The sequence below is a fragment of the Janibacter sp. HTCC2649 genome (assembly GCF_000152705.1).
In the GTDB taxonomy this organism is placed as follows: Bacteria; Actinomycetota; Actinomycetes; order Actinomycetales; family Dermatophilaceae; genus Knoellia.
On the sequence record NZ_CH672413.1, the window covers coordinates 1,033,425 to 1,091,095 of the forward strand.

General features: G+C 68.7%; 48 protein-coding genes and 1 pseudogene (1 of these 49 only partly in view). 19 read left to right on the forward strand and 30 right to left on the reverse strand.

The window, feature by feature from the left end; all coding sequences use genetic code 11:
- Positions 1-49 precede the first annotated feature (49 nt).
- Complete coding sequence (locus JNB_RS04985) at positions 50-901, forward strand: hypothetical protein (protein ID WP_009775325.1); 852 nt, start codon at positions 50-52, stop codon at positions 899-901.
- Between the two features lie 16 nt (positions 902-917).
- Here JNB_RS04985 and lepA read toward each other — a convergent pair whose 3' ends face one another.
- Positions 918-2,786 (reverse strand): translation elongation factor 4, encoded by a 1,869-nt coding sequence (gene lepA, locus JNB_RS04990; protein WP_040883613.1) that lies wholly within the window; start codon positions 2,784-2,786, stop codon positions 918-920.
- Between the two features lie 148 nt (positions 2,787-2,934).
- Between lepA and JNB_RS04995 the strand changes: the two genes are divergently transcribed.
- The 4 genes from JNB_RS04995 (at position 2,935) to JNB_RS05010 (ending at position 6,299) form a co-directional block, all read left to right on the forward strand.
- Complete coding sequence (locus JNB_RS04995) at positions 2,935-3,564, forward strand: hypothetical protein (RefSeq protein WP_009775327.1); 630 nt, start codon at positions 2,935-2,937, stop codon at positions 3,562-3,564.
- A gap of 125 nt (positions 3,565-3,689) precedes the next feature.
- On the forward strand, positions 3,690-4,979 hold the full coding sequence (locus JNB_RS05000) for an aminotransferase class V-fold PLP-dependent enzyme (protein ID WP_009775328.1): 1,290 nt from the start codon (positions 3,690-3,692) through the stop codon (positions 4,977-4,979).
- A gap of 26 nt (positions 4,980-5,005) precedes the next feature.
- Positions 5,006-5,449: a type II toxin-antitoxin system PemK/MazF family toxin gene (locus JNB_RS05005; protein WP_009775329.1), complete on the forward strand. Its 444-nt coding sequence runs from the start codon at positions 5,006-5,008 to the stop codon at positions 5,447-5,449.
- Positions 5,450-5,549: 100 nt separating this feature from the next.
- On the forward strand, positions 5,550-6,299 hold the full coding sequence (locus tag JNB_RS05010; RefSeq protein WP_009775330.1) for a lysozyme: 750 nt from the start codon (positions 5,550-5,552) through the stop codon (positions 6,297-6,299).
- A gap of 88 nt (positions 6,300-6,387) precedes the next feature.
- On the opposite strand, the gene rpsT is transcribed toward JNB_RS05010, so the two are convergent.
- The 5 genes from rpsT to JNB_RS05035 form a co-directional block, all read right to left on the reverse strand.
- Positions 6,388-6,648 carry a 30S ribosomal protein S20 gene (gene rpsT, locus JNB_RS05015; protein WP_009775331.1) on the reverse strand — a complete coding sequence of 87 codons (261 nt, stop codon included), beginning with the start codon at positions 6,646-6,648 and terminating at the stop codon, positions 6,388-6,390.
- 214 nt (positions 6,649-6,862) lie between these two features.
- Positions 6,863-7,858 carry a DNA polymerase III subunit delta gene (gene holA, locus JNB_RS05020; protein ID WP_009775332.1) on the reverse strand — a complete coding sequence of 332 codons (996 nt, stop codon included), beginning with the start codon at positions 7,856-7,858 and terminating at the stop codon, positions 6,863-6,865.
- 84 nt (positions 7,859-7,942) lie between these two features.
- Positions 7,943-10,228: an ATP-dependent DNA helicase gene (locus JNB_RS05025; protein WP_009775333.1), complete on the reverse strand. Its 2,286-nt coding sequence runs from the start codon at positions 10,226-10,228 to the stop codon at positions 7,943-7,945.
- 216 nt (positions 10,229-10,444) lie between these two features.
- Positions 10,445-11,236, reverse strand: coding sequence for an SDR family NAD(P)-dependent oxidoreductase (locus JNB_RS05030; protein WP_009775334.1), 792 nt, complete (start codon positions 11,234-11,236; stop codon positions 10,445-10,447).
- A complete protein-coding gene (locus JNB_RS05035; RefSeq protein ID WP_040883614.1) occupies positions 11,233-13,968 on the reverse strand; it encodes a glucosidase in 2,736 nt (911 codons plus the stop codon). Before JNB_RS05035 ends, JNB_RS05030 begins: the two co-directional genes overlap by 4 nt.
- A 38-nt stretch (positions 13,969-14,006) precedes the next feature.
- Here JNB_RS05035 and JNB_RS05040 point away from each other — a divergent pair, with 38 nt between their 5' ends.
- A complete protein-coding gene (locus tag JNB_RS05040; RefSeq protein WP_009775336.1) occupies positions 14,007-16,601 on the forward strand; it encodes an RNA helicase in 2,595 nt (864 codons plus the stop codon).
- A gap of 162 nt (positions 16,602-16,763) precedes the next feature.
- Here JNB_RS05040 and JNB_RS20275 read toward each other — a convergent pair whose 3' ends face one another.
- Genes JNB_RS20275 through hflX form a run of 3 tightly spaced genes read right to left on the reverse strand, consistent with a single transcriptional unit; the run spans position 16,764 to position 19,910 of the window.
- A complete protein-coding gene (locus tag JNB_RS20275) occupies positions 16,764-17,831 on the reverse strand; it encodes a GNAT family N-acetyltransferase (protein ID WP_009775337.1) in 1,068 nt (355 codons plus the stop codon).
- Positions 17,832-17,840: 9 nt separating this feature from the next.
- Entirely contained in the window at positions 17,841-18,425 is a 585-nt protein-coding gene (locus JNB_RS05050) for a GNAT family N-acetyltransferase (RefSeq protein ID WP_009775338.1), read from the reverse strand.
- A gap of 3 nt (positions 18,426-18,428) precedes the next feature.
- The gene (gene hflX / locus JNB_RS05055; RefSeq protein WP_009775339.1) at positions 18,429-19,910 is read right to left on the reverse strand and encodes a GTPase HflX; all 1,482 of its coding nucleotides are present in this window, start codon (positions 19,908-19,910) and stop codon (positions 18,429-18,431) included.
- Positions 19,911-19,931: 21 nt separating this feature from the next.
- Here hflX and JNB_RS05060 point away from each other — a divergent pair, with 21 nt between their 5' ends.
- On the forward strand, positions 19,932-20,555 hold the full coding sequence (locus JNB_RS05060) for a class I SAM-dependent methyltransferase (protein ID WP_009775340.1): 624 nt from the start codon (positions 19,932-19,934) through the stop codon (positions 20,553-20,555).
- 59 nt (positions 20,556-20,614) lie between these two features.
- Here JNB_RS05060 and ggt read toward each other — a convergent pair whose 3' ends face one another.
- The 4 genes from ggt to def form a co-directional block, all read right to left on the reverse strand.
- Positions 20,615-22,444, reverse strand: a complete 1,830-nt coding sequence (gene ggt / locus JNB_RS05065) for a gamma-glutamyltransferase (RefSeq protein ID WP_040883615.1) — start codon at positions 22,442-22,444, stop codon at positions 20,615-20,617.
- Between the two features lie 208 nt (positions 22,445-22,652).
- On the reverse strand, positions 22,653-23,555 hold the full coding sequence (dapF, locus tag JNB_RS05070; RefSeq protein WP_009775342.1) for a diaminopimelate epimerase: 903 nt from the start codon (positions 23,553-23,555) through the stop codon (positions 22,653-22,655).
- Entirely contained in the window at positions 23,548-24,477 is a 930-nt protein-coding gene (gene miaA, locus JNB_RS05075; RefSeq protein WP_009775343.1) for a tRNA (adenosine(37)-N6)-dimethylallyltransferase MiaA, read from the reverse strand. The genes dapF and miaA overlap by 8 nt, the downstream gene beginning before the upstream one ends.
- Entirely contained in the window at positions 24,467-25,120 is a 654-nt protein-coding gene (gene def / locus JNB_RS05080; RefSeq protein WP_009775344.1) for a peptide deformylase, read from the reverse strand. Before def ends, miaA begins: the two co-directional genes overlap by 11 nt.
- Before the next feature lie 110 nt (positions 25,121-25,230).
- On the opposite strand from def, the gene JNB_RS05085 reads away from it, so the two are divergent.
- The gene (locus tag JNB_RS05085) at positions 25,231-25,419 is read left to right on the forward strand and encodes an antitoxin (RefSeq protein WP_009775345.1); all 189 of its coding nucleotides are present in this window, start codon (positions 25,231-25,233) and stop codon (positions 25,417-25,419) included.
- Positions 25,420-25,489: 70 nt separating this feature from the next.
- Here JNB_RS05085 and miaB read toward each other — a convergent pair whose 3' ends face one another.
- Positions 25,490-27,007, reverse strand: a complete 1,518-nt coding sequence (miaB, locus tag JNB_RS05090) for a tRNA (N6-isopentenyl adenosine(37)-C2)-methylthiotransferase MiaB (protein WP_009775346.1) — start codon at positions 27,005-27,007, stop codon at positions 25,490-25,492.
- Positions 27,008-27,151: 144 nt separating this feature from the next.
- Here miaB and JNB_RS05095 point away from each other — a divergent pair, with 144 nt between their 5' ends.
- On the forward strand, positions 27,152-27,766 hold the full coding sequence (locus JNB_RS05095) for a YceI family protein (protein ID WP_009775347.1): 615 nt from the start codon (positions 27,152-27,154) through the stop codon (positions 27,764-27,766).
- Positions 27,767-27,842: 76 nt separating this feature from the next.
- Here the strand turns inward: JNB_RS05095 and JNB_RS05100 are convergent, their stop codons facing one another.
- The 4 genes and pseudogenes from JNB_RS05100 to JNB_RS05115 form a co-directional block, all read right to left on the reverse strand.
- On the reverse strand, positions 27,843-28,835 hold the full coding sequence (locus JNB_RS05100) for a homocysteine S-methyltransferase family protein (protein WP_237700616.1): 993 nt from the start codon (positions 28,833-28,835) through the stop codon (positions 27,843-27,845).
- A gap of 72 nt (positions 28,836-28,907) precedes the next feature.
- A complete protein-coding gene (locus JNB_RS05105) occupies positions 28,908-29,360 on the reverse strand; it encodes a regulatory protein RecX (protein WP_148232318.1) in 453 nt (150 codons plus the stop codon).
- Positions 29,361-29,609: 249 nt separating this feature from the next.
- Positions 29,610-30,617, reverse strand: a pseudogene (gene recA / locus JNB_RS05110) (recombinase RecA); the annotation flags it as partial.
- Positions 30,618-30,844: 227 nt separating this feature from the next.
- Positions 30,845-31,303 carry a GNAT family N-acetyltransferase gene (locus JNB_RS05115; RefSeq protein WP_009775351.1) on the reverse strand — a complete coding sequence of 153 codons (459 nt, stop codon included), beginning with the start codon at positions 31,301-31,303 and terminating at the stop codon, positions 30,845-30,847.
- Between the two features lie 35 nt (positions 31,304-31,338).
- Here JNB_RS05115 and JNB_RS05120 point away from each other — a divergent pair, with 35 nt between their 5' ends.
- Positions 31,339-32,247 (forward strand): RNase H family protein, encoded by a 909-nt coding sequence (locus tag JNB_RS05120; RefSeq protein WP_009775352.1) that lies wholly within the window; start codon positions 31,339-31,341, stop codon positions 32,245-32,247.
- A 3-nt stretch (positions 32,248-32,250) separates the two neighbouring features.
- Here the strand turns inward: JNB_RS05120 and JNB_RS05125 are convergent, their stop codons facing one another.
- Both JNB_RS05125 and JNB_RS05130 read right to left on the reverse strand, forming a co-directional pair.
- Positions 32,251-33,258: a nitronate monooxygenase gene (locus JNB_RS05125; RefSeq protein ID WP_009775353.1), complete on the reverse strand. Its 1,008-nt coding sequence runs from the start codon at positions 33,256-33,258 to the stop codon at positions 32,251-32,253.
- 3 nt (positions 33,259-33,261) lie between these two features.
- Positions 33,262-33,486, reverse strand: coding sequence for a DUF3046 domain-containing protein (locus tag JNB_RS05130; RefSeq protein WP_009775354.1), 225 nt, complete (start codon positions 33,484-33,486; stop codon positions 33,262-33,264).
- A gap of 121 nt (positions 33,487-33,607) precedes the next feature.
- Here JNB_RS05130 and JNB_RS05135 point away from each other — a divergent pair, with 121 nt between their 5' ends.
- Positions 33,608-34,195, forward strand: a complete 588-nt coding sequence (locus JNB_RS05135) for a helix-turn-helix domain-containing protein (protein WP_009775355.1) — start codon at positions 33,608-33,610, stop codon at positions 34,193-34,195.
- Positions 34,192-35,442 (forward strand): MFS transporter, encoded by a 1,251-nt coding sequence (locus JNB_RS05140; RefSeq protein ID WP_050766578.1) that lies wholly within the window; start codon positions 34,192-34,194, stop codon positions 35,440-35,442. Before JNB_RS05135 ends, JNB_RS05140 begins: the two co-directional genes overlap by 4 nt.
- Before the next feature lie 120 nt (positions 35,443-35,562).
- On the opposite strand, the gene JNB_RS05145 is transcribed toward JNB_RS05140, so the two are convergent.
- Positions 35,563-36,774 (reverse strand): IS110 family transposase, encoded by a 1,212-nt coding sequence (locus JNB_RS05145; RefSeq protein ID WP_040883616.1) that lies wholly within the window; start codon positions 36,772-36,774, stop codon positions 35,563-35,565.
- 243 nt (positions 36,775-37,017) lie between these two features.
- On the opposite strand from JNB_RS05145, the gene JNB_RS05150 reads away from it, so the two are divergent.
- Together JNB_RS05150 and JNB_RS05155 are read left to right on the forward strand one after the other, a co-directional pair.
- Entirely contained in the window at positions 37,018-41,751 is a 4,734-nt protein-coding gene (locus JNB_RS05150; RefSeq protein ID WP_009775358.1) for an ATP-dependent helicase, read from the forward strand.
- 36 nt (positions 41,752-41,787) lie between these two features.
- Positions 41,788-42,654 (forward strand): Fpg/Nei family DNA glycosylase, encoded by an 867-nt coding sequence (locus tag JNB_RS05155; protein WP_040883617.1) that lies wholly within the window; start codon positions 41,788-41,790, stop codon positions 42,652-42,654.
- On the opposite strand, the gene JNB_RS05160 is transcribed toward JNB_RS05155, so the two are convergent.
- The 5 genes from JNB_RS05160 to rimO form a co-directional block, all read right to left on the reverse strand.
- Positions 42,639-43,235: a GrpB family protein gene (locus tag JNB_RS05160; protein WP_009775360.1), complete on the reverse strand. Its 597-nt coding sequence runs from the start codon at positions 43,233-43,235 to the stop codon at positions 42,639-42,641. The two genes, JNB_RS05155 and JNB_RS05160, sit on opposite strands and share 16 nt — an antisense overlap.
- An 11-nt stretch (positions 43,236-43,246) precedes the next feature.
- A complete protein-coding gene (locus JNB_RS05165; RefSeq protein WP_040884239.1) occupies positions 43,247-43,549 on the reverse strand; it encodes a helix-turn-helix domain-containing protein in 303 nt (100 codons plus the stop codon).
- 121 nt (positions 43,550-43,670) lie between these two features.
- Entirely contained in the window at positions 43,671-44,177 is a 507-nt protein-coding gene (locus JNB_RS05170) for a CinA family protein (RefSeq protein ID WP_009775362.1), read from the reverse strand.
- Positions 44,178-44,181: 4 nt separating this feature from the next.
- The gene (pgsA, locus tag JNB_RS05175; protein WP_009775363.1) at positions 44,182-44,838 is read right to left on the reverse strand and encodes a CDP-diacylglycerol--glycerol-3-phosphate 3-phosphatidyltransferase; all 657 of its coding nucleotides are present in this window, start codon (positions 44,836-44,838) and stop codon (positions 44,182-44,184) included.
- On the reverse strand, positions 44,835-46,235 hold the full coding sequence (rimO, locus tag JNB_RS05180) for a 30S ribosomal protein S12 methylthiotransferase RimO (protein ID WP_009775364.1): 1,401 nt from the start codon (positions 46,233-46,235) through the stop codon (positions 44,835-44,837). Before rimO ends, pgsA begins: the two co-directional genes overlap by 4 nt.
- Before the next feature lie 153 nt (positions 46,236-46,388).
- Here rimO and JNB_RS05185 point away from each other — a divergent pair, with 153 nt between their 5' ends.
- From JNB_RS05185 to JNB_RS05200, 4 genes are all read left to right on the forward strand, one after another.
- A complete protein-coding gene (locus tag JNB_RS05185) occupies positions 46,389-47,366 on the forward strand; it encodes a hypothetical protein (RefSeq protein ID WP_009775365.1) in 978 nt (325 codons plus the stop codon).
- A 110-nt stretch (positions 47,367-47,476) separates the two neighbouring features.
- The gene (locus JNB_RS05190) at positions 47,477-48,430 is read left to right on the forward strand and encodes a hypothetical protein (RefSeq protein WP_009775366.1); all 954 of its coding nucleotides are present in this window, start codon (positions 47,477-47,479) and stop codon (positions 48,428-48,430) included.
- Between the two features lie 104 nt (positions 48,431-48,534).
- The gene (locus JNB_RS05195; protein ID WP_009775367.1) at positions 48,535-49,491 is read left to right on the forward strand and encodes a hypothetical protein; all 957 of its coding nucleotides are present in this window, start codon (positions 48,535-48,537) and stop codon (positions 49,489-49,491) included.
- Between the two features lie 14 nt (positions 49,492-49,505).
- Positions 49,506-50,690 carry a dipeptidase gene (locus JNB_RS05200; RefSeq protein WP_009775368.1) on the forward strand — a complete coding sequence of 395 codons (1,185 nt, stop codon included), beginning with the start codon at positions 49,506-49,508 and terminating at the stop codon, positions 50,688-50,690.
- A 6-nt stretch (positions 50,691-50,696) separates the two neighbouring features.
- Here JNB_RS05200 and JNB_RS05205 read toward each other — a convergent pair whose 3' ends face one another.
- Positions 50,697-51,404, reverse strand: a complete 708-nt coding sequence (locus JNB_RS05205; protein ID WP_009775369.1) for an ion channel — start codon at positions 51,402-51,404, stop codon at positions 50,697-50,699.
- A gap of 54 nt (positions 51,405-51,458) precedes the next feature.
- On the opposite strand from JNB_RS05205, the gene JNB_RS05210 reads away from it, so the two are divergent.
- Complete coding sequence (locus JNB_RS05210) at positions 51,459-52,529, forward strand: MauE/DoxX family redox-associated membrane protein (protein ID WP_009775370.1); 1,071 nt, start codon at positions 51,459-51,461, stop codon at positions 52,527-52,529.
- Between the two features lie 4 nt (positions 52,530-52,533).
- On the opposite strand, the gene JNB_RS05215 is transcribed toward JNB_RS05210, so the two are convergent.
- From JNB_RS05215 to JNB_RS05225, 3 genes are all read right to left on the reverse strand, one after another.
- Entirely contained in the window at positions 52,534-55,308 is a 2,775-nt protein-coding gene (locus JNB_RS05215) for a DNA translocase FtsK (RefSeq protein ID WP_083784390.1), read from the reverse strand.
- A gap of 143 nt (positions 55,309-55,451) precedes the next feature.
- Complete coding sequence (locus JNB_RS05220; protein ID WP_009775372.1) at positions 55,452-56,228, reverse strand: succinate dehydrogenase/fumarate reductase iron-sulfur subunit; 777 nt, start codon at positions 56,226-56,228, stop codon at positions 55,452-55,454.
- Positions 56,225-57,671, reverse strand: partial view of a fumarate reductase/succinate dehydrogenase flavoprotein subunit gene (locus JNB_RS05225; RefSeq protein WP_083784565.1) — the 3' portion only. 365 nt of this gene lie beyond the right edge of the window; only the last 1,447 of its 1,812 coding nucleotides appear in the window; the start codon falls outside the window, past its right edge; its stop codon occupies positions 56,225-56,227. The genes JNB_RS05220 and JNB_RS05225 overlap by 4 nt, the downstream gene beginning before the upstream one ends.

A 57,671-nucleotide genomic window follows, 5' to 3' on the forward strand; every position in this document is an offset into this window, starting at 1 on the left:
CACTGCTGTCGACCCCATCCGCCGACATCGAGGGCAACGAACACCCGCCATGACCACCACCCAACGGCTCCTCGAGCACGTCGACAGGATCGGCGCCGAGCACCCGCCCATCGACCTCGCCACGGTCGACTTCACGGTGCGCGACCCGGCCCTGGTGCGCGAGCGGTTCGGGCACGTCCTCGACTACATGGCGCGGGTCGAGCTCGAGGTGGACCGCAACGTCCTGGAGCTCGGCGCCATGATGCCCGACCCGCCCGAGGTGGACCTGCAGTTCTACCGGGACGTGTGGCGCGACCAGGAGGTGGCCCACGGACAGGTGCTGGACCGCCTCCAGCAGGTCATCGGACGGCCCGCTGCCGTGACCGACACCGAGACGGTGTCGGTCAGGCTGCGTCTCCTCGGTGTCCTCGCACGGGTCACCCCGATCCAGGACATGGTGCGGATGCTCTACTACCTCACCGGAATGGCGACCGAACGCAGTGCTGTCATCGCCTACAACCGCCTCCACTCGGGCCTCCTGGAAGCCGGCGAGCTCGCCATCGCCGAGACCGCCATCGCACCGATCCGTCGGCAGGAGCCGCCGCACTACGCGTTCTACAAGCTCTCGGCCCGTGGCCTCGCACCGACGCTGTCGGCCTGGCAGAAGTGGCTGGTTCGTCGGCTGCGTGCCACGACGTTCGCCCCGGTGGGGGCCAACACACCCTCGCAACGAGCCGACTTCGGCGGAGTCCTCGTCACGCTGGGGTTCGCCCGTGACACCGACTCCTTCGCCCACGAGATCAGCCGGGTCGAGCACGACCTGCTGCGAGCACGCAGGGCTGGGTTGCGGGTGCCGACGTATGTCGTGGACGCCCTGCGTGACGCCGTCGCACTGCACGAGGCTCGCGCCGGCCGCTCCTGACCGAGGGCGACCGCTCCTACTTCTTCTTGGTGTCGCCGCCGTCGTCGGACGACAGGGCTGCGATGAAGGCCTCCGGCGGGACCTCGACGGTGCCGATGTTCTTCATCCGCTTCTTGCCGGCCTTCTGCTTCTCGAGCAGCTTGCGCTTGCGGCTGATGTCACCGCCGTAGCACTTGGCGAGGACGTCCTTGCGGATGGCGCGGATGTTCTCGCGGGCGATGACCCGGGCACCGATGGCGGCCTGGATCGGCACCTCGAACTGCTGGCGCGGGATGAGCTCCTTGAGCTTGCCGGCCATCATGTTGCCGTAGGCGTAGGCCTTGTCCTTGTGGACGACGGAACTGAAGGCGTCGACGTTCTCGCCCTGCAGGAGGATGTCGACCTTGACGAGATCGGCGGCCTGCTCCCCCGCCTCCTGGTAGTCGAGCGAGGCGTAGCCACGCGTGCGCGACTTGAGCTGGTCGAAGAAGTCGAAGACGACCTCGGCCAGCGGCACGGTGTAGCGCAGTTCGACGCGGTCCTCGGAGAGGTAGTCCATGCCCTGGAGCTGGCCACGCTTGCTCTGGCAGAGCTCCATGATCGCGCCGATGAACTCGCTCGGCGCGAGGATCGTCGCCTTGACGACGGGCTCGCGCACCTCGGCGATCTTGCCGTAGGGGAACTCGCTCGGGTTGGTCACGACGATGACCGACCCGTCGTCCATGGTGACGTCGTAGATGACGTTGGGCTGGGTCGAGATGAGGTCGAGGTCGAACTCGCGCTCGAGGCGTTCGCGCACGATCTCGAGGTGCAGCAGGCCGAGGAACCCACAACGGAACCCGAACCCGAGCGCGACCGACGTCTCCGGCTCGTAGACCAGAGCCGCGTCGTTGAGCTTCAGCTTGTCGAGCGCGTCGCGCAGCAGCGGGTAGTCCGAACCGTCGATCGGGAAGAGCCCCGAGAAGACCATCGGCTTGGGATCGCGGTAGCCGCCGAGGTCCTGCTCGGCGGGCTTGCGCTCGTTGGTGACGGTGTCGCCGACGCGCGACTGGCGCACGTCCTTCACGCCGGTGATGAGGTAGCCGACCTCGCCGACGCCGAGCCCCTTGCCGGGCACCGGTTCGGGCGAGATGACGCCGATCTCGAGCAGCTCGTGCGTCGCCCGCGTCGACATCATGATGATCTTCTCGCGCGGGTTGAGGTTGCCATCGACCACGCGGACGTAGGTGACGACACCTCGGTAGGTGTCATAGACGGAGTCGAAGATCATGGCGCGCGCCGGGGCGTCGGGGTCGCCGACGGGATGCGGGATCTGCCGCACGATCGCGTCGAGGAGGTCCTCGACGCCGGCACCGGTCTTGCCGGAGACCCGGAAGCAGTCGTCGGGCTCGCACCCGATGAGGTGGGCGAGCTCCTCGGCATACTTCTCGGGCTGCGCGGCCGGAAGGTCGATCTTGTTGAGGACCGGGACGATCGTGAGGTCGTTCTCCATCGCGAGGTACAGGTTCGCGAGGGTCTGGGCCTCGATGCCCTGGGCGGCGTCGACGAGGAGCACCGCCCCCTCGGACGCCGCGAGCGAGCGGGACACCTCGTAGGTGAAGTCGACGTGCCCCGGCGTGTCGATCATGTTGAGGATGTAGTCGCCCGAGGTGCCGTCGGCAGCAACGCTCTCCCACGGCATACGCACCGCTTGGCTCTTGATCGTGATGCCGCGCTCGCGCTCGATGTCCATGCGGTCGAGGTACTGCGCGCGGGCCGCGCGGTCGTCGACGACGCCGGTGATCCCGAGCATGCGGTCAGCGAGGGTCGACTTGCCATGGTCGATGTGGGCGATGATGCAAAAGTTGCGGATCGCCTCCGGCGGCGTGGCGTGCGGCTGCAGCACGGTGCGGGCGCGGGGAGACACAGTCGGTTTAGTCCTCGAGGTGGTGGAACGGGAGTCGGGACAGTCTCCCACGTCACAGACCCTCACCAGAGACACCAAGGCTACTCGTTGGTAGCCTTGGTCCGACGCGGTCGTTCGACCGCCCACACTTCTTCCTGGAGGACCGACAATGACGTCACGCCGCACATCGTTCCGACGCACCGCCATCGCCACCGCCGTCACCGCCGCAGCCACCGCACTCGTCGTGGGCTCGGCGCCGTCCGCCAGCGCTGACACCATCTGGAACTTCAACTACAACGCCGACGTGACGTCGACGATCAAGAAGCTCAACCAGACCGTGAACTTCCCCCGCGGGTCGGCCAAGACCTCGATCAACCTCAGCACCCGACAGATCACGGGTTCGGTCACCCTCCCCCCGGCGAGCACGACGATGGCGATCGCGGGCCTGCCCCTCGTCAAGGTCACCCAGCAGGTCGAGCAGGTCGGCAGCGTGACCGGCAGCCTCGGCGACGCCAGCGCCATCACGGTCACGCAGCGGTTCAACATTCGCATCACCCGGGTCGAGGCCCTCGGCATCCCCATCAACCTGGTCCCGTCGACCTGCATCACGTCCACGCCGGTGAGCGCAGTCCTCACCGGCAAGCTCGGCGGCTTCTACGACCCGTACACGCTGAGCGGCACCTACACGATCCCGAAGTTCAAGGACTGCGGCATCAACACCCTGCTGCTCAACCTCGCGATCCCCGGGCCGGACAACACGCTCAAGGCAACCTTCAGCCTCAAGCCGGGCAACGTCTGACCCAGACGAGCGGCTGACCCCAGCCCCGCAGAACACAGACGAGAGGCGTATGCCGTGCAGACCCCACGGCATACGCCTCTCGTTCAGTTGTGCTCGGGTGGCCATCCGGCGACCATTGCTGTGCCATGACACGCCCACGCGACCCTGAATCGAACCTGGTCACCTCGCCGCCCGGTCCGTTGCTCACCCGATCGGGCCAGGAGGCCAGCAGTCTCTTCGCCCTTGACCCTGCCCTGCGCCACCTCAACCACGGGTCCTTCGGTGCGCCCCTCGTCGCCATCCTCGAGGAACAGGAACGCCTGCGGCGCGAGGCCGCGGCCGCGCCGGTGCGGTGGTTCCCGGCTGCGGCCACACGAGTGGGACGGGCGCGCGCAGCCATCGCGCCCCATCTCGGTGTCAGCCCCGATCAGCTTGCTCTCGTCGTCAACGCAAGCGCCGGCGCGAGTGCGGTCTACGGCTCGCTCGACCTCCCCCGCGGCTGCGAGATCGTCGTGACCGACCACGGCTACGGAGCCGTGACGATGGGCGCCGATCGGCTGGCGCGACGATTGGGCGGACGGGTGGTCGTCGCCGAGGTGGCTCTCGATGACTCCCCCGAACGGGCCCTGGCCGCAGTGCTGGGCGCCTTCACCGACCGCACCGCGATGGTGGTCGTCGACCACGTCACGAGCCCCACTGCCCGCGAGCTCCCCGTGGCCGAGATCTGCGCCGCTGCCCGCACTCGCGGGGTGGTGTCACTCGTCGACGCCGCGCATGCACCGATGCTCATCGAGCGTGCCGCGACCCTGGCCGATGCCGACTACTGGGTGGGCAACCTGCACAAGTTCGGCTGCGCCTCCCCCGGCGCTGCGGTCCTCGTGACTCGCCCCGGTCTCGAGGAGGGGTTGTGGCCGCTCATCGACTCCTGGGGTGGGTCGCTGCCCTTCCCCGAACGCTTCGACCACCAGGGAACGCTCGACATCACCCCCTTGATCACGGCGGGCTCGGCACTTGATCTTGTTGAGGACGAGCTCGGTTGGGATCGAGTTCGAGCGCACACCGCCGCCCTGGCCGATGCCGGGCAGGCGCTCGTTGCCGCCGCCATGAGCCGGGCCACCGGAGTCGACTGTCTCGCCCGCGTGGCCTCCCCCGCCACCGCCATGCGACTCGTCACGCTGCCCGCGGGGCTGGGCACGACCGTGGACGCGGCCAACGCGCTGCGCGAACGCGTCCTGGCGGATCTCGGCATTGAAGCGGCATTCACGAGCTGTCGGGGGCGGGGCTACGTCCGCCTGTCCTTCCACGCCTACAACGTCCTCGACGACTACGCCGACTTCGCCGATCGCGCCGTGCCCCACCTCGTCGACCTGGCCCGTCGCGAAGGCGACGCGGTCACGTCGACGGGAGCACACGGCATACCCGTCGTCGGGTTGTGATCCACTGCCGCGGATAGCCTCGAACCATGCCTGCCTACCCCGGAGACTTCGACGGACAGCTGGACCCGAGCTACCACCCCGAGCCCGATGGCGCCCCGGATCCCGGTGAGGTCGTGTGGGCGCGCGTCCCCTACGAGGAGGACGCGACGCAGGGCAAGGACCGCCCGGTGCTGGTGCTCGGCTGGGACGGCGACTGGGTGCTCGGCCTCTATCTCACGAGCAAGGACCACGACCGCGACCACGAGCAGGAGCGTCGTGCCGGTCGCATCTGGGTCGATGTCGGCGCGGGCGGCTGGGACAGCAAGGGTCGCCCCTCCGAGGCGCGAGTCAACCGCGTCGTCCGGATCGACCCCGCGACGATCCGACGCGAAGGGGCCGTGCTCGAGCGGGCCCGCTGGGACGACGTCATGGCGGCACGTCACACCCTGAGCGCACCCGGGCCGGGAGACCGGGGAGACCTCCCCGGTTAAAGACTTGGTCAGTTCCGGCTCCCCCGGTTGCGGGGGCCAGCTCGTACCCCTTGGCTGGAGAAGCGCTCGGACTTCCCGCGTGCCAACCCAAGGAGCGCTCATGATCAGGCTTCCCCGTCGCGCCGCCGGCCTCACCGTTGCGGCCGCCCTCGCTCTCACTCCGCTCGCGGCAACGTCCGCCAGCGCGAAGCCGTCCCCACATGGCTTCCGGCAGGCCTCGACAGCCGCCGTGACCCAGACGCTCGGCATGGACGTGTCCTCGCACCAGGGCAACGTCGACTGGGCCTATTGGTGGGGGCAAGGCCGAAAGTTCGCCTACGTCAAGGCCACCGAGGGCACGAGCTACACCAACCCCTACTTCGCGCAGCAGTACAACGGGTCCTACAACGTTGGGATGATCCGCGGCGCCTACCACTTCGCCCTGCCCTCGAACTCGACCGGGACCGCCCAGGCCGACTGGTTCGTCAACCACGGTGGCGGCTGGTCGGGCGACGGCAAGACGCTCCCCGGCGTCCTCGACATCGAGTACGCCCCCTCAGGGGCCACGTGCTACGGACTGTCCCAGGCCAGCATGCGCAGCTGGATCGCGGCGTTCACCTCCCGCTACAAGGCCCGCACCGGGCGCGACGCCGTGATCTACACGACGACCGACTGGTGGACCCAGTGCACGGGGAACACCAGCCAGTTCGCCTCACTGAACCCGTTGTGGATCGCGCGCTACAGCAGCACGGTCGGGACGCTGCCGGCGGGCTGGTCCTACTACACGTTCTGGCAGTACACCGACAGCCCGCTCGACACCAACCGCTTCAACGGTGACCTCACCCGACTCAAGGCGCTTGCCCTGGGGTGACACCGGACATGCGCGAGGGCCCGTCACCGTGATGGTGACGGGCCCTCGTGCGTTGAGTCGCTCAGCGCGGCTCAGTTGTCAATCAAACTCAGAGGCTGGCGGCCTTCTTGGCCATGGCCGACTTCTTGTTGGCCGCGTTGTTCTTGTGAAGAACACCCTTGCTGACGGCCTTGTCGAGCTTGGTCGACGCAACCTTGAGCGCGTCCTTGGCCTCGTCGACCTTGCCGGCCTCCGCGAGGTCGCGGAACTTGCGGGCAGCGGTGCGGACGTCGGACTTGACGGCCTTGTTGCGCTCGGTCGCGACCTTGTTGGTCTTGATGCGCTTGAGCTGGGACTTGATGTTTGCCACGAAGAAATCTCTCTGGTGAGGTCGGTAATTGCCGTAGAGGGCGGCAGACGCGGTTCGGGACCGGGAGTGGGGACGCCCTTGCGTGAACCGCTTCTGGGTGAAGCAACGTGCGCGCACGACCTGAGCGCGCACGCAAGGGGCAAATCTACCAGCGGGTCAGCGTGACAAGCAAAACGACGAAACCGCTGGGGTATGCCGCGTGCTCGCCTTCCGCTCAGCCGTCGCCGTTCGCCTTCTCCCGGGTGATCGTCAGGACGGCCCGCTCGACGGCGTAGACGGGGTCGCGTCCGCCGCCCTTGACCTCGAAGTCCGCGGCCGCAACGGCTTGGAGCGAGCGCGCAAGGGCCTCGGCGGTCCAGCCCTGGAGCGAGCGCCGCGCCTTGTCGACCTGCCACGGGGCCATGCCGAGGTCGCGGGCGAGGTCGTTGGATCGTCCGCGACCGGCTGAGCCGACCTTGATGAGCTGACGGATCTGCTGGGCGAGAACGGCGACGATCGGCACCGGGTCGACGCCGACGGCGAGGGCGTGGCGCAGCAGGCGCAGGGCCTCCCCTGCATCGCCGGCGACGGCCGCGTCCGCCACCTTGAAACCGGTGGCCTCGACCTTGCCACCGTGATAGGTCAGGACGACCTGCTCGTCGATGGTGCCGGTCGTGTCGGCGATGAGCTGCTGGCAGGCGGACGCGAGCTCGCGCAGGTCCTTGCCGATGGCGTCGACGAGGGCCTGGACTGCTTCGCCGGTGGCGCGTCGCTTGGCCCGGCGGAACTCGTTCATGGCGAAGTCGGCCTTGTCGCGGTCGGTCTTGATCGCGGGGGCGTCGATGAGTCGAGCCCGGGCCTTCTTGAGGGTGTCGAGGACCTTCTTGCCACGGTTGCCGCCCTTGTGGGTGACGACGAGGGTCACGTCCTCGGGAGGCGCAGCCAGGTAGGCGAGGAGGTCCTGCTGGAGCTCATCGGTGGCCTCGTCGAGGTCGTGCACCACGACGGCCTTGTCTCCACCGAACAGGGAGGGGCTCGAGTGGACCATGAGCTCGCCCGGCTCGTAGGCGCTGGCGTAGAGCCGGATCACCTCGACGTCGGGGTTGTGCTCCTTGATCAGCTGGACCGTCTCGGCGAGACCTCGCTCGGCGAGGACCTGCTCGGGCCCGGAGATGAGCACGAGCGGCGGAATCCGGCGCTGCACCTCGACAAGATCACTCACGGCGGTCACTCTGCCACGGACCCCCGACGGCCATCGTTGCGTCTGCGGATGCGGTGGCTGGAGCAGCCGGATCCGCAGACGCACTGGAATGAGTCAGTCGAAGCTGAGGGTGGAGCCGGCGCCGGCCTTGAGGCCGAGCCCTTCGAGGCGGGCAGCGATGACCTCGGTGGGGAGCTCGATGGACTCGCTGAGCTCGTCGAGGTCGAGGCCCAGCTCGACGCCGTCGCGCAGCTCCTCGTCCTCCTGGTCGGTCCAGGCGTGGCCCTGGGTCACCGCCGTGCGGGCCGCGGGTGCCGGCGGTGGGGCCGTGGCGACGGGACGGGTGTCGGTGGCGTCGACCTCACCCTTGACCTCGGCATCGCCCATCGTGGTGCCCTTGACGGCGCCGGTGAGGCCGCGCAGGGCCGGGTCGGCGACCTCGAGCGGCGGCGGCGCCGTCTCGTCGAGCCGCTTCAACGCATTGAGGACGAGCGCCCGGTCGGACGTCGGCCAGAAGGGCGGGAGCGAACGCTGGAGGAACCCGGCATACCGAGCACTCATCATCCGGGAGTCGAGGAAGGCGACGACCCCACGGTCGTCTCCACGACGGATGAGACGACCGGCGCCCTGCGCCAGCCGCAGCGCCGCGTGGGTGGCGCTCACCGCCATGAAGCCGTTGCCACCCATCCGCGCGATGGCCTGCGAGCGCGCGGAGGCGAGCGGGTCGTCGGGTCGGGGGAACGGGATGCGGTCGATGATGACGAGCTGGCATGACGAGCCGGGCACGTCGACGCCCTGCCAGAGGCTGAGCGTGCCGAAGAGGCAGGTGCGCGGGTCGCGCGCGAACTGACGAACGAGGGTCGAGATCTGGTCCTCGCCCTGGCAGAGCACCGCGATCTCACCGTCTGTTGTGGGATCGTCCTTGAGCCGCTCGCGCATCTCGTCGGTCGCTGCGCGGGCGGCGCGCATCGACGAGAAGAGGCCGAGGGTGCGCCCACCGGCGGCACGCACCAGCGCCTCGATCTCGTCCATGGTCTCGGGCGCGGCCCCGTCACGGCCCGGAGCCGGCAACTGCTTGGCGACATAGGCGATGCCCTGCTGCGGGTAGTCGAAGGGGCTACCGACATCAAGGCCGGTCCACTTCGGGGCGCCCTCGCCGCGCAGCCCGATCGTGCCGGCCACCGCATCGAAGGTGCCACCGAGCTCGAGTGTCGCCGAGGTGAGGACGACCGTGCGGTCCTCGAAGATCTTGTCGCGCACGAGCATCGCCACGCTCATCGGCGCGACGCGCAGCACACTCCCCCGCCGCGGGTCCTTGCTCACCCACACGACGTCAAGGTCGCGCTGCTCGAGGACGCGTGAGGCGTTGTCGTTCAGCTCGTCGATGGCGGCGCGGGCGATCTGGCGCGCGCCGTCGACCTCCTGACCGGCCGGCGGCTTGAGCTCGGTCTGCACCTGACGGGTCGTGTCCCTCAGGCGTGCGAGTGCAAGACCGAGATTGTCGGGGATGCCGGTGAGTCGCCCCTCCGGGATCTCGTCCAGGACCGATTCGAGGAACGTCCCCGCGTCGTCGACCGTCTCGCTCGAATCCGCCTGTCTCCCAGCACGTTTGGCCGCATTGCGCACCATGGCGGGAGTGACTTCGTCGGTGATCGTCGCGGTGACGCGGTCGACGAGCTCGTGGGCCTCGTCGATGACGAGGACGTCGTGCTCGGGCAGCATCTGCCGGCCCTCGAACGCGTCGATGGCCATGAACGAGTGGTTGGTGACGATGACGTCGACGCCCTTGGCGGCCTCGCGCGAGCGCTCGACGAAGCACTCGGCGACCATCGGGCACTTGCTGCCGAGGCACTCGTGCGCGCTCACCGACACCTGCCGCCAGGCGCGCTCGGAGACTCCGGGGACGAGCTCGTCGCGGTCGCCGGACTCGGTCTCGTCGGCCCACTCGCGCAGGCGCACGACCTCCTTGCCGAGCCAACCGGCCTGCTGGTCGACGTCGCCGACACCGAACAGGCCTTCTTCGTCGTCGGGAAAGCCACCCTCGAGCTTGTGGGCGCACAGGTAGTTGCGGCGGCCCTTGACGATCGCGTAGGTCGGGCGGCGGCCGAGCAGCGGCTCGAGCGAGTCGGCGACGCGAGGCATGTCGCGGTCGACGATCTGTGCCTGGAGCGCCAGGGTCGCTGTCGCGACGACGGCGGGCTTGCCTGCGTCGATGGCGTGCTGGACGGCCGGGACGAGGTAGGCGAGCGACTTGCCCGTGCCCGTACCCGCCTGCACGAGGAGGTGCTCGCCGGTGTCGATGGAGTGGGCGACGGCCTTGGCCATGCTCACCTGCCCGGGGCGTTCGCTGCCCTTGACGCCGCTGACCGCTGCGGCGAGGAGGTCGTCGAGGGTCGGCACCGAGTCAGCCTATGCGCAGCCACGGACAGCTCCGACCCCCCATCCACAGGCGAGTCGCCCGCAAGGTGACCCGACGGCGAGGCGAGTCCAACGGAACGGGAGATGTCTGCGGACGCGAGCGGGCGGCATACCCGGTTGACGCACTTATTGACCAATAGGGCACGAATGGCGGCGCAGTGCTCAACCATTCGTGCCCTATTGGTCAGAAAGTGTCGGTCAGACGGCGCCGGGCTTCTGCATGAGCCCGCCGTCGGCGATGATCGTCGTCGCCGTGATGTAGGACGCGGCTTCACTCGCGGCGAAGCAGACGACCTTGCCCATCTCCTGTGGCGAACCGATGTACGACAACGGGATCGCCTTCTCGAGAGCTGTGGTCTCGGCAGGAGTGTCGTCGGCGTTGATGGGCGTGTTGATCGCGCCGGGTCCCACGCCGACCATGCGGATCTTGTCGGCGCCGAGCTCGACTCCGGCGGTGCGGGTGAGCATGCGCATGCCGCCCTTGGAGATGCAGTAGGCGAGGTCGCTCGGCATCGGCCAGTCCTCGTGGGTCGAGGTGATGTTGACGATGACCCCACCGTCGCCCTGTTTGCGCATCTGCTCGGCGGCGAGCTTGGAGCCGAACACCGCCCCCTTGAGGTTGATGTTCATGAGGAGGTCGTACTTCTCCTCGGTGAGGGTCGCGAGGGTCTCGCCGAACTCGACGCCCGCGTTGTTGACCATGACGTCGACGCGACCGTAGGCCCCGACCGCTGCCGCGATGAGCTTCTCGAGGTCGGCGACCTTGGAGACGTCCGCCTGGCACCCGATGGCCTCTCCCCCGGCGGCCTCGACGTCCTTGATGATCGCGTCGGTGGCCTCGGGGTGTGACACGAAGTCGATGACGACCTTCGCACCCTGGGCCGCGGCCTCGCGCACGATGCCTTCGCCGATGCCGCTGTTGCCACCGGTGACGATGACGACCCTGTCCTCCAGAGGGCGGGAGGTGCTGCTCTTGCTGGTCGGGCTCATGAGTCGATCTCCTCGCGCAGGGTGTCGGGCGTGGTGCAGATGAGGTGGGCCACGAGCGCGGTCCACCCGGTCTGGTGGGAGGCGCCGAGACCGACACCGTTGTCGCCGTTGAAGTGCTCGCTGAACGTCGGGTGGGCATCCCAGAGCGGACCCGGCGGATGCTCACGGGGAGTGCCCGGCCGGCGGCCACCATCGCCGGGCAGGAAGAGCGAGATGAGCCGCTCACGAACGCCGAAAGCGGCTTCCTCGAGCGGAACCTTATGGCCAGAGCCAGTCGGGAACTCGACCTCGACGTCGCCGTCGGCGCCGTCCGCGATGACGAGCAGCGCGTCGAGGATGAGGACGTTGGTCGGGAACCAGACCGGGCCACGCCAGTTCGAGTTGCCGCCGAACATCCCGGTCGAGGACTCGCCCGGGTCGTACTGGATGTGCACCGACGTGTCGCCCACGGCGATCTCGGCTCCACCTCGATAGGCCGCCGACAACGAACGTATGCCGTGCGGCGAGAGGAACTCGTCCTCGTCGAAGAGCCTGCGCAGCAACGCCTCCAGCCGTGAACGCACCACAGGGGTGAGGCTGTTGTGCACGACGTCGCCGTCCTGGCTGTGCAGCAGTGAGTCGGTGAGATCCGGGCGGCGGTCCTGCAGCCACTGCAACCGGGACCGGAAGTCGGTGAGCTCGTTGAAGGCCCACGCCGGCACGTTGGCGACGGCGATGAGCGGGAGCAACCCGACGAGGGAGCGCACCCGCACCGGCGAGCCGTTGTCGTGCTCGTCGACGAGGACGTCATAGAAGAACTCGTCCGTGTCGTCCCACAGCGAGACGCCCTCGGTGCCGAACGTCTCCATGGCCTCGGCGATGGAGAAGAAGTGCTCGAGGAAGGTTGTCGCGAGGCCGTCCCAGTCGCGGTCGATGCGACTCAGCTCGAGCGCGATCCGCAACATCTGGAGGCAGGTGAACGCCATCCAGCTCGTCGCGTCGGACTGCTCCAGCCGCCATCCGGGCGGCACCTCGCGCGACCGGTCGAAGACGCTGATGTTGTCCATCCCGAGGAAGCCGCCCTCGAAGAGGTTGGACCCGTCGGAGTCCTTGCGATTGAGCCACCAGGAGAAGTTGAAGAGCAGCTTGGTGAAGACGCGGACGAGGAAGCCGTGGTCCTGCGCGCCGTCGAGGACATAGACGTGCCACGCCGCCCATGCGTGCACGGGCGGGTTCACGTCGCTGAACTGCCATTCGTATGCCGGGAGCTGGCCGTTGGGATTCTGGCTCCACTCCCGACACATCAACATGAGCTGGTTCTTGGCGAAGGCCGGGTCCATGTGGGCAATCGCCACGGTGTGGAAGGCGAGGTCCCAGGCGGCGAACCAGGGGTACTCCCACTCGTCGGGCATCGAGATGACGTCGGCGAGGGCGACGTGGGTCCACGAGGTGTTGCGGGCGTAGGGCTCGCGGGCGCGGCGTGCCTCGGGAGGCGGCGGACCGGCGGGGTCGCCCTCGAGCCACTCGCGCACGTTGTAGCGATAGAGCTGTTTGCCCCAGTTGAGCCCGGCAAACGCGCGGCGTGCGACGAGGCGCTCCTCGTCCGCGGTGTGCTCCGGGATGATCGCCCCATAGAACGCGTCCGCGTCGCTGCGACGGGCAGTGAGGACGTCGTCGAAACCCTGCCCGAACGCGTCGGCCAGTCGTGGCTGCGCACTGGTGCTGTCGTCGGTGGGAACACCGGCCCACGCGTCGTCGTTGAGCCGCAACCGCACTCGCACCGTCTCACCGGGGGCGACCGCATCGAAGTGGTAGCGCAGGGCCACCTTGGTCCCCCGCCCATCGGTGGCGAGCAGGCTGGGGTCGGCATGGACGATCGCACGGTCGACAGCGTTCTTGGGGTGCGGGCTGAGACTCTCGCCATCGCCGAAGACCTCGGTCACGTTGGTCTCGTTGTCACAGACCAGCGTCTCGGGAACACCCTCGGCGATGAGCGTGACGACACCGATGTGCGCGTGCGTGGCCCGCAGGACGACCGTGCCCTCCGGCGCGTCACCCAGCACCTCGATGACCGGCTTGCGGTCGTCACGACCCCACGCCCACGTGTTGCGGAACCAGAACTGCGGGACGAGGTCGAGCGGCGCCGCCTCAGGGCCGTGGTTGGTCGCCTCGAAGGTCACGCAGATGTCGCCGGGAGTGCCCTTCGCATGGGTCGTGACGACGTCGAAGAAGCGGTCCTCGTCGAGGACCCCGGTGTCGACGAGCTGGATCTCGGGCACATCGCGACCGGACGACGCATTGTTGGCGCGCAAAGCGGCATACGGGAAGGCTTTGTGCGGGTAGCGGTAGAGGTGCTGCGCCCAGCTGTGGGTGGGGGTGGCGTCGAGGTGCCACCAGTACTCCTTGGCGTCCTCGCCGTGGTTGCCCTCGCTGTTGGTGAGGCCGAAGTAGCGCTCCTTGAGGCGGTCGTCCTGCCCGTTCCACACCGCGATGGCGAGGTTGAGGAAGCCGTAGCGGTCGCAGAGGCCGGCGATCCCGTCCTCACCCCAGCGGTAGGTGCGGGCGTGCGCGTGGTCGAACGGGAAGAAGGACCAGGCCTCGCCGTCGGCCGAGTAGTCCTCGCGGACCGTTCCCCACTGGCGCCCGGACACATAGGGACCCCACGCGCGCCAGGCGTCGCCGTCGTGGGGCGAGGCGTCGAGTCGGAGGTGCTCCTCGGTCTGGGGGCGCCCCTCGGGCTCGACAGACGTCATGGACTCCACTTTTGCATGCGGATGCGAGGATCTAGCCAATGACTTCGCATCCGTTGGCCGAACGCGCACTGTCGTCCGTGACAACGGACGCCGACGAGTTGTATGCCGTGTTCTCGGCCTGGGCGGTCGAGTCCGGGATCGAGCTCTATCCCCACCAGGACGAGGCCGTCATCGAGGTGGTGTCGGGGCGGCACGTGGTGCTGGCGACTCCGACCGGGTCCGGCAAGTCGTTGGTGGGTGTGGCGGCGCACTTTGCTGCGCTGGCTGGCGACCGGGTGAGCTTCTACACGGCGCCGATCAAGGCTTTGGTGAACGAGAAGTTCTTTGCGCTGTGCGACGTGTTCGGCGCGGAGAACGTGGGTTTGCTGACGGGTGATGCCGCGGTGAACGCGGACGCGCCCATCATCTGCTGCACTGCTGAGGTCTTGGCCAACATCGCTCTGCGAGAGGGCAGTTCGGCTGATGTCGGATTCGTCGTCATGGACGAGTTCCACTACTACGCCGACGGTCAGCGCGGCTGGGCGTGGCAGGTGCCGCTGCTCGAGCTGCCCCAGGCGCAGTTCCTGTTGATGTCGGCGACGTTGGGCGAGATGACCGAGATCCGCGAGGACCTCGTGCGTCGGACCGGGCGTGAGGTCGCGGTCGTGACGACGGCCGAACGACCGGTGCCGCTGTCCTTCACCTGGTCGCTCACTCCTTTGCCGGAGATGATGGAGGAGATCGTCACGACGCACCAGGCTCCGGTCTACGTCGTGCACCCCACGCAGCAGCTCGCGGCGGAGCACGCGGCGTCGCTCACGACCCTGAAGCTCCTCACGTCGGAGGAGAAGCTGGCGATCGCCGAGCGACTGGCCCCGGTGCGCTTCGCTGCTGGGTTCGGCAAGACGCTCTCCTCGCTGCTGCGCAAGGGAATCGGCGTGCACCACGCCGGCCTCCTCCCCCGCTACCGCCGGATCGTGGAGCAGCTCGCCCAGGCCGGGCTGCTCAAGGTCATCGCCGGGACCGACACCCTGGGCGTCGGCATCAACGTGCCGATCCGCACCGTGCTGTTCACCGGACTGGCCAAGTTCGACGGCCAGCGCGACCGGGTCTTCCGCTCGCGCGAGTTCCACCAGATCGCCGGTCGGGCCGGGCGCGCGGGCTACGACACGAGCGGTTCGGTGGTCGTCCAGGCACCGCCGCACATCATCGAGAACGAACGCAACATCGCCAAGGCCGGGGACGACCCCAAGAAGCTGCGCAAGGTCCAGCGCCGCAAGCCACCCGAGGGCTCGATCGTGTGGACCGAGCAGACCTTCGACAAGCTCGTGTCCAGCGAACCCGAGGCCCTGACCTCCAAGATGCGCATCGACAACTCGATGATCCTCGCGCTCATGGCCCGCCCCGGCGACCCCGTGGCTGCCCTGAGCCGACTCGTGCGCGACAACCACGAGAGCCTTCCCGGTCAGGCACGTCTGGCGCGGCGTGCGATCCGGCTGGGCCGTTCGCTCCTCGACTCGGGCGTCGTGGTGCGGTTGCCCGAGCCTGCCGCCGACGGGCGCACCGTCGATCTCACCGTCGACCTGCCGGCGGACTTCGCTCTCAACCAGCCGCTGGCGCACTTCGCCCTGGCCGTCCTGGATCTGCTCGACCCCGACTCCCCCACGCATGCCCTCGACGTCGTCTCGATCATCGAGTCCGTGCTCGACTCCCCCCGGCCCGTGCTCAGGGCGCAGCAGTGGACCGCCCGGGGCGAGCGCATCGCCGAGCTCAAGTCCGAGGGCGTCGAGTACGACGAGCGAACCGCCATCGTCGAGGAGATCACCTGGCCGCGCCCACTCCTCGAGATGTTGGAACCCGCCTACGAGACCTACCGGCAGACGCACCCCTGGCTCCCCGACGAGGCGCTCGACCCCAAGAGCATCGTCCGCGAGATGTGGGAGCAGGCGATGAGCTTTGGCGACCTCATCCGCCGCTACGGCCTGACCCGCTCCGAGGGCGTGGTGCTGCGCTACCTCTCAGACGCCTACCGGACCTTGCGCCAAACCGTGCCCGAGGCACACCGCGACGAGGAGCTCGACACCCTCATCGAGTGGCTCGGCGAGACCATCCGCCAGACCGACTCCTCGCTCATCGACGAGTGGGCCGCACTGACTGATCCCGAGTCCGTGCGCAACGCCGCCGCCACGCACGGCGAAGCCCCGCCGCCTCCGCGCCCGATCACCGCCAACGAGAGGGCCTTCCGCGCGATGGTCCGCCAGGCGATGTGGCGTCGGGTCGAGCTGGCCGACCGCGACAACGTCAACGCCCTGGCCCTGTTCGAGGCCGCGGCCGCCGCCATCCCCGAGGACGGCCGCGCTGCGGTCATGACCTATGGGGCCTGGGACGAGGCGCTCGCCGCCTACTGGGACGAGCACGGCTCCATAGGCCTCGACGGAGACGCCCGAAGCCCACAGCTCCTCCAGATCGAACCGGACAAGGCCGAAGTTCCCGGCCTCGACGACGAGACCGAGCACCGCATCTGGCGCGTCCGTCAGGTGCTTGCCGATCCGGCGGACGACCGCGACTGGGTCATCGAGGCCATCGCCGACCTGGACGCCAGCGACGCGGCTGGCGAGCTCGTCATGACCGCCACCGCCCTCCGCCGCCTTTAGGCCCCAACCGCCCTGGTCTCCGCGGCTCACGCAACTACGTCGATTCGCCACCATCCCATCCGCGCTACGCGCGCTGAGCGCGCTTCGCGCTCCCGCCAGGCCCAGCCAGCGGCGAATCGACGTAGTTGCGGTCGCTCTCGCGCGCCACTTTGCGGGTCGTCCCTAATTGCGGGGGTCGGGCTTCCGCACCAGGTTGTCGAGGCGTCTTGTCATGGTGATGTCGTCGCGCTCGTCGCCGTGGGCCACGCGGATGGCTCCGAGGACTCGACCGGACTCGTGGTAGCCGCAGGCCTCGTAGAACTTGGTCGTGCCGGTGCCGCTGCGCACGCCGAGGGTGAGGATCTCGACGCCGAGGTCGCGGGCCACGCGGTGCGTTCCGGCCATCAGGAGGCGACCGAGGTTGCGGCCCCGGGCCTCCGGGTCTGTCATGACCGTGTAGACCCAGCGGCCGTGCGAGAGAATGGGATTGGGACCCTCGGACAGGAAGGCGAGACCCAGGACGCGGTTGTTGGCGGCTGAGCGCTGGAGGACTGCGACCCGCATGCCGGCGGACATGTCCTGCTCGGCCGCAGAGAGTCGGGCGTCCACGGCGGCGCGGGGTGCGCCCGGCGTGAAGCCCACCGCTCCCCCGGCATCGTTGGTGCGGATCCACAGGTCGAGGATCTGCTCGCGGGTGGCGTCGTCGAACGACGTCACGGACTCCATCCGGGGAGCCTCGAAGACCGTCGACGGTGGCTCGTCCGGGAGGTCGTCATGCAGCACCCGCGTCCCCACCCGCTCGAAGCCGGAGCCCATCGCCGTCTTCACCGAGGGGGTGTTGATCTCCTTGACGAGCGCCCGGACGGGCAGCTCGGGCAGGTGCTCAACGGCGTGAGCTGCGGACGCCCGCGACATCTCCTTGCCGAACCCCCGCCCCTGGTGGTCGAACCCGAGCCGGTAGTAGAGATTGAGGAAGTGCGCATCCCCGTCGATCTGCTTTAGGCCGCACACCCCGACGACCGAGCCCGCCTCGCGATCCTGCGCCACCCAGAAGCCGAATTCCCGCTCGTCCCAATGCGTTCGGGTCGCCTCGAAGAACTCCTCGGCCGCTTCATCGGTGCTGGCCATGGCGTGCGGTGCGTGCCAGTACGTGCGCGAATCCCGGTGGAGGGCAACCCACTGGTCGCGGTCAGCGACGGTCGGTGGACGGAGCGTCAGGCGAGCGGTCTCGACAACAGGAGCGAACGGCATACCCAGATCTTATTGCAAACTATTCGCAATACGGCTGGGGACTTCCCAGTCAGAGGCGAGCAGGCCGTAGACCCACGAGTCGGACACGTCACCGTTGACGATGCAGTCCTGACGCAACGTCCCCTCACGCACGAATCCGAGCTTCTCCAGGACCCTCGCGGAGGCAACGTTGCGCGTGTCGGTCTCGGACTGGACCCGGTTGAGGTCCATCGTCGCGTAGGCCCACCGCAGGACAGCGCGGGCCGTCTCGGTTGCGTAGCCCTGCCCCCACGCCACCTCGGCGAAGCAGTAGCCCAACCCCGCACTCCGGAAGTCCGGGTTCCACCCGGTCAGGCCGCACCAGCCGAGGAAGGCCCCGTCGTCAAGCCGGTCGACGGCCAAACGCACCCCCGTGCCGTCCTCGGCCAGCTCGCGACATCTCTCGATGAACGCCTGCGCCCGATCGCGTTCGGTCCACGGCGGCGAATCCCAGAAGCGCAGGACGTGGGCATTGCTCTGCAGGGCGAACAGGGCCTCGGCGTCGTCGTCACGAAATGGGCGCAGCCGCAACCGTTCGGTGTGCAACGTGGGAGTGCGCAGGACGGTGCCAGCCATCGATCAGACCCGGTATGCCGCCAGCTCGGCTGCGAGGTCGGCGTTCACCCGAGCGGTGACGTGCGTTCCCTCGCTCACGTGCTCGCTCGCGAGGATCTCGCCCTCTTCGTGAAGCCGGCTGACGAGGTCACCGCGGTCATAAGGGACCAACACGTCGACGGAGATGTCCGGCTGGGGCAACTCGTCGGCGATGAGCGCCACCAGGGCGTCCATGCCAGCGCCCGTACGCGCCGAGACCACGATCACATGCTTCTCGTTGCGGCGCAGACGGTCGATCACCTCCGAGTCGGCGATGTCGGCCTTGTTGACGACGATGACCTCTTTGACGTCGGTCGCGTCGACATCGGCGAGCACGGAGCGCACGGCCGAGATCTGGCCCTCGGGGTCGGGGTGCGAGCCGTCGACGACGTGGAGGAGCAGGTCGGACTCGGCCACCTCCTCGAGGGTGGACCGGAAGGCCTCGACGAGCTGGTGCGGCAGGTGACGGACGAAGCCGACGGTGTCGGTGAACGTGAACTCGCGCCCATCAGGGGTCTCGCTGCGACGCACCGTCGGGTCGAGGGTGGCGAAGAGCTGGTTCTGCACCAGCACGCCAGCACCGGTGAGCCGGTTGAGGATTGAGGACTTGCCGGCATTGGTGTAGCCGGCGATCGCGACGCTGGGGATGGCGTTCGCGCGGCGCGAACCGCGTTTGGTGTCGCGGTGCGTCTTCATGCCGGCGATGTCGCGCTTGAGCTTCGCGACGCGCGTGTTGATGCGGCGGCGGTCGAGCTCGATCTTGGTCTCACCCGGACCACGCGAACCCATGCCCTGACCGCCGGCGGCCTGGCCACCGGCCTGACGGGACATCGACTCACCCCAACCACGCAGACGCGGCAGGAGGTACTGCAACTGGGCCAGCTCAACCTGGGCCTTGCCCTCACGACTCTTGGCGTGCTGGGCGAAGATGTCGAGGATCAGGGCCGTGCGGTCGATGACCTTGACCTTGACGACGTCCTCGAGCGCACGGCGCTGCGATGGAGCCAGCTCGCTGTCGCAGATGACCGTGTCGGCACCCTCGTTGATGACGATCTCGCGCAGCTCCTCGGCCTTGCCCTTGCCGAGATAGGTCGCGGTGTCGGGCTTCTGCCGTCGCTGCATGACGCCCTCGAGCACCTCGGCCCCGGCCGTCTCGGCCAGGGCGGCGAGCTCGCGCAGGGAGTTCTCGGCGTCGACGATGGTGCCTTCGCACCAGACGCTCGCGAGGACGACGCGCTCGAGCCGCAGCTGGCGGTACTCGACCTCGCTGATGTCCTCGAGCTCGGTCGAGAGGCCTTGGACGCGACGCAGCGCGGCGCGTTCCTCGCGCTCGAGCTGGTCCCCGTCGTAGAGGGCTGAAGGTGCGCTCTCGTCGCCATCGCCCTCGACCAGGAACCCGTCCTCGTCGAAGGCGTCGTCGGAGAGGGCGTCAGCTTGCCCAGAGAAGATGTGATGTCTCGCAGTCATGTTCCGTCTAGGGTCTCACCTATGACCGACTCGGGGCGAACGGATTCGGGGGACCACTACTTCACGGCTTCTCCGGCGAGCCCGGATGAGCGCCGCCCACTGGCCGTCACGCTCGCCGGACGCAGCGTCACGGTCCAGGTTGCACCCGGGATCTTCAGCCCCGGCGGACTCGACAAGGGCACGGCCGTCCTCCTCGACGAGGTCCCCGATCCCCCACCTTCGGGCCGCTTCCTCGACATCGGCTGCGGCTGGGGCCCCATCGCCCTGACCCTCGGCCTGCTCTCCGAGCACGCCGAAGTCCTTGCGGTTGACGTCAACGAACGCAGTGTCGACCTCACCAACCGCAACGCCACCACCCTCGACCTCCCCCACGTCACGGCGGTGACCCCGGACGCGGTCGACAGCAACGCGACCTACGACCTCATCTGGTCCAACCCCCCGATCCGCATCGGCAAGGCCGCCCTCCACGACCTCCTCCACCTCTGGCTCCCCCGCCTCGCCCCCGACGGCACGGCCTATCTCGTCGTCCAGCGCAACCTCGGGTCCGACAGCCTGCAGCGCTGGATCGAGTCAGACCTGGGTATGCCGTGTGCCCGCTTCGCGACCAACAAGGGCTTCCGCGTCCTCAAGGTCGACAAGAGCTGATCTCCTGTGTGCCTCGGAGCGGACATGGCCCGCTCCGAGGCACACAAGAGACGGGTTGATCACTCCTGCGGGTCGACGACCATCGCCGAGCCGCCACCGCGACGAGTCGGTTCGGCAGCCGCCGTCCACAGGGACGGGGTCAGGCTGCGGATGGCCGTTCCGTTGCCGATCACCGGAACGTCGCGCAACACGTGTCCCTTGGCCGTGAGTTCGGCACCGATGGCGGTGCCGAAAATGGCGCGCTCCGCGTCCTCCGCGCCGTTGCGGGACGAGAGTCGCGGCGCGGCCACAGCGTCACCCACCGGCAGACCTCGGTCGACGACGCCGGCGATGATCTGGGCGACGGTCGTGATGATCGTCGCGCCTCCGGGGCTGCCTGCGGTGAGCCAGGGCCTGCCGTCCTTGAGGATGATCGACGGGCTCATGGAGCTGCGCGGGCGCTTGCCAGCAGCTGGCAGGTTCGGGTCCGGCACTCCGGCCATGGTGGGCGCGAAGTTGAAGTCCGTGAGCTCATTGTTGAGCAGGAAGCCCCAGCCCGGCACCACCATGCCGGAGCCGCCGTACTGCTCGATCGTCAGCGTGTAGGTGACGACGTCGCCCCACTTGTCGGTGACGGTGAGCGACGTCGTCGAGTGTCCATCCCCGGGCAGGAGGGTGGTGCCAGCGGGCGTGCACTCGCCGTTGTAGCTGCCGTCGGGCGAGCCGAAGGGCACCGGTCGTGTCTGGGCCCTGTCCGGGTTGAACACGCACGAGCGCTCATCGGCGAACTCCTGTGAGGTGAGCTCACCTGTCGGCACGCCCGCGACGTCACCGACATAGCGGTTGCGGTCGGCGAAGGCCATGGCCGACGCCTCGCTGAACCAGTGCAGGTACTCCGCCTCCGAGAGGTCCGCCACGGCCGTGCCGGTGCGCTCCTCGAACGCCTCGAGGAGGTTGAGGATCTCCGAGACGGCGATGCCGCCACTGCTCGGGGTGTCCATGCCGTAGACGTCGAGACCCTTGTGCTCGCTGTGCGTCGGTGCCTTGTGATTGACCTTGTATGCCGCGAGGTCGGCTGCCGTCAGCTGCCCCTTCGGGACCGTCACCCCGGGCGCCGTGGTGGGGTTCTGGACCTCCTTCACGACGGCCGCACCCAAGCGACCCGTGTGCAAGGAGGCGATGCCGTGGGTGCGCAGTTCGCGATAGGCCTTGGCAAGGTCCGGGTTGCGCTGAACGCCGCCGACGGGCACGGGCGCCCCACCCGGCAGGTAGATCGCGGCCGTCGCCGGGAACATCGCGAACCGCTTGGCGTTGCCGAGCGTGTCTGCGTAGAAGGTGTCGTCGACGACGAATCCCTTGCGGGCGATCTCCTCGGCCGGCTTGAGGATCTGGTTGAGACTCATCGTCCCGTAGGTCTTGAGGGCTTCGTCCCACGTCGCAGCCGTGCCCGGCGTACCCACGGACAGTCCGGAATTCACCACCGTGTCGAAGTTCATCGGCGAGCCATCCGGGTTGAGGAAGACCTTGTCGTGGAACGTCGCTGGTGCCGTCTCGCGCCCGTCCAACGTGCTGACCTTGCCCGTCTGCGCGTCGTAGTGGACGAAGAAACCACCCCCACCGATCCCCGAAGAGTACGGCTCCACCGTCGCCACAGCCGCCGCCGTCGCCACCGCCGCATCAGCCGCCGTCCCACCTCTCTTGAGGATGTCGATGCCCACTTGCGACGCAATGGGATCCACGGAAGCAACTGCTCCCCCACCACCCGTCATCACCGGCACCTTGGGCAGCTCATGCCCCACAGGCGGCGGCCCGCTGAGCGTGGGTTGAGGAGCAGCCGTGGCAGGCACGGCAAGAGCCGCAGCCACACCACCTGCAGCAACAAGGGCGAGGACTGTCGTAGGAGTTCTCATGTCATCGACGCTAGGAGTGACCCGCCAGTACCGCATCCGGAGCAGGTGCGCGCCGGGACGACCAACCTTGCGCATGGCTGTGCGTGCTCAGTCGCCCTTCGGGCTTCGCGCGCCCAGTTCTTTGACTGCCGCGCCTTCGCTTGATTGGCGCGCTACGCCCTGCGGTCGAACGCACGCACAGTCATGCGCTGCGGTTGGCCGGGAGGCCTCAGAGGGCGGACAGGTCGACTGTGCCGTCCGCGACGAGAGCTGCGGGGCCCGCGAGTTCTACCTCGTGGTTGGGCAGACCTCGGACGCGCAGCCGTCCGCCGGGGACGTCAACGGTCCAGTCCTGGGTGGGCTCGGCCTGACCGGCCCAGAAGCTCGTCGCGAGGGCGGCGGCACACACACCGGTTCCGCACGATCGGGTCTCGCCGACGCCTCGCTCGTGGACGCGCATCGCGATGTGGCCGGCGCCGACGACGCGGACGAACTCGACGTTGGTGCCGTTCGACGGGACGGGCCGGACCTCGGGAACGTGGAAGAGGTCGAGGGTGGCGAGATCGACCGACTCCGGGAGGGCGACGACGGTGTGCGGGTTGCCCATGTCGACCGAGAGGGCCGACCACGGGTCCTCCGCCAGCGGGCGTTCGCGGAGGAGCACCAAGGAGTCGAAGCCGTCGGTCTCTGCCTTGGCGGGGTCGGTGAAGCGCCACGCGCCCATGTTGGTGGCAATCGTGGCGTGGTCGCCGGAGCCTTCGAAGCGGATGCCCTTGATGCCGCCGCGCGTGGCGATCTCGAACTCGTCAGCCGTCTCGAGACCTTCACGACGCAGGTATGCCGCGAAGACCCGGGTGCCGTTGCCGCACATCTCGGCGAAGGAGCCGTCGGCGTTGCGATAGTCCATGAACCAAGGGGCCCGACCGGCTTGCGCCCGCACGGCGTCCTCGGTCGCTGACGCGGTGGGGACGACACGGATGACGCCATCGCCACCGATGCCGGCCTGTCGGTCGGCGAGGCGACGCACCACGTCGGCCTCGAGGTTCAGGCGTGCGTCGACGTCGGGCAGCAGAACGAAGTCGTTCTCGGTCCCGTGGCCCTTGGTGAAACGCAGCGTGGTCATGTCACCCATTGTCCGCGCTCGTTTGCTTCACCAGGGCAATTGCGTCATCGAGCGCACCCTCGGCACTCGGGTCGAACCAGACGATCCGCGGGTCCGGGCGAAACCACGACTCCTGGCGCCGGGCGTAGCGCCGCGTCATCTGGGCGGTCTCGGCCTGGGCGTCGGCCTCGCTCATCGTGCCGTCGATCTCGGCCAGCGCTTGGGCATACCCGAGTGCACGCGAAGCAGTTCGACCGTCGCGAATCCCCTGCGGCACAAGGCCCTTGACCTCGTCGATGAGCCCATCGCGCCACATCTGCGCGACCCGAGCGACGATCCGCTCGTCGAGGAGTTCACGTGGCGGTCGAAGGCCGATCATCAATGTGGGATGCAGATGACGCCGCTCGGGCATCGTGGCACTGAAGGGCCGGCCGGTGATCTCGGTGACCTCCAGCGCGCGGACGAGCCGCCGCACGTTGTGGCGCCCGATCCGCTGTGCCGCAACCGGATCGCGCTCGAACAGCACGGCATACGTGGCAGCCGAACCGCGCTCCTCCGCCTCTCCTTCGAGGCGAGCCCGCACGTCCGGGTCGGTCGGGGGGATCTCGAGGTGGTCGAGCGCTGCCCGCACATAGAGACCGGAGCCCCCAGCAATGACGGGGTGCAGCCCGCGGGCACGGATGTCGTCGATCGACACCCTCGCCTCGCGCTGATAACGCGCGATGGTGGCGTCGTCGGTGACGTCGAGGACGTCGATCTGGTGGTGCGGCACTCCGCGTCGCTCGGCCACCGGCAGCTTGGCCGTGCCGATGTCCATGCCGCGATAGAGCTGCATGGCGTCCGTGCTCACGACCTCGCCACCGACCATCTCCGCGACACGCAGCGCCAGGTCGGACTTGCCGCTTGCGGTCGGTCCGACGACCGCGATGACGAGCGGGTCGTCAGCGGGCAAGTTCGTCCTCGGACCTGGAGTGGTCCTCGGAGTGACCGCCCTCGGCCTCGAACTCGTCCTCATCAACGTCGTCGTGACCGAACGGGTCACGGTCCTGGCCGGGCATCCAGGTCAGTCCGGGGGTGCCCCACTCGTTGGCCTTGACCGCCTTCTTGGCCTTGCGGGCCCACTTGCCCTGCAGCCGGTCGACGTAGAGGAAGCCGTTGAGGTGGTCGTACTCGTGCTGGAACATACGAGCGAACCAGCCCGTCGCGGCATACGAGACGTCGTTGCCGTCGAGGTCGAGACCGGTGAGCGTCGCCGTCTCGCCCCGCCGCAGAGGGAAGGACTCCCCCGGGACCGAGAGGCAACCCTCGGACTCGTCGGCGGGGACCGGGTCGCCGGCGACCGGCTTGCTCGCGGTGACGAACGGGTTGATGACGACCCCTCGCGGCGGGATGCCGTCGTGGTTGTCCATCTGCCAGGTGAAGATGCGCAGTCCCACACCGACCTGTGGTGCGGCCAGCCCGACACCTCGCGCGGCGTCCATCGTCTCGAACATGTCGGCCACGAGTTCGCGGATGCCGTCGTCGATGACCTCGACGGATTCGGCGCGGCGATGGAGCACCGGCTCGCCGGTGATGGTGATGGGACGAATCGTCATGAACCCATTGTCGCAAACTGTGGGCAAATGGTCCGACCCCGCTCTGTGTTTGCGCAGGATCGTGGGGCACAGTGGTAAGTGCCCGAACCCCCGAGTAGTGAGGAGCCCCCATGAGTTTGTTCGACAAGGCCAAGGACCTGCTCGGCGAGCACGCCGACAAGGTGGAGGACCTGAGCGATCAGGGCATCGACAAGGCCGGTGAGTTCGCCGAGAGCAAGGGCCTGGACGCCGACAAGGTTGACCAGGGGCAAGAGTTTCTGGACGACAGGATTGGCGAGCCCGGCCCCGACCGGGTCTGACGCCGCAACGAAGGGCCCCGACCACACGTGGTCGGGGCCCTTTCGCTTGCGCGATTTCGGAGTATGCCGCTCAGACGCCGCAGGCGGGCGCGTTCACTGGCGCTGTGGCCGGCTTGCCGATCGAGGGCATGCCGAGGCTGACACCGGGCTTGCCCGGGACGGGTGCGTCCTGCAGCGACGCCCAGGCATCACCACCAGCGGTGCGTCTCACGGCATACGTTCCGCCGTGCAGTGCTCCATCGGCGACGAGGTGGTGCGGCGCGCCGTAGGTGACGTCGCAGCTGACCATGTCGCCGGGGCGCGGAACCTCACCGCCGCTCGGGATCGAGAAGTGGACGAGCCGGTTGTCGCGGGCACGCCCACTCATCCGGGAGGTCGCATTGTCCTTGCGGCCCTCGATGGGTGCGACGAGCACCTCGACGGTGTGACCTTCGAGCGCACGGTTCTCGGCCCATGAGATCTCGTCCTGAAGCTTGACGAGGCGCAGGAACCGTTCCTGGACAACGTCTTTGGGGATCTGGTCCGCCATCGTGGCCGCCGGGGTGCCGGGGCGGATGGAGTACTGGAAGGTGAAGGCGCTCGAGAAGCGCGACTGCTCGACGACCCGCAACGTCTCCGCAAAGTCCTCCTCGGTCTCACCCGGAAAGCCCACGATGATGTCGGTCGTGATGGCCGCGTTGGGGATCTGCTCCCGGACGCGGTCGATGATGCCGAGGAACTTCTCGCTCCGGTAGGAACGGCGCATGTCCTTGAGCACCTTGTCGGAGCCGGACTGCAACGGCATGTGCAGGGTCGGCATGACGTTGGGCGTCTCCGCCATCGCGGCGATGACGTCATCGGTGAACGCTGCGGGGTGCGGGCTCGTGAAGCGGACTCGCTCCAGGCCCTCGATCGCGCCGCAGGCGCGCAGGAGCTTGCCGAAGGCGAAACGGTCACCGAACTCGACGCCATAGGTGTTGACGTTCTGTCCGAGCAGGGTCACCTCGACGACGCCCTGGTCGACGAGAGCCTGGATCTCAGCGAGGATCTCGCCGGGTCGGCGGTCGGCCTCCTTGCCACGCAGGCTCGGCACGATGCAGAACGTGCAGGTGTTGTTGCAGCCGACCGAGATCGAGACCCACGCGGCATACGCGGAGTCACGTCGAGTCGGCAGAGTCGACGGGAAGCGCTCGAGGGACTCGAGGATCTCGACCTCAGCGCGTTTGTTGTGGCGCGCCCGGTCCAGGAGTGCCGGAAGGCTGCCGATGTTGTGGGTGCCGAAGACGACGTCGACCCATGGGGCGCGCTGGACAATCGTCTCGCGGTCCTTCTGAGCCATGCAGCCACCGACCGCGATCTGCATGTCCGGATTGTGCCGCTTGGCCTCGCGAAGCTGGCCCAGGTTGCCGTAGAGCTTGTTGTCGGCGTTCTCGCGCACGGCACAGGTGTTGAACACGACGACGTCGGCTGCTTCCGGCTGCTGGTCCCCAGCCATGCTGGCGACGTCGACATAGCCCGCCGTCTCGAGCAGGCCGGCAAGGCGCTCGGAGTCGTGGACGTTCATCTGGCAGCCGTGCGTGCGCACGTCGTAGGTCTTCAGCTCACTCATCGCCCACCAAGCCTACGTCCCGGCCCCACCGCACCGGTCACGGCCGAGGCAGGACACCACTGCTTCGGCGTTACTTGACACGACAACCAATTGGGTGCACACTGATGTTGAAAGTTCAACCACACAACGACGAAGGAACTCATCATGGGACTGTTCAACCGCTCGACCACCACCACCTCCGCTGCCGCCCCCGAGCAGTCCACGAGCTTCGTGTCCGACATCGCCGGCGACTACGCGATCGACCCCAGCCACTCGCGCCTCGGCTTCTCGGCCCGCCACGCGATGGTGACCAAGGTTCGCGGCAGCTTCGACGAGTTCGAGGGCAGCGCCCACATCGACACCGCCACCCCGGGCAACTCCAAGGTCGACGTCACCATCCAGGCCGCCTCCGTCACGACGGGCAACGAGCAGCGCGACGGTCACCTCAAGACCCCCGACTTCTTCGACATCGCCAACTACCCCACGATCACCTTCACGTCGACCGACGTCGCTCGCGACGGCTCCGACTGGGCCATCACCGGCGACCTGACGATCAACGGTGTCACCAAGCCCGTCACCATCGACTTCGATGAGACCGGTTCGGCCAAGGACCCCTACGGCAACACCCGCATCGGCTTCGAGGGCAGCACGACCATCAACCGCACCGAGTGGAACCTCAACTTCAACGCCGCGCTCGAGACCGGCGGCGTGCTCGTGAGCGAGAAGGTCGCGCTCGAGTTCGACATCTCGGCGATTGCCCAGGTCGCCGCACAGGCCTGATCCCATCCGCGACGCGCAAGGGCGAGGACCACATGGTCCTCGCCCTTGCGCGACCCCGCCCGTGGTCGAGGGGGACTCACACGTCCACGCCCCAGAGGGCGGCCACGTGCCGGACGTCCGTACCGCAGCATCCACCGACGATGTCGAGCCGGGGCAGCCGAGCAGCCAGCCTCTCGTGCTCGGTCACGAGGTCGACGATGTCGCCCTCGTCCAACTCAGCAGCGTCGTCGAGCTCGGCGTGCGACTGTCGGGAGGCGTTGACCCGTAGCCCGGTGACGTGGTCGGTCCAGGCCGCCTCGGGCGTCAGCGCCGCGGCAATGTGGCTCGGGTGGGCGCAGTTGACGAGCAGGTCGTCCGGCGCGGCCTGGAGCCGGAGTGACTCGATGGCCTCCCCGAGTGGCGTTCCGTCGGGCAGGCGACCGTCGGTCTCCACGGTGAAGGAGACTGCGACCGCGACCCCCTGGGCCCGGGCTGCCTGCACGACGCCCACGGCCTCGGCCACCGTCGTCAGCGTGTAGGCCGTGACGCGCGCAACGCCGCTCTGCGCGAAGGCCGCGATCTGTGCCCAGTGGTAGTCACCGAACTCGTCGGCACTCGTGGGGTCGCCAGCGATGTAGCCGTCACCACGGGGACCCAGGACTCCGCACACCCGGACGTCGGGGCCGCGGCCGCTGCCGTCGAAGCCCGCGGCTCCGCCCGGCGAGACACCGTCGGAGATCAGGTTCTCGGCGAGACCGGCCAGGAAGAGCACGCTCTCCAGGTTGATCCGCCGGACGTCGCTGCGCACACCTCCGAGCGCCACGACCCAGTCGGCGCTGGCTCGCCAGGTCGGCGTCTCGAGCAGGAGACCCGCACCTGCCCGGCTGGCCACCTGCGCAAATCCCGCGTAGTACTGCGAGAGCAGGGCGCGACCCTCAGCCGTCTCCAGCAGGGGGTACGCCGCGAACCCTGGCAGGTCCACGCCGTGATGAAAGATGAGATCGGTCTCGAGGCCGCCATCGGTCACCCAGCGAGGGCGCGTGGTTCGTCGACCAGGCAGCGCCTGCGCCTCGTCCGCGTCAGTCAACACCGAACCGCCCTTTCTGCGCACCGGACCTCTACGGTCGCGCACCGGACCGGTCACCACCAGAGCCCGGCAGGATCAGTCGCGCTGGTGCTCCGGGGTGGCGGCGAGGGCCTCACGGATCACCCGCATGGACACCTCCGACGGGTATCCCTTGCGCGCGAGCATCCCCGCAAGCCGACGCTTCTGCACGACGACGTCGAGCCCGTGAAGGCGCCGGAGCCGCTTCTCGACGAGCTCGCGGGCCCGATCCTCCTCGGCGGCCGGATCGACCTCGTCGAGCACGGTCTCGGCGACCTCGTCGGAGACACCCTTCTGCCGCAGGTTCTGGGCGAGAGCCCGGCGGGCCAGGCCGCGCCCGGCCTGCTGGGACCTCACGAGCATCCCGGCGTACGCCTCGTCGTCGACCAGGCCCACCGCTTCCATGCGGTCCAGGACCACCGCAGCGACCTGCGGATCACACTCCCGCTTGGCCAGGGCCTGCTCCAGCTGGGCGCGCGACTTCGGGGAGTTGGTCAGCTGCCGGAGCACGATCTGCCGAGCGAAGTCGTGGGCATCGGGTTCGACGCCTTCGACGGCGGCATCAGGTGGCGGTGGTGGTGGCGCGAACCCACGCGCAGACGCGGGAGGACGCACCTCCACCCACGAGGGCGGAGGTGCGTCCGAGTCAGTGAATCCCACTGTGGCTCAACCGTTTCGAGGCGATCAGATCCGTTGGTCGACTCAGAAGTCGACCGGGACCTCGGGGACCACTTCGAGTGGCTTGTCGACCTGCGGGCCGATGCCGAGCTTCTGCTTGATCTTCTTCTCGAGCTCGTCCGAGAGGTCGGGGTTGTCCTTGAGGAAGGCGCGGGCGTTCTCCTTGCCCTGACCGAGCTGGTCACCTTCGTAGGTGTACCAAGCGCCGGCCTTGCGGACGAAGCCGTGCTCGACGCCCATGTCGATGAGGCCACCTTCACGGGAGATGCCCTGCCCGTAGAGGATGTCGAACTCGGCCTGCTTGAACGGCGGGGCCACCTTGTTCTTGACGACCTTGACGCGGGTGCGGTTGCCGACCGGATCGGTGCCGTCCTTGAGGGTCTCGATGCGACGCACGTCGAGGCGGACGGAGGCGTAGAACTTCAGCGCCTTTCCACCGGTCGTCGTCTCGGGCGAGCCGAACATGACGCCGATCTTCTCGCGGAGCTGGTTGATGAAGATCGCGGTCGTGTTGGTGTTGCTCAGGGCGCCGGTGATCTTGCGGAGGGCCTGGCTCATGAGGCGGGCCTGAAGGCCGACGTGGCTGTCGCCCATCTCGCCCTCGATCTCGGCGCGCGGGACGAGAGCGGCGACGGAGTCGATGACGATGATGTCGAGCGCACCGGAGCGGATGAGCATGTCGGCGATCTCGAGGGCCTGCTCCCCCGTGTCGGGCTGCGACACGAGCAGGTTGTCGGTGTCGACGCCGAGCTTCTTGGCGTACTCGGGGTCGAGGGCGTGCTCGGCGTCGATGAACGCCGCGATGCCACCCGCGCGCTGCGCACTGGCCACCGCGTGCAGGGCGACCGTGGTCTTGCCCGAGCTCTCGGGGCCATAGATCTCGACGACACGGCCGCGGGGCAGCCCGCCGATGCCGAGCGCGACATCGAGCGCGATCGAGCCGGTGGGGATGACCTCGATGGGGGCACGGACGTCGTCACCGAGACGCATGATGGCGCCCTTGCCGTGCGACTTCTCGATCTGGCCGAGGACCAATCCGAGGGACTTGTCGCGGTCGTTCGCGTTCCTGACGGCTGCTGTTGCTGCCATGTCGGCACCTGCTCTTCCTGTGTCGTTCGATGTGCGCGTCCGCCGGCGACCCATGCTCGCGGTCGGTCTCGTCGCGATCTCGGGTCAGACGCTAGGTCGTCGTACCGACAGCCGTCTGCAGCTGCCGTGGAGGCTGTGGACGAAGTCATCGGATCTGGCGACCTGTGGACAACAGTAGACGAACACGTGTTCGACGCAGCGAAGTGCGCGAGCGACACGCCGAAACTTCAGGTTCCGCTCACCTCGCGCCGCATCGGGACGTGCGGGATGCCGTCCTCGTCCGCGTACTCCGCGCCGGTCGCGACGAACCCGAACGCGGCATACCAGTCCCTCAGGTGTGCCTGCGCGTCGAGGACGATTGCTCGGTCCGAGCACAGCGCGAGCACACCCCGCACCATCGCGGCCGCCAGGCCGCTCCCCCGATGCCCACTCGCGGTGGCGACCCGGCCCACTCTCCACACCTCATCGTCATCGAGCACGCGCAAGGTCGCGACCGGCATACCCAGCTCGTCGGCACACCAGAAGTGCCACGTCCCCGGCTCCACATCGCGGCCGTCCAGGTCGAGGTAGGCCGCCTCCTGCTCGACGACGAACACCTCCGATCGCAGCGCCCAGAGCCGATAGGCGACGACTGGGTCGAGTTCGGTGAAGCGTTGGTGACGAAGGTCCGGCGATGACTGGTCCACGGCGCCACCCTAGGCAACTGGCAGACTCCTGCGCCGTGACGATCATTGCGGCAGCAGACGGCTCGGCCCTCGGCAATCCCGGACCTGCAGGTTGGGGCTGGTACGTCGATGAGGACCACTGGGCCTGCGGGGGCTGGCCGCACGGAACCAACAACATGGGCGAACTCACCGCCGTCCTCGACCTGCTCGAGCAGACCGCCGACGTGGACGACGAGCTCGTCATCTACTGCGACAGCAAGTACACCATCAACTCGATCACCCAGTGGATGCCGGGGTGGAAGCGCAAGGGCTGGAAGAAGGGTGACGGCAAGCCCGTCATGAACGTCGAGATCATGCAGGCCCTCGACCGCGCGATGGCAGGACGCAAGAACGTCCGCTTCGAGTGGATCAAGGGTCACTCCGGACACGCGCTCAACGAGGAGGCGGACCGGCTCGCCAACGGTGCCGCAACGGCATACCAAAAGGGTTCTGTCCCCGACGCCGGTCCGGGCTGGGCTGGCCGAGGCACGGCCTCGCCCGAGCGCTCCTCCCCCGCAGCCGCCCCCTCACCAGCGGCGCCGGCTCCCGAGCCCGACCTCTTCTCCGAGCTGACCGACGCACCGGTGCTCACGGACGAGGAGCAGGTCATCGCCCTCGAACGGCAGCTCCTCGAGGACGACACCCGCTCCGACAGTGCTGCGGTCGCCGCGCTGCTGCACCCGCAGTGGTCCGAGATCGGCCGCTCGGGTCGCCTCTGGACGCGGGACGAGATGCTCGACGAGATCGGCCCCCTGGGCGAGGCCGTGAGTCTCGACGTCCTTGCCTGTATGCCGGCCGGTCCCGACACGATGCTGCTCACCTGGCGCGCGGCGCGCGACACGGAGACCACCCTGCGTTCATCGCTCTGGGTCCGCTCGGCCGGTCACTGGCAGCAGCTGTTCCACCAGGGCACGCCTGAGGCCTGAACCTCAGAGTCGGGCCGACAGCTGCTCGAGGATCTCGCTAGCCGGGCCCTGTCGGGTGGTGCGGTGCCCTGTGCCCGCCCACAGGTGGACGAGGTCGGGCTGACCCGTTGCCTTGCCGTGGGCGCGCAACGGGGCCGTGAGGTGGTGAACCTGCGGGTAGGCCGCGGGTGCGACCTCGGTGAACACCTCGGTCCACGACGTGACCAGGGCCCGGGCGCTACGGCCGGTGAAGGCGCGCGTGACGACGGTGTCAGCGCGATGGGTCAGCTCGTGACGGTGGACCTCAGCCGTCCCTGCCTCGTCAGCCCGCAGGAAGGCCGTGCCGCACGCCACCGCGTGCGCCCCGGCGGCCAGGAGCCCGGCGAGATGGGTCGGGTCAGCGACCCCGCCGGTGGCGACCACGGGCAGGGACGTCACCGCGCGAATGCTCTGCAGCAACAACCGGGTCGGCGCCTGGTGGTGCCCTGAGTCGACCGGACCTCCGCGGTGCCCGCCGGCTTCCCAGCCCTGGGCGACGAGTCCGTCGACGCCGAGCTCGTCGGCCCAAGCCGTCTCGCTCGCATCGTTGACGGTGACCCACACCTCGATCCCGGCCGCGCGCAGACGGTCCACCACGTCGGCGGGTGGCCACGCGAACGCGAAGGACACTGCGGCGGGGCGTTCGGCGAGCAGGACCTCGATCTTGGCGTCGAAGGAGTCATCGTCATGGACCGGGTCGCCCAGCGGGACGCCGGCCTTGTCAGCGAGGGGCTGGAGTCGCGTGGCGAACTCCAGCACCCGTGCGGCGCTCCCCGGCTCGTAGGGGTTCGGTGCAAAGAGGTTGACACCGAACGCTGCGCCACCGACGGCCGAGCGCAGCAACACGATGTCGTCGCGCAACCGATCAGGGGTGAGGTAGGCACCGGCGAGAAAGGCGAAACCACCGGCGACAGTGACGGCTGTTGCCAGATCGACAGTGCTCGGCCCTCCCGCCATCGGCGCGAGGACGACCCGTCGGTCCAGGACCGTCACCGGTCAGCCACGCCTCGGGGCGTCGACCCGTCCGAGTCGGCGTTCCGCCGGAACGTCCATGTCGTCACAGAGGGCGAGCCAGACCAGACGTGGGTGCATGCCTTCGTCGAGGGCTTGCATGACGCTGCGTCCGCCGAGGACTCCGAGCACGTGGTCACGCGCCAGGGTGGGTGCGTAGGTCTCACCGAACTCGTCGTTCATCAGCGTCCAGAAGTGGCTGATCCGCATGGTCGCGAGTGTGTCACACGGCCTTTCCCGTGCCGTCTCGGCGGTTGGCCGTTGCCAGACGACCAACAACGCGTGAAGACTCATCCTGCGATTGCAGACATTCCTTTGTAAGGTCAACGACATGCCCGAGCCTTTCGAACCCGACCCCCGTCGGGACGTCGTCCTTGATGCGACGACCCTCAAGGCGCTGACGCACCCACTCCGACCCCGGATCCTGAGTGCGTTGCGCCTCCACGGGCCGGCCACGGCGTCGCGTCTCGCCGCCCACCTGGGTGTCAACACCGGTGCCACGAGCTATCACGTCAGGCAGCTCGCCGAGGCGGGTTTCGTCGTCGAGGCCACCGAGCTGGGCAACGCCCGCGATCGCTGGTGGAAGGCCGCTCACGCGCGCACCTACTTCGATACGCACGACGCCGACCAGGCGACCTCCGCGGCCTACCTGTCTGCCGTGGCGGCGGGCTACGCCGAGAACGCGCAGCGCGCCATCGCCGAGATCGCGACCCTGCCTCCCGAGTGGGAGGACGCCGGGACGTTCAGCAACTACACCCTTCGACTCACGCCCGAGGAGACGTCTGCCCTCATGCGCGACGTCATCGGCGTGATCCGCGGCTACCGGCCGCACCAGGGCACGGAAGACGCTCCCGAGACGGCTCGCCCCGTCTCGGTGAACCTCGAGGTCTTCCGCGCCCCCGGGATGTCTTCGGAGTGAGCGCGCACGCGCGCCCGAGTCGGCGCAGCCTCTACGGAATGCTGTTCGCGTCGAGCGTGTCCATCGCGGGCACGCGCGTCTCGACGATCGCCCTTCCGTGGCTCGTCTACTCCGAGACCGAGTCGGCCAGCCTCACCGGGGTCGTGCTCGCAGCAGAGATGGCGCCCTATGTCATCTCCAAGGCCCTCGGTGGCCCGCTGGTCGATCGCCGCGGCCCGCGCGCGATCAGTGTGGCCGGGGACCTTCTGAGCGGGGCCTTCCTCGCGCTCATTCCGATCCTGTATGCCGCCGGTCAGCTCGCGCTTCCCGATCGGATTCCGTTGCTCTTGGCCCTCGTGGCCCTCGCCGGTGTCTTTCGCGGGCCCGGCGACGGGGCACGCAACGCCATGATCCCTGCCGTCGCCGACGCCTCGGGTGTTCCACTCGAACGCATCACCGGGCTCGACAGCACCATCGACCGAGCCAGTGGGCTGTTGGGGGCGGGCATCGGTGGTCTGCTCGTGGGTGCCTTCGGCGCGGCCCAGACCGTTGCGGTCACGGCCGGTGCTTCCTTCGTCAGCGCTCTCGTCGTCGCGCTCGTCATTCCCCGGTTCGCGCACGCCGACTCGGACGACGAAGGGTCCTATCTCGCGCGGCTGAGGACCGGGGCGTCCTTCTTGCGGCAGGACCGGTTGCTCCGCTCCATCCTGGCCATGATCACCGTGACCAACCTGCTCGAAGCGGCATACATCTCGGTCATGCTCCCGGTGTGGGTGCACGACAACGGCCACGGTCCGCAGCTCATCGGTCTCCTGGGGATCCTCTTTGGGGGCGCTGCCGTCGGCTCGAGCCTCATCGCCACCACCATGGCCGGACGGTTCAGTCGACGGACGGCCTATCTTCTGGGGTTCTCGCTCGCCGGGGCGCCGCGCTACCTCGCCCTCGCCTTCGGTGCTCCCCTGTGGCTGATCATCGGGTCCAACGTCGTGGCCGGGTTCGGCATCGGCTTCATCAATCCGACGATCAACGCGATCTTCTTCGAGCGGGTCCCTCGACCCATCATCGGCCGCGTGGGCTCCCTCGCGGATGCCCTCGCATGGGCTGGTCTTCCCGTGGGAGGTGCGGTGGGGGGTGCCGCTGTCGCCGCGATCGGGATCGCGCCAGCCCTGGGCTTCGCCGGCGTCGCCTACCTCGTCTCGACGACGGTCCCGGGTATGCGCCCCGAGTGGCGGGACCTGGACCGCGGGTTCCGACACGCCGACACCTGACCGGCACACCGGACCGGCTGACGCCAGCACCGCCGACGCGACCGCCTCCTTCGAGAGCGGATCCCGCAGTGACGAGTGCCGATCCGCACCAGTCAGGTGCCACTGAAGCTCCTATGTCTGTCAAGCGGTGTTGAGCCACTCGCGGTAGCGGTTAACGACTTCTGGAGTGATGTGCAGCCCTCGCTCGGTTCGGCTGATGGTTATCGTTGCTAGGCCAAGTGCGTGGGCTGCTGCTGCGAGGGTGATGTTCTTGGCCTGCCTGGTGGGGCGCAGGTCGTGGACGCCGAGGTCCTCGTGTGGCCGCGTGAGTTGCTTAAACATTTCCCGGGCGATGGCGCGTTTGAGGAGCCGCAGGATCTCTGGCGTGGACCGGCCGCGGTCACGCTGTCGCTGTACGAAGGCCTTGGTGGGCGGGTGGTTCCTGAGCCGTGCCATCGCGATGGTGTGCAATGCGTTGTTTGCGCGTCGGTCACCCCCGCGTGACAACCGGTGGCGTGTGGTCTTGCCTGACGAGGCCGGGACGGGCGCGGTGCCACAGAGCGCGGCGAACGAAGCCTCACTGCGCAGCCTGTCGGGGTTGCCGCCGGCGGTGATGAGCAGTTGTGCCGCGGTGGTGTTCCCAACGCCGTGGAGGTGCAGTAGATGGGGCGCGGCCCTTTCGATCATTGTGGTCAGTTCGGTGTCGAGTTCGCTGATCTCTCGGGTCAGGCTCTGGTGGCGGCGCGCGAGGGACTTCAATGCGGTCAGGACCAGACGTTCTTCGAGATCTGGGTGCACGCTGGGGCGGCAGGCTGCGAGCGTCTGGATCAGGCGTGCCGCGGTGAGGTTGCGATATTTTTCCCGCAGGTCGGCCGGGGACGTCACCAGTTGGTGGCGAATCTGGACCTGTGCTGCTGCTCTGGCTTTGACAGCTGAGCGCCGAGCATTGTGTAGAGCGCGAAGCGCGGTGATGTCCGCTGACTTCGCTGCCGCGGTTGCCCTACCGCTCAACATGGCCTGGGCCGCCTGGTAGGCATCCAACGGATCCGACTTGCCCTCGCGCCGGCGTACCGCCCGCTCAGGCCGCACCACCTCGAAGACCGCGATGCCCGCCTCACCGGCCGCTCGAGTGATACCCACTCCATACGAACTGGTGCCCTCAATCCCGATCCCCACCACCTCACCTCGACCGGTCAAGAACGCCAGGGCCTGCCGATACCCCGAAGGCGTCGTGGGGAACTCCTGGTCACCCAACTGCCTCCCCCACGAGTCAACAGCCGCGACGTGGATGGTGTCGGCGTGGGTGTCAACGCCTCCCACAAGCGTTCCGGGCTCGAGATTTGTCACTGTCATGATGGAAAGTGCCTTCCGTGTCGATTCGGTTGGTCGACGCCGGTCGGGCGAGCAGACAGGACACTGATGAGGCTTCGCCAGGCTCTTATGAGGTCATGTCCGCCCGGCCGGCGCGCGGGACCCCGAGAGTCAGGCGGTCCAGTTGATGGTCAAGCCAGCAGGCCGACAGTCAGTGCCAGAGTCATGACCCTCGGGGCAACAAACATCATCAGTGTCGGTACCGGGTGAGAGGCTGGCCCCCTCATGACGGCTGACGTTCTCGAGCGGTTCTCCCCGGCCACAGCGGCATGGTTCCGGGACTCCTTCAGCGCGCCCACGCAGGCGCAGGCCGGCGCCTGGGAGGCCATCAGCTCCGGGCACCACGCGCTCGTCGTCGCGCCGACCGGCTCCGGCAAAACCCTGTCCGCCTTCCTCTGGGCCCTCGACCGCCTCGGCACCGAGCCCCTCCCCGAAGAGAAGCTCCGACGTTGTCGCGTCCTCTACATCTCCCCGATGAAGGCGCTCGCCGTCGACGTCGAGCGCAACCTGCGCAGCCCGCTCGTGGGCATCGGGCACGCCGCCACGCGACTCGGTGTGCCGCAGCCCGACATCACCGTCTCCGTCCGCAGCGGCGACACCCCGGCCAGCGAGCGCCGCACCTTCGCCCGGGCGCCGAGCGACATCCTCATCACGACGCCCGAGTCCCTCTTCCTCCTGCTCACCTCCCAAGCGCGTGAGGCGCTGCGCGGAGTCGAGACCGTCATCCTCGACGAGGTCCATGCGGTCGCCGGCACCAAACGCGGCGCCCACCTCGCCCTCTCACTCGAGCGCCTCGACGCGCTGCTCGACCGGCCTGCCCAACGCATCGGGTTGTCGGCCACCGTCGAGCCGGTCGACGAGGTCGCGCGCTACCTCGCCGGCGGTCGTCCGGTCGACATCGTCCGCCCGCCGTCAACGAAGGAGTGGGAGCTCGACGTCGTCGTGCCCATCCCCGACATGTCCTCCCTCGGCGAGGTCGTCGAGGACGACCTCAGCGGGCCGGCTTCTGGCGCCGAGCGGCGAGCCTCGATCTGGCCGCATGTCGAGGAGCGCATCGTCGATCTTGTTGCGGCACACCGCTCCACACTCGTCTTCGCCAATTCGCGACGCCTGGCCGAGCGCCTCACCGCGCGCCTCAACGAGATCTGGGAGGAGCGTCTCGAGGCTGCTGCTGCGGACCCCTCGGGAGATGAGGGTGAGCCGGCCATGCAGGTGGGCGGGCGGCATACCGGATCGTCCCGCACTCCCGCACAGGTCATGGCGCAGTCGGGAGCATCACACGGCGCCGCACCCATCCTTGCCCGCGCACACCACGGCTCGGTGAGCAAGGAGCATCGCCAGCTCATCGAGGAGGACCTCAAGGCCGGCCGGCTGCCCGCCGTGGTCGCCACCTCGAGCCTCGAGCTCGGCATCGACATGGGCGCCATCGACCTCGTGATCCAGGTCGAGTCGCCGCCCTCGGTCGCCAGCGGGCTCCAGCGGGTCGGGCGCGCCGGTCACCAGGTCGGTGCCGTGTCGCGCGGGATCCTCTTCCCCAAGTTCCGGGGCGACCTCGTGCAGACCGCCGTGGTCGTCGAGCGCATGCGCGCCGGCGCCATCGAGTCGCTGCGTGTGCCGGCCAACCCGGTCGACGTCCTCGCCCAGCAGATCGTGGCGATGACCGCGCTCGATGACTGGGCCGTCGACGAGCTCGAGCAGGTCGTGCGCCGAGCCGCTCCCTTCGCGGGACTCCCCCGCTCGATCCTCGAGTCAGTGCTCGACATGCTGTCGGGTCGCTATCCCAGTGACGAGTTCGCCGAGCTCCGCCCACGCATCGTCTGGGACCGCGTGGCCGGAGTTCTCTCGGGGCGCCCGGGTGCCCAGCGCCTCGCCGTCACCTCGGGCGGCACGATCCCGGACCGCGGTCTGTATGCCGTGTTCCTCGCCACCGGTGAAGGCACCGGTCGGCGGGTCGGTGAGCTTGACGAGGAGATGGTCTACGAGTCGCGCATCGGCGACGTCTTCACTCTCGGCACCTCCACCTGGCGCATCGAGGACATCACCCACGACCGAGTGCTCGTGACGCCCGCGCCGGGACAGCCGGGCCGACTGCCGTTCTGGAAGGGCGACCAGCTGGGGCGTCCGGCAGAGCTGGGCAAGGCTGTCGGCGCTTTCGTGCGCGAGGTCGCCGGTTCGACCCCCGAGGCAGCTCGTGCGCGTGTCTCGGCGGCCGGGCTCGACGCCTGGGCCACCGACAACCTCGTCGCCTATCTCGACGAGCAGCGCGCTGCCACCGGCCATGTCCCCGACGACCGCACCATCGTCGTGGAGCGGTTCCGCGACGAGATCGGTGACTGGCGCGTCGCCGTGCACAGCCCGTTCGGCGGGCAGGTCCATGCCCCGTGGGCGCTGTGCGTGTCCGCGCGGATGCGGGAGCGCTTCGGCGTCGACGTGCAGGCCATGCACGGAGACGACGGCATCGTCTTCCGCCTGCCCGACCTCGAGTTCGACGGCGACGGGTCCTCCGGGCGCGGTGCGGCCGCCGAGCTGCTCGAGCTCGTCCGGCTCGACCCCGACGACGTCCACGACCTCGTCACGGGTGAGATCGGCGGATCCGCCCTGTTTGCAGCGCGGTTCCGCGAGTGCGCGTCGCGAGCCCTGTTGCTTCCACGTCGACGCCCCGACCGCCGCCAGCCCCTGTGGCAGCAACGGCAGCGGGCGGCGCAGCTGCTCGAGGTCGCCAGCCAGTACGCCTCGTTCCCGATCGTCCTCGAGACCGTGCGCGAGTGCGTCCAGGACGTGTTCGACGTGCCGGGGCTGACGACCCTCATGGCGTCGATCGCCTCGCGTGAGGTGACGGTCGTCGACGTCGAGTCGGCCCAACCCTCACCCTTCGCCCGGTCCCTGATGTTCGGCTACATCGCCCAGTTCCTTTACGAGGGCGACTCCCCACTGGCTGAGAAGCGTGCCGCCGCACTGTCCCTCGACCCGACCCTGCTTGCGGAGCTGCTCGGTCGCGGCGAGGGCCTGTCCCTGAGGGACCTCCTCGACCCGGAGGCGATCGCTCGCACCGAGGCCGAGCTGCAACGGCTCGCCGAGGACCGCCGATGCCGCCATGCCGAGGACGTCGCCGACCTCCTCCGCACCCTGGGGCCGTTGTCCTTGGCTGAGATCGAGCGGCGTACCCGCGATGACGTGGCGACCCGCGACATCGGTGGGTGGCTCGTCGATCTCGAGGGCGGACGCCGGGTCATCCGGGTCCGCGTTGCGGGCGAGGAACGCTGGGCGGCGATCGAGGACGCGTCCCGGCTGCGCGACGCCCTCGGAGTCTCCCTCCCGGTCGGCGTGCCACAGGCGTTCCTCGAGCCCGTGCCCGATCCGCTGGGTGACCTCGTCGCGCGCTACGCCCGCACCCACGGTCCCTTCCCCGCTCAGGCGGTGGCCCAGTGGTGGGGCGTCGGCCCGGCCGTCGCGCTCGACGCCCTGCGCCGTCTCGTCGCGGCCGGTCGCGTCGTCGAGGGCGAGCTGCTGCCGACCGAGAGCGGCGGCGGACAGCACGGTCTGGACCACTGCGACGCCGAGGTCCTGAGGACGCTTCGACGCCGTTCGCTCGCCGCTCTGCGCGCCGAGGTGGAGCCGGTGGCAGCCGTCGAGCTCGCCCGCTTCCTCCCCCAATGGCAGTCCGTGGGTGGCGGTCTGCGGGGGCGAGAAGGCCTCATCCGGGCTGTCGAGCAGCTTGCCGGAGCCGTGCTCCCGGCAAGCGCCCTCGAGTCGCTCGTCCTGCCTGCACGTGTCGTCGGCTACTCCCCTGCGTTGCTCGACGAGCTCATGAGCGTCGGCGAGGTCGTCTGGCGCGGCCACGGCTCCCTGCCCGGAGACGACGGCTGGGTCTCGCTCCACCTCGCCGAGAACGCCGACGTCACGATGACGGCCCCGGACGACGTGGAGCTCGGCGACCGGGCGCAGGCCATGCACGACGTGCTCGCTGGTGGCGGCGCCTACTTCTTCCGCGCTCTCGCGGACCTCGCGGAGGGCACCGACAACGACGTGGTCGAGGACCTCTGGTCACTCGTCTGGTCAGGCCACGTCTCGGGCGACACCTTCGCCCCGGTGCGGGCCCTGCTCGCCGGAGGGCGCACCGCCCACAAGCGGTCCGCTGTCGGCCCACGCACCACCCGGTATGCCGGCCGCTCCGGTTCGCTGGGCACCCTCGGTGGTCGTCGGGGCGCCTCCCGCCCCCTCTCGGTCGCACGCTCCGCACCGGCGATCGTGTCGGGGCGCTGGGCCCTGCTGCCTGAGGTGGAGACCGACTCGACGGTGCGCACGCTGGCCACGGCCGAGGTCCTGCAGGACCGCTACGGCGTCCTGACCCGGGGCAGTGTCGTCGCCGAGGACGTTCCGGGGGGCTTCGCGGCCGTCTACCGCATCCTGGCTGCGGCCGAGGACTCGGGGCGCGTTCGTCGTGGCTACTTCGTCGAGTCGCTCGGCGCGGCGCAGTTCGCGACCACCGGGGCGATTGACCGGCTGCGGGCGCACGCCAGGCAACTCGGGGCAACGGCCGACACGGAGGCGCAGCGAGCCCTCGTGCTCGCCGCCACCGACCCTGCCAACGCCTATGGCGCGGCCCTGCCGTGGCCAGACCGTCCCGTTGTCGAAGGCGCCGAGGTGGCACCACCGACAGGTCGGCGAGGGCACCAACCCGGTCGCAAGGCCGGGGCCCTCGTCATCCTCGTCGACGGCGACCTCATCCTCTACGTCGAGCGCGGCGGCAAGACGCTGCTGTCGTGGACCGACGACACCGTGAGCCTTCAGGCGGCTGCGGACGCCCTGGCCCTGGCCGTGCGTGAAGGCGCCCTGGGCAAGCTCACCGTCGAGAAGGCCGACGGTGGCGCGCTCCTCGGCTCGGGCCATCCCCTCGTCGACGCCCTGGCGCAGGCCGGCTTCCATGCGACGCCCCGCGGCCTCCGCCTCCGGCGCTGACCGCGGTGAGGGAAGCGCGCAGCATGAGGAGACACCTTGCCTGAGGGTGACACGGTGTGGCGCACCGCTGACCGGCTGCACCGTGCCCTCAGCGGCACACCGATCACGCTCAGCGACTTCAGGTTTCCCGAGATCGCGACGGCCGACCTTCGTGGAGCAGTGACCACCGAGGTCGTGAGTCACGGCAAGCACCTGCTGCACCGAGTCGACTCCGGACTGACCGTCCACTCCCATCTCAAGATGGAAGGACAGTGGCGGGTCGAGCGCCCGGCGGACACCGCGCGATGGCTGCGCCGTGCTGACCTGCGTGCTGCGGTGGGCACGGACACCTGGTCGGCGATCGGCCTGCGGCTCGGGATGCTGGAGATCGTGCCGACCTCTCGCGAGGGCGACATCGTCGGGCATCTCGGCCCCGACGTTCTTGGGCCTGACTGGGACCCCGAGCAGGCGGTCGCCCAGGTGTTGGCTTCGACCACGGTCATCGGTGCCGCCCTGCTCGACCAGCGCGTGCTTGCCGGGGTCGGGACGTTGTGGGCGTCGGAGTCCCTCTTCATCGAGCGGATCGGACCGTGGTCTGCCGCCGCCCAGGTCGCGCCCGAGCGCGTGGAGGCCCTCGTTGCCCGGATCCACCGCCTCATGGACACCTCGCGGCACCATGCTGTGCAGTCGAGCACCGGCGTGCGGCGCCGCGGTGAGGAGCACTACGTGCACGCGCGGTCCGGACGACCGTGTCGCCGCTGCGGCAACACCATCCGGGTGTCGATGATCGGGCCACCCGGCCGCGAGCGCACGATGTTCTACTGCCCCACCTGCCAAGGAGGCATGGCTCCCGGCGACGACGGGCGGGCGCAGCGCCCTCTGGGCTCGTCGGGAGGCCGCAGCACGCCCTACCGGCGAGCCTGAACGACCTTGGCGAGGATCTCCTCGACCACCTCGGACTTGGCGTTCGCGTAGTCCTGGACGTAGCGCCAGCGGCGACTCGCCAGCTCACGCTTGACGGCGGCATACCGCTCACGGTCCTCGCGGTGGGTCCGCAGCCAGTCGCGCAGGCCGAGCATGCGTGCGATCTCCTGCGCACCCAGGTCCGGCGAGAGGACATGGAGGTTGATGTCGTGCGGTGAACCGCGATCGATCCGCTGGTAGAGCACGCGGTGCTCCAACCAGTCCGGCTCTCGGATCTGCAACCAGTAGCCGAGCCCTGTCAGCGCCGGAACGTAGGCCGCCTCATCGGTCGGGTCACCCACCTGCAGCAGGATGTCGATGATCGGCTTGGCCGGAAGGTCCGGCACCGAGGTCGACCCGACGTGGTCGACCGCGCAGGCGTTGTCGCCCAGGGCGGATCGGATGGCCGCCGCGTGCGAGGCAAACAGGGACTGCCACAACGGGTCCGGCTCGTGCAACACGACCGGGACGGAGAACGGTGGTGGACGGTCGCCGACGAACGGGTCCAGCGGGACGCGCTCCGAAGGTTCGGGGTCCGGCACGGAGAACGCGGTCAGGCCGCGGAGGCCGAGACCACGCCGACACGCTCACCGACCGGCAGGGAGACCGGGGCACTCATCGACTCAACGCGGGCAACGCGGCGACTGACGTCCTCGAGGACCAGCGACATCGGGATGTCGAGTGCGTCGCAGATGGCACCGAGGAGCTCCGAGGAGGCCTCCTTGACGCCACGCTCGACCTCGCTGAGATAGCCGAGGGAGACGGCGCCGGCCGCGGCCACGTCGCGCAGGGTGCGGCCCTGTTCCTGGCGCCGCTCGCGAAGAACCTCACCGAGCTCGTGTCGGAGCAGGATCATGATCGGGCCTCCCTTCGGCGCTTCGTCCCAGCTGATGGTGTCCACGCTACCTCGCGAAGGTCACATCACGTCGAAGTGTTCTGCAGGAGGGCCTATTCCCGCTGGTGGTTCGGCGTGGCGTTCAGCCATCGCCCGGCGTGTCGGCGGCGGACGATTCGCCGAGCAGCTCGAGCAGAAGATCGAGGACGGCGCCGACGCTCGCAGCACGGATCTCGTCACGCGACCCGGCCAGCGTGAGTGCCCGCGTCGTGGGGCTGGATGGCCACGGTCCGGCGGCCGCGACGAAAACGGTGCCGGCCGGCACACCCTCCGACGGACCGGGACCGGCGACGCCTGTCGTTGCCAGTCCGACGTCGGCGCCCACGAGTCGGCACACGCCCTCGGCCATCTCGGCAGCAACGGTGGCATCGACCGCCCCCACCTCGGCGAGGCGATCGGGGTCGACACCGAGCAGGTCGGCCTTGACGTCGATCGTGTAGGACACGACTCCCCCACGCACCGTCTCGGACGAACCCGGCACCGACGTGAGGGTCGCGCAGACGAGGCCACCGGTGAGGGACTCCGCCGTGGCGACGGTCCACCCTCGCTCGATGAGCGCGGCGACAACCCTTGCAGACGGAGGACTCACGAGGTCACGGCTTGTGCCGCTGCTCCCGGGTCGCGGCGCGCGCCGCGCGCTTGGCGAGCGCCCGAGGGCTCGTCTGGCGCAGCCGCAGGGCATCGATCGCGTAGTCGACACCCGTGACGATGGTGAGGACGAGCGCGGCGACAAGAGTCACCCAGGCGATCCCGTCGAGGACCTCGCTGAAGGGCAAGGAGAAGCGCGGGATGACGAAGAAGCCCAGGGCGAGGGCCTGGAGCAGGGTCTTGAGCTTGCCGCCACGACCGGCCGCCATGATGCCGTGTCGGATGACCCAGAAGCGCATTGCCGTGATGCCCCACTCGCGCACGAGGATGACGACGGTGATCCACCAGGGAATGTCGCCGATCATCGACAGTCCGACGAGGGCCATCGTCACGAGCGTCTTGTCGGCGATCGGGTCGGCGACCTTGCCGAAGTCGGTGATGAGGCCACGACTGCGGGCGATGTCGCCATCGATCCGGTCGGTGAGCATCGCCACGAAGAAGACGGCGAAGGCCCACCAGCGGGTCGAGGCGCCATGACCGTCGCCCCACAACAGCAACCAGCCGAAGACAGGGACGAGGAACAGGCGCAGGACAGTCAGCCCGTTCGCGATGTTCCAGGCACTCGGCGCGATCCGGGCGACCGGTGACGGCCGCTCAGTCATGCGCGGTCCGCGACGAGGTCAATGCCTTCGGTGCCGACCACCGTGGCGAGGACGGTTTCTCCGATGCTTGCCTGGGCGCCCACGACGCGCGTGGTGCCGTCGACGTCGGGACCCTGGTGTTCGGCCCGACCGATCACGTCGCCGGTCTCGTCGTCGACCTCTTCGATGAGGACGCGGACGCTCTCGCCGATGCGGTCCTCGGCGCGCTGGGTGGTGAGTTCCTCGATCAGGTCGGTGATGCGCGCGACGCGGTCGGCGATGTCCTGGGCGTCGACCTTGTTGGGCAGGAGCTCGCCCTCGGTGCCGTCCTCGTCGGAGTAGCCGAACACGCCCACGACGTCGAGCCGCGCCGCGGTCAGGAACTGCGCCAGCTCGTCGACCTCGGCCTCGGTCTCACCGGGGAAACCAACGATGACGTTGCTGCGGATGCCAGCGAGGGGCGAACGACGACGGACATCGTCGATGAGCCCGAGGAACGGCTCAGTGCCACCGAAGCGGCGCATCCGGCGCAGGAGCGGCGCGGACGCGTGCTGGAAGGACAGATCGAACCACGGCATGACCTCGGGAATGGCGACCATGGCGTCGAGCAGGCCGGGGCGCACCTCGGCCGGCTGGAGATAGGAGACCCGGACTCGCTCGATGCCGTCGATGTCGGCGAGCTCGGGCAGGAGCGCGTCCATGAGGGCGAGGTCGCCGAGGTCCTTGCCGTAGGACGTGGAGTTCTCGCTGACGAGGAAGAGCTCACGAACGCCCTGGGTCGCGAGCCAGCGCGCCTCCTCGATGACATCGGTGGGGCGACGCGACACGAACGAACCACGGAACATCGGGATGGCGCAGAACGCGCAACGACGGTCGCAGCCACTCGCGATCTTGAGCGGCGCCCAGGGGCCACTGTCGAGGCGGGCACGCGGTGCCGAGTGCCCCGGAAGCGCGACGTCGGCCGATGCCTCCTGGCGGGTCACCGGCGAGAGCGGCAGCAGCTTGCGGCGGTCGCTGGGCACGTGACTCTTGACCGTCCCGCCATCGAGAATCGTGCGCAGATGGGTCGACATGTCGGCATAGGAGTCGAATCCGAGAACCGCATCCGCCTCGGGCAGCTCATCGGCGAGCGTCTGGCCGTAGCGTTCCGCGAGGCAGCCGACAGCCACGACCTTCTGGGTGCGCCCGGTCTCCTTGAGGGCCGAGGCCTCGATGAGGCTGTCGATCGAGTCCTTCTTGGCCTGCTCGACGAATCCGCAGGTGTTCACCACGGCCACATCCGCTTCGGACGCGTCGTCGACGAGGGTCCATCCCCCGGCCTTCAATCGGCCGGCGAGCTCCTCGGAGTCGACGTCATTGCGGGTGCAACCCAGGGTGACTACGGCCACCGAACGCGTGGTCGTGTCGGGTACAGGCATGCACCCACTCTAGTTCGGTCCACGGGGGTCCCACGCACACGCGCGGGCGCGGTGGAGCAACGCTTTCCACCAACCCCTGTCCAGTGCGTTCCCGATTGTGGATACTCAACGCGACTCATCATCACTTTCCGCTCACTTCAAGGGGTCCTCACCATGTCCACGAAGGTCAACGCTGCCCTCGACCGCCGCACCGTGATCCGGTTCGGGGCCGTCGGCGCTGCCGCGACTGCGGCGACCGCAGCCACTGTCGCCACCGCCTCCGACGCCGAGGCCGCTGCTGGCCAGGCCGTCATCCAGGGCGCCGTCAACACTGTCGGCACGGCGGGCACCACGATCTCCAGCAGCGGAAGCGCGATCACGCTCACGGTCAAGAACACGGGCGCTGGTGCGGCCGCGTTCTTCTTCGGGCAGAACAACAACGGCTTCGCAGGTGGCACCGGCGCCGCCAACAAGTACGGCCTCTCGGCTGCCAACACCGGTGTTGTCGGAACGGGCGCAGCCATGGCGGCCAGCGGTGGCAAGAACACCGGGGTCCTCGCCAACACCAACAACTCCGACAAGTTCGCCGTCGAGGCCATCAACCTCGGGACCACCGGCACGTTCGACGCCAGCGGCGGCGGGCTCTACGTCGAGAGCGAGACCAACTCCCCGGCCCTCGTCGCGGTCGCCCCTCCCGGCATCCCGGCAGTCGTCAGCGTCAGCGACGTCCTGATCTTCGACGGCCACCAGATCGCCGTCACGCAGGGCGACGCCGTCCTCTTCGCCGAGATGGCGAGCCGCGCCGAGGTGAGCTACACCGAGACGGTCACGCTCAACGGGTTCGGCGCCGCTGCGGTGACCTGGCCTGCGACCTACATCGCGTCGGGTGACCTCGACCTCGCGGGCGCCAAGGCCGTCGTGAGCCCCAACTCAGGGCCGATGCCGGGCCTGTGGATCACCACCGATGCCAACGGTGGCATCTCGATCTCGGGCGGCACCGCATCGGGCAAGGTGACCTTCCGCGTCACCGCGAGCCGCAAGGACGTGTGGAGCTGGGTCGAGCCCGGCTCTCGCAAGGCCGCCACCTCCTCGCTGACCTCGGCCAAGAGGGCCGTTGCTGCGGCCAGGGCCCGCACCGCCGCCCGCGACTGATCTGCGGCGGGGCGCCGCCAGATATCACCGAAACCCCGCAAGCCGCCCACGGCAGGGGGATACTCAACCGACTCATCGTCGCTTTCCACTCACTTCAAGGGGTCCTCACCATGTCCACGAAGGTCAACGCTGCCCTCGACCGCCGCACCGCGATCCGGTTCGGGGCCGTCGGCGCCGCTGCCACGGCCGCCACCGCTGCCACCGTCGCCACCGCCTCCAATGCTGAAGCCGCTGCCGGCCAGGCCATCCTCGCCGGTCGCGCCAACAGCGCCGGCACGGCCGGCACCACGCTGACGACGGCCAGCACCGCCATCGGCCTCACCGTGAAGAACACCGGCGCCGGCGCAGGCGCGTTCTTCTTCGCGCAGAACAACAACGGCTTCGCAGGTGGCACGGGCGCCGCCAACAAGTACGGCCTGTCCGCAGCCAACACCGGCGCCGTGGGCGTGGGAGCAGCGATGGCGGCCAGCGGTGGCAACAACACCGGAGTGCTCGCCAACACCAACAACTCCGACAAGTACGCCCTCGAGGGTGTCAACCTCTCGGGCGTCGGCACCTCCGACGGTGGCGGCATCTACGCCGAAGGTGGCGACGGGGTCGGCCTTCTCTCCATCAGCAACATCGGTGTCCCCGCGGTCGTCTCGATCGGCGACGTCATCTACGTCGAGGGTCATGAGGTCGTCATCACCCTGAACAGCGTCGTCTTCGGCGTGACGTCGGCCGACGGACCCGAGGTCACCTACAGCCGCACCGTGACCCTGGACGGCAGTGGCGCAGCAACGGTCGACTTCGCCGGTCCCGACAGCGACGACGTCGACTTCGCTTCGGCGATCCCGCTCGTGTCGGCAAACTCCGCCCCGATGCCGAACCTCTGGATCACGATCACCGGCACCCAGGTCAAGATCGCCGGTGGCGTTGCCGGAGGCACGGCCTCGTTCCGCGTCGTTGCCTCCCGGACCGACTGGGGCGGCGCCCCGACCGCCGGTGCCCGCCGCGCGCCGGCCGGTGTCGACATCGCCAAGTCCTCGGCCAAGGTCGCCAAGGAGCGCGCAAACCGCAAGTGACCTGACGTCACGTCGTGTGGGGCGCCGATTCGTTCGGCGCCCCACACGCCGTTGTCCGTTGACGTTCGCACCCGCCCAGTCCCATCCGCCACGTGAGGCCTCGCATGTCCCCGAAGACCAACCCTGCCCTTGACCGCCGCACGGCAATACGTGTCGGGGCCGTCGGCGCCGTCGCCACCACCGCGGCCGTCGCCACCGCCACCACTGCGGGGGCAGCTGCCGGTCAGGCCGTCCTCGCGGGTCGCGCCAACAGCGCTGGCACGGCCGGCACCACGCTGACGACGAGCAGCACCGCCATCGGCCTCACCGTGAAGAACACCGGCGCGGGCGCCGGCGCGTTCTTCTTCGCCCAGAACAACAACGGCTTCGCCGGCGGCACCGGATCTGGAAGCAAGTACGGCCTGTCTGCCGCCAACACCGGCCCCACCGCTGGCAACGGCGCCGGCCTCGCTGCCAGTGGCATCAACAACACCGGCATCCTCGCCAACACGAGCAACCCCGACCGCTTCGCCATCGAGGCCGTCAACCTCGCATCGACCTCAAGCGTGGGCGGTGGGCTGCTGGTCGACGGCGGCGAGGCCAACGCCGCGATCGTCGCTGTGGCTGCGTTCACCCTCCCCGCTCTCATTTCCGTCGGCGACACCTTCATCGTCGAGGGCCAGGAAGTCGCCCTCACGCGCAACAGCGTGGTCTGGGGAGCCACCTCCGCCGATGGCAACGAGGTCAACTTCAGCGCCGAGGCGACGCTCGACGGAATGGGGACTGCGACGGTGGACCTCACGGGCCCGATCCTCGAGGACGTCAACTTCTACAGTTCGAGAGTCTTCGTCACGCCAAACTCAGGGCCGATGCCCAACCTGTGGATCTCCCGCACGACCACCGGCGCCCACATCCAGGGCGGTACCGCAGGCGGCACGGTGTCCTGGCGGATCGTGGCCTACCGCACCGACCTTCCCGGCTTCGTGTCCATTCCCACCGGAGGCAAGCAGGCAAGCCCGGACAGCGTCGCGCAGGTCCGTCGCACGGTCGCAGCCGCGAAGGACCGCGCCCGCAAGGAGTGACCTAGGTTGGGACGATGACGTCGACGTCCCAGCGCATCACCGCCCTGCTCGCGACCCACCCCGTGTGGGACGGCCACAACGACCTCCCCTGGGAGGCGCGCAAGCAGGTTGGCTACGACCTCGATCGCCTCGACATCAGTGGCGACGTCGCGACCACCCACACGGACATCCCGCGCATGCGCCGGGGAGGTATGGGCGCGCAGTTCTGGTCGGTCTACGTCGACGCCAAGTGGGCCGGCGAGAAGGCTGTCACCGCAACGCTCGAACAGATCGACTTCGTGCGCGAAATGACGACCCGGTATGCCGGTGAGCTGGCTTTCGCAGTCAGCTCGACCGACGTGCGTGAGGCCCGAGCCTCCGGCCGCATCGCGTCGCTCATGGGTGCCGAGGGCGGGCACAGCATCGACTCCTCGCTCGGGACTCTGCGCATGCTCCACACGCTCGGGGTGCGCTACATGACTCTCACGCACAACGACAACGTTCCCTGGGCCGACTCCGCCACGGATGAGCCGGTCCTGGGCGGCCTCTCCCCCTTTGGCCGCGAGGTCGTGCGCGAGATGAACCGCATCGGTATGGCCGTCGACCTCTCCCACGTCTCGCCGGACACCATGCGTGCTGCTCTGGCCACCACGACAGCGCCGGTGATGTTCTCGCACTCGTCCGCCCGGGCCGTGTGCGACCACCCCCGCAACGTGCCGGATGACGTCCTCGCGCAACTCCCCGCCAACGGCGGCCTCTGCATGGTCACGTTCGTGCCCAAGTTCGTCTCCCCCGCCATTCGCGAGTGGGACCTCGAGGCCGCGGACGTGGCGGCTGGCGAGGGGATCGACTCGGCCGACTACGCGGCATACTCGTCCTTCCTCGTGGGCTACCGCGAGACGCACGCCCAGCCGGAGGCCACCCTCGACGACGTCGTTGCTCACATCGAGCACGTTCGCGATGTGGCCGGCGTCGACCACATCGGGCTCGGCGGCGACTACGACGGCGTGGACGTCCTCCCGACCGGGCTCGACGACGTGGCTGGCTACCCCGTGCTGCTGGAGGCGCTGGCCGACCGTGGTTGGTCCGATGACGACCTGGGCAAGCTGACCTGGAGCAATGCCCTGAGGGTGCTCGAGGGTGTCGAGGCAACGGCTCGCGAGCTCAGTGCGACGCGTGGCCCGAGCACGGCCCGGATCGAGGACCTCGACGGCGAGTGAGGCAGTTCAGGCCTTGTTGCGCATGACGGTGAGCGCGACGAGGCGCGAGATGACCATCGCGACGTACATGACTCCGGCGAGCTGCTCGATGATCGCGACCGCCCGCGCCTGCGGGCCGACGGGCAGGACATCCGACAGGCCGACGCTGGTGAGGTTGGCTCCGGACAGGTAGAGCAGCTCGAGGAAGGTGCGATCAGGTCGATCCACGTGGCCCACGAACGATCCGGGCCACATCGCCTGCACCGCGAGAAAGAGGTAGGCGAACGCGAAGAGCAACACCGTGAAGGCCGCCCCGACCGCGAACAGCTCGTCCTTGGTCACCCAGGAGTCCTCGAACATGTAGGAGACCAGACCGTAGGCCGTGTAGAAGTAGAAGAGCGACAGGGACGTGTGCGCCAGCGCCACGATGACGGTGTTGTCATCCGCAATCACGGACCAGATCTCGAGGACCCCGGCTGGCAGACCGATGAGCACGGACAGCCACGTGAGCGCGGGCGTGCTCCGGACCGTGAAGACGGCGATGGTGAGGGCACAGAGACTGAGCACGGTGAGAGCGACTCGCCCGTACTTGATGCCCTCCAGCCACGGCAGCAGCACGATGACGAGCAGCTGCACAGCGAGAAGGAAGGCGGACGGTTGCTTGCGCAGCACTGCCGCCCAGCGCTGGGCGCGGGTCGGGGGCTCACGCAGGTCGTCCCAGAGCTTCGTCTCCATGGCCGTCACTCTAAGCGGCCACGGCGGCCCGAGGTCCCGCCCTACGATGACGACATGCAGCACGACGCCTGGGTGATCGCGCCTCTCATCCTCATCGGCGTCATCGGACTGAGTGCCGCGACCAAGTGGGGCAAGGGGGCAGCTCTCCGCTCGGTCATCGCCAACCTGAACCTCCCGACGTGGGTGCTGCCGTTGTGGTTGGCGCGCGCCATCCCGGGCATCGAGATCGTGCTGGTCGTCGGCCTTCTTGCCCCTTGGTCTCGAGTGTTCGAAGTGGCGGCGACGGCCACGCTTGTCCTCATGCTGGCCTACTGGGCCCTCATCGCCCGTGGTCTCACGATCACGCCCCGACCCTCCTGCGGCTGCTTCGGCGACATCAACCAGCCGATCTCGCGGCGGACCCTCATGCGCAACACCCTCCTCGTCGCCGCTGCAGGTGCCGCAGTGGCGCTGGCCGGCTCGGGCCGGACGGTCTGGTCGGTCCTGTCCGACGCCGGGACCCCGGAATGGCTGTGGCTGGGGTTGGCGTTGGTGGCCTGCACGGTGACCGCCCTCGTGCTCGGAGCGAAGGCCGAGGCACCGGCGCCGTTCGTGTGGCAGGAACCCTCCCCTGACTTCGTCGCCGACACTGCCGTACCTCCCATGCCTGCCGTACCTGCCAGCGCAGGTGAGCCGGAAGAAGATGACTACGTCCGCACGCCGACGCCTGAGCTCCTGCTCCACGACCCCGGGGCTGGTCCGGTCACCCTCCCCGAGCTCGCGGCCAAGCGGGCCCAGCTGCTGGTCTTCGTCAACTGCTACTGCGCGTCGACCACGACAGTGTCCGCGCTGATCGAAGGGTGGCAGGAGCAACTCGCCCACGCCGATCTTCGCCTCGTCTTCTCGGTGCCGATCGCCGGTCGCTTCACGGGCAACGTCCCGCCGGGGACGCTGGTCGACCACGCAGGGGTGGCGTGGCGTCGGCTGCGCCTTGAGGACTCACCGAGCGCGCTGCTCCTGGGTGCTGACGGCTACCTGGCCGGAGGGCCAGTGGACGGCATCGACGAGGTGCGCGACTTCGTCGAGGACGTCCGCGACGCCTTGCGTGAAGCCGTGGCCTCAGTGGACGACGTCAGTCAGGAGTGACAGCTCACCGTTGGTGACCGGTGAGCTCCCACGCGTCCTCGCTGTCCTCATCGTCCTCGTCCCACGACTCCACCTGGGGCCGACTCGCCAGACCGGCGGCGACCGCATCGGGGCCGTAGCGGTCGGTCGGGACCTGCTGCGTCTGCGCGCTCGACGGCGTCACGGACGTCACGGGCGGCGCGTCGATCGACGGGACACCAGCCTGGGGCACCTCATCGGTGGCCTCGTTGTCGAAGGCCGGGTCCTCGTCGGGGATGTCGTCGCCGCGCAGGAGCGCGAGCGTCGTCTCGAGGTCGTCGGGCCGCACGAGCACGTCGCGCGCCTTGGAACCCTCTGAGGGTCCGACGACGCCACGGGACTCGAGGAGGTCCATGAGACGCCCGGCCTTGGCGAAGCCGACGCGCAGCTTGCGCTGAAGCATCGACGTCGAGCCGAACTGGGTCGTCACGACGAGCTCGGTGGCCTGCAGCAGCAGGTCGAGGTCGTCGCCGATGTCGTCGTCGAGGTTCTTCTTCGCCGCGACGACGGTGACGTCCTCGCGGTAGGTCGGCTTGAGCTGACCGGTGACGTGGGCGACGGCGTCCTGGATCTCGGTCTCGGTGACCCAGGCACCCTGCACGCGCATCGGCTTGCTGGCGCCCATGGGCAGGAACAGCGCGTCACCCTGACCGAGGAGCTTCTCGGCACCGGGCTGGTCGAGGACGACGCGGCTGTCGGCGAGCGAGGACGTCGCGAATGCCATACGGCTCGGCACGTTGGCCTTGATGAGTCCGGTGACCACGTCGACCGACGGTCGCTGCGTCGCGAGCACGAGGTGGATACCGGCGGCACGGGCGAGCTGGGTGATGCGGACGATGCACTCCTCGACGTCACGAGGGGCAACCATCATGAGGTCGGCGAGCTCGTCGACGACGACGAGGAGGTAGGGGTAGGGCTGGATGACCCTCTTCGAGCCCGGCAGCGGCTGGACCTTGCCGGACTTCACCGCCTTGTTGAAGTCATCGACGTGCTTGTAGCCGTAGGCCGCGAGGTCGTCGTAGCGCTGGTCCATCTCGCGCACGACCCACTGGAGGGCCTCGGCGGCCTTCTTGGGGTTGGTGATGATCGGCGTGATGAGGTGCGGAATGCCTTCGTATGCCGTGAGCTCGACTCGCTTGGGGTCGACGAGCACCATGCGCACCTCGTCGGGCGTCGCCCGCATGAGAATCGAGGTGATCATCGAGTTCACGAAGCTCGACTTGCCCGAGCCCGTGGCGCCGGCGACGAGCAGGTGGGGCATCTTCGCGAGGTTGGCGATGACGTAGCCACCCTCGACGTCCTTGCCGACACCCATGACCATCGGGTGGTGGTTGTCGCGCGCGACCCGGCTGCGCAGGACGTCGCCGAGGCAGACCATCTCCTTGTCCGGGTTCGGGATCTCGATGCCGATCGCGGACTTGCCGGGAATGGGACTGAGGATGCGCACGTCAGCCGAGGCGACGGCATACGCAATGTTCTTGGACAGCGCGGTGACGCGCTCGACCTTGATGCCGGGGCCGAGCTCGACGATGTAGCGGGTGACCGTCGGTCCGCGGGTGAAACCGGTGACCTGGGCGTCGATGCCGAACTCGTCCAGGACGTTGGTCAGGGACTCGACGACGCGGTCGTTGGCCTCGGAGCGCTCCTTGTGCGGTGCACCCTGCTTGAGGACGGAGTTGTCGGGAAGCGTGTAGGTCACGTCGCCGGCGAGTGACAGCTGCTCGACGCGAGCCGGAAGTGGAGTCGTCGGCGGTGCTTCGAGCCGGGTCGGCTCGAGCGGCGCCTTGACGGTCGCGGACGGAGCGAGGACACCGGGCGCAGTCGGGCGCTTCTCTCCGGGACGCGGGCCACCCTCCTCCGGCACCGGGGTGGTGTCCATGGCGGGGCGGTTCTTGCGACCCTTGCCGCCGACGCGGTCCTCGTAGGCGACGATCGCGGCCTGTTCGAAGGCCTCGTCACCGACCAGGGGCTCATCGGCGAGGGCGCGCGTGCGGCGCGGCTTCTTGACGGGCAGACCGTCCGCATCGTCTTCTTCGGCGTATGCCGGGTGGCCCAGAAGCGTTGCGCGCAACTGGTCGAAGCGGTCCGGGATCTCGTGCACGGGCGTCGCCGTGAGGACGAGCAGGCCGAAGATCCCGATGAGGATGAGGAGCGGGATGGTGCCGTAGATCGAGACCGCGGCCTGGAGCGGGCTCGACGCGAGGAAGCCGATGATCCCGCCGCCGGCGCGCATGCCGTCGGCGCCTGCCGGGGGCTCGGGGATGCCGGCAGCGACGTGGACGATGCCGGTGGCCGCGAAGGCGAGCAGGGTGGTTCCGATGGCCATGCGGTTGGTCGCGGGGTGCTCACGCGGGGTGCGCCACAGGTGAAGGCCGAAGAGCAGCAGGACGATCGGGACGGCATACGCGACTCGACCGAAGGTTCCGGCGACGACGGCGTGGGTGACCTCACCGACGATGCCGTTGAGGCCCCACCACTCTCGGGCGGCGACGACGACGGCCAGCGCGATGAGGGTCAGACCGGCTCCGTCGCGACGGTGCTCGGGCTCGAGGTCCTGGCCTGCGTGCGACACCTTGCGGACCGTGCCGCCGGTGGCGTGGGCCAGACCCATCCAGGCTCCGCGCACTGCGGCGACGGGCATGGGTGCGCCGCCCTTGGCCGGCGCCTTCTTGCGGCTCGCGGGACGGGCGGGTGCGCGGCGGTTCGCCGGCCGGCCGGAAGCCGGGCGTGAGCGCGCAGGAGAAGTCGAACGGGAGGCCATGCTCCGCACCCTAGGCGAAAGTCACCCCAGACACACGTGTCACACGCGCAACACCTCGACCCGACTTCGTGCCCCGTACGGACACGGAAACGGAGGCCTTCGGCCGACGACCGTGTCCGTAAGGGGCACGAAGTCGCAGATTCTCAGACCTCGGCGCGGCCGTCGTTGTCCTTGTTGCGGACGCCGATCTTGCTCCCGAGCCACACCAGGGGGTCGAACTTGCGGTCCACGACCCGCTCCTTGAGCGGGATGATCGCGTTGTCGGTGATCTTGATGCCCTCGGGACACACCTCGGTGCAGCACTTGGTGATGTTGCACATGCCGAGGCCGGCAGCGTCCTGGGCGAGCGCCCGCCGGTCGTTCGTGTCGAGCGGGTGCATGTCGAGCTCGGCGTAGCGCAGGAAGAAGCGGGGGCCTGCGAACGCCTCCTTGTTCTCCTCGTGGTCTCGCACGACGTGGCAGGTGTTCTGACACAGGAAGCACTCGATGCACTTGCGGAACTCCTGGCCGCGCTCCACGTCGATCTGCTGCATGCGGCGCTTGCCATCGGCGTCACGCTCAGGTGGCGCGAAGGCCGGCACCTCCTTGGCCTTCTCGTAGTTGAACGAGACGTCGGAGACCAGGTCTCGGATGATCGGGAAACTGCGCATCGGCGTGACCGTGATGACCTCGTCCTGCTCGAAGTCCGAGAGCCGGCACATGCACATGAGGCGCGGCTTGCCGTTGACCTCGGCGCTGCACGAGCCGCACTTGCCCGCCTTGCAGTTCCAGCGCACCGCGAGGTCGCCAGCCTGGGTCCCCTGCACTCGATGGATCGCGTCGAGCACGACCTCACCCTCGGAGACCTCGACGGGATAGTCCTTGATCTCCCCGCCGGAGGAGTCCCCGCGCCAGATCTTCAGGTTCAGCGTGTAACTCATGCGAAGTACCCCTTCAGCTCTTCGGGCATCTCGGGCAACGGCTTCTCGTGGAGGTCGACGCCCGTGCCTTCGGCATTGAGGGTCACCACGAGGTTCTTGGTCCCCCACTCCGCACTCGGGCCGGGGAAGTCGTCTCGGGTGTGGCCGCCACGGGACTCCTCGCGAGCGAGGGCCGCCTTGGCGATGCACTCACTGACGATGAGCATGTTGCGCAGGTCGAGCGCCAGGTGCCAGCCGGGGTTGTACTGCCGGTGTCCCTCGACGACCATCGTGGTGGCCCGCGCCTTGAACGCCTCGATCTCGCTGAGCGACTCCTCGAGCTCGGAAGCCGTCCGGATGATCCCGACGAGGTCGTTCATCGACTGCTGGAGGTCGGACTGGATCGTGTAGGGGTTCTCCCCGCCCTCGACCTCGAACGGCGCCAGAGCGCTCGTCTGGGCAACCTTCACGTCCGCCTCATCGACCTTCGGTCGTGTCTCGCCCAGCGAAGCGGCGTATGCCGTCGCGGCCTCTCCCGCTCGTTTGCCGAAGACGAGCAGGTCGCCGAGCGAGTTCCCGCCGAGTCGGTTGGAGCCGTGCATGCCTCCGGAACACTCGCCCACGGCATACAGACCGGTCACCGCACTCTCCTGGGTGTCGGCGTCGACCTCGACACCACCCATGACGTAGTGGCAGGTCGGGCCGATCTCCATCGGCTCCGCGGTGATGTCGACGTCGGCCAGCTCCTTGAACTGGTGGTACATCGACGGCAGGCGCTTGCGGATGAACTCGGGAGTGCGCCGGGAGGCGATGTCGAGGTAGATGCCGCCGTGCGGCGTGCCTCGGCCGGCCTTGATCTCGGAGTTGATGGCGCGCGCGACCTCGTCGCGGGGCAACAGCTCGGGTGGTCGCCGGTTGTTCTTCTTGTCGTCGTACCAGCGGTCGGCTTCCTCGATCGTGTCCGCTGTCTCGGCCTTGAAGAAGTCCGGGATGTAGTCGAACATGAAGCGCTCGCCCTCGGAGTTCTTGAGGATGCCGCCGTCACCGCGCACGGACTCGGTGACGAGCAGGCCCTTGACCGAGGGCGGCCAGACCATGCCCGTCGGGTGGAACTGCACGAACTCCATGTTGATGAGGCTGGCCCCCGCCCGCATGGCCAGTGCATGGCCGTCGCCGGTGTACTCCCAGGAGTTCGACGTCACCTTGAAGGACTTGCCGATGCCGCCGGTGGCGAGGATGACACTGGGGGTGTCGAAGACGATGAAGCGACCGGACTCTCGCCAGTAGGCGAACGCGCCCGCGATCTTGCCGTCGGCCTTGAAGAGGTCGGTGACGGTGCACTCCATGAAGACGTCGATGCCCAGGGCGACCGCGCGCTGCTGCAGGGTGCGGATCATCTCGAGGCCGGTGCGGTCACCGACGTGCGCGAGGCGGGCGTACTTGTGGCCGCCGAAGTCGCGCTGG

Coding starts and splice junctions, on each gene's coding strand:
- JNB_RS05060 (WP_009775340.1), top strand. CDS start 19,932: ATGACCGACTCGGGGCGAACGGATTCGGGGGACCACTACTTCACGGCT.
- rimO (WP_009775364.1), bottom strand. CDS start 46,235: ATGCCTGTACCCGACACGACCACGCGTTCGGTGGCCGTAGTCACCCTG.
- dapF (WP_009775342.1), bottom strand. CDS start 23,555: ATGGGTGACATGACCACGCTGCGTTTCACCAAGGGCCACGGGACCGAG.
- JNB_RS05200 (WP_009775368.1), top strand. CDS start 49,506: ATGACGTCGACGTCCCAGCGCATCACCGCCCTGCTCGCGACCCACCCC.
- JNB_RS05050 (WP_009775338.1), bottom strand. CDS start 18,425: ATGGCTGGCACCGTCCTGCGCACTCCCACGTTGCACACCGAACGGTTG.
- JNB_RS05205 (WP_009775369.1), bottom strand. CDS start 51,404: ATGGAGACGAAGCTCTGGGACGACCTGCGTGAGCCCCCGACCCGCGCC.
- JNB_RS05010 (WP_009775330.1), top strand. CDS start 5,550: ATGATCAGGCTTCCCCGTCGCGCCGCCGGCCTCACCGTTGCGGCCGCC.
- JNB_RS05005 (WP_009775329.1), top strand. CDS start 5,006: ATGCCTGCCTACCCCGGAGACTTCGACGGACAGCTGGACCCGAGCTAC.
- JNB_RS05085 (WP_009775345.1), top strand. CDS start 25,231: ATGAGTTTGTTCGACAAGGCCAAGGACCTGCTCGGCGAGCACGCCGAC.
- JNB_RS05190 (WP_009775366.1), top strand. CDS start 47,477: ATGTCCACGAAGGTCAACGCTGCCCTCGACCGCCGCACCGCGATCCGG.
- JNB_RS05030 (WP_009775334.1), bottom strand. CDS start 11,236: ATGAGCCCGACCAGCAAGAGCAGCACCTCCCGCCCTCTGGAGGACAGG.
- JNB_RS05210 (WP_009775370.1), top strand. CDS start 51,459: ATGCAGCACGACGCCTGGGTGATCGCGCCTCTCATCCTCATCGGCGTC.
- JNB_RS05215 (WP_083784390.1), bottom strand. CDS start 55,308: ATGGCCTCCCGTTCGACTTCTCCTGCGCGCTCACGCCCGGCTTCCGGC.
- JNB_RS05150 (WP_009775358.1), top strand. CDS start 37,018: ATGACGGCTGACGTTCTCGAGCGGTTCTCCCCGGCCACAGCGGCATGG.
- JNB_RS05130 (WP_009775354.1), bottom strand. CDS start 33,486: ATGCGGATCAGCCACTTCTGGACGCTGATGAACGACGAGTTCGGTGAG.
- def (WP_009775344.1), bottom strand. CDS start 25,120: ATGACGATTCGTCCCATCACCATCACCGGCGAGCCGGTGCTCCATCGC.
- JNB_RS04995 (WP_009775327.1), top strand. CDS start 2,935: ATGACGTCACGCCGCACATCGTTCCGACGCACCGCCATCGCCACCGCC.
- JNB_RS05185 (WP_009775365.1), top strand. CDS start 46,389: ATGTCCACGAAGGTCAACGCTGCCCTCGACCGCCGCACCGTGATCCGG.
- JNB_RS05135 (WP_009775355.1), top strand. CDS start 33,608: ATGCCCGAGCCTTTCGAACCCGACCCCCGTCGGGACGTCGTCCTTGAT.
- JNB_RS20275 (WP_009775337.1), bottom strand. CDS start 17,831: ATGCCGTTCGCTCCTGTTGTCGAGACCGCTCGCCTGACGCTCCGTCCA.
- JNB_RS04985 (WP_009775325.1), top strand. CDS start 50: ATGACCACCACCCAACGGCTCCTCGAGCACGTCGACAGGATCGGCGCC.
- JNB_RS05035 (WP_040883614.1), bottom strand. CDS start 13,968: ATGACGTCTGTCGAGCCCGAGGGGCGCCCCCAGACCGAGGAGCACCTC.
- JNB_RS05145 (WP_040883616.1), bottom strand. CDS start 36,774: ATGACAGTGACAAATCTCGAGCCCGGAACGCTTGTGGGAGGCGTTGAC.
- ggt (WP_040883615.1), bottom strand. CDS start 22,444: ATGAGAACTCCTACGACAGTCCTCGCCCTTGTTGCTGCAGGTGGTGTG.
- pgsA (WP_009775363.1), bottom strand. CDS start 44,838: ATGACTGAGCGGCCGTCACCGGTCGCCCGGATCGCGCCGAGTGCCTGG.
- miaB (WP_009775346.1), bottom strand. CDS start 27,007: ATGAGTGAGCTGAAGACCTACGACGTGCGCACGCACGGCTGCCAGATG.
- JNB_RS05095 (WP_009775347.1), top strand. CDS start 27,152: ATGGGACTGTTCAACCGCTCGACCACCACCACCTCCGCTGCCGCCCCC.
- JNB_RS05220 (WP_009775372.1), bottom strand. CDS start 56,228: ATGAGTTACACGCTGAACCTGAAGATCTGGCGCGGGGACTCCTCCGGC.
- JNB_RS05040 (WP_009775336.1), top strand. CDS start 14,007: ATGACTTCGCATCCGTTGGCCGAACGCGCACTGTCGTCCGTGACAACG.
- JNB_RS05000 (WP_009775328.1), top strand. CDS start 3,690: ATGACACGCCCACGCGACCCTGAATCGAACCTGGTCACCTCGCCGCCC.
- hflX (WP_009775339.1), bottom strand. CDS start 19,910: ATGACTGCGAGACATCACATCTTCTCTGGGCAAGCTGACGCCCTCTCC.
- JNB_RS05165 (WP_040884239.1), bottom strand. CDS start 43,549: ATGATCCTGCTCCGACACGAGCTCGGTGAGGTTCTTCGCGAGCGGCGC.
- JNB_RS05195 (WP_009775367.1), top strand. CDS start 48,535: ATGTCCCCGAAGACCAACCCTGCCCTTGACCGCCGCACGGCAATACGT.